This is a genomic window from Legionella brunensis (genome assembly GCF_001467025.1).
Lineage (GTDB): Bacteria > Pseudomonadota > Gammaproteobacteria > Legionellales > Legionellaceae > Tatlockia > Tatlockia brunensis.
The window spans coordinates 1-57,671 of record NZ_LNXV01000013.1; the positions used below are offsets into that span (position 1 = coordinate 1).

Sequence of the window (57,671 nt, forward strand, 5' to 3'; positions counted from 1 at the left end):
TTTTTATTCTTACTCATGGGCACCTCTTTTAAGTGTTGAAATTATAACAAGTTAAAAGAGATGACACAGTTATTTAAACACTACCGAAAGGAATTAAAGATAATTCCAAAGATTTTCATCGAAGGACTACTGCGCCTTATTATTTTGAATTAATGAGAAATATGGGTGTTTAATCCATTAAATCACGGCTGTCTAAATGCAGCCGTGATTATATGTTAAATGTACAATCTTGTTAGCTCTTTCTTTATTTCAGCAAGAAATTTTTCCATTTCCCTTATTCAGCTCTACGACAGCCATGTTTATAGGCATTCATCTTACTTTTTTCTTTTCCTTCAGGGATTGTTGCGCCAGTTGACTGATTCCATGGTTTCCATTGATGAATCAATTTTGATTGGCGTTCCCTGCGTTGTTGTGTCCATCCATTGCTCATGTTTTTTCATCTCCAATAGTTCGTTTGTAGATTTTATTTCTTTTTCTTCTTTTTTTGTGGCTAAAAAAGCGGGAATCTCATTGTTTACCTGTTGATTAACTGCATTATTCTGCTGCTTAATAAAGGTTGTACGTCGAGGATGTTTTAACTCTGCTAAAGCTATTAAGGTTTTTCTGGATTGATTCTGTGCACTTAAAGCGAGGTCTGCTATGGCTTGTATCTGATTTATCATTCTGAGATTGCGTAACTCTCTCAAGTTCTTGTAGAAGAAATATTCTAGAGTTTTAGCTTGAGTCATAAGCATTCCTTCGATTTCACCTAGATTATTAGTTTTTACTAAGCGAGCACTATCAGCCATTTCGCGCATAATTGTAACTTCATCTAAATCATCACCGTTAAGCTGGTTTATAGCTATTGCTGAACTTGTGAAAGTATTGAGGTTAATTTCAGCTCTAATAATTTTTCTTTTTTCTTCCTTGGGGTCGCTTTTTGGAGAATTAAGGTCGTCGGTTTTTTTATTCATGTCATAATCATTTATGAATTATTTGGTCAATTAGGTTGTTATGTTTTCTTTATGGATGATATTTGGTTTAACTTAATAGGAATCCCACAAAAACTTTTATTTTTTACTTAAGGTTTAATTTATTTCATATTGATTTTTTTATTGATCAAACTGCTAACAAAAACAGGTGGCTTTGTAGGATATGTCGAAAAAAATCCATTGTATCGACATAAAATCTAGATATGTCGATGGTATAAACATATACTCAAAATATGTCGAAAATTCACGGTTTTTTAAGCATGAGCTGCAATCCTAGTCAACCTTATAATGATTTGCCTTATCTGCCACCAAAAACAGAAATTGAAAATATTCAAATATTAAAAGCTTGTATCCCTGCTAGAACAGCTTTAGCAGAGCTTAAACAAGCGGGTGAATTACTGCCTAACCAGGGCTTATTAATTAATGCATTACCCTTATTAGAGGCAAAAGATAGCTCAGAAATTGAAAATATTGTTACTACAACTGACAGATTATTTCAATTTGCTCAAGAAGATACTCATGCTGATTCTGCTACAAAAGAAGCGTTACGGTATCGTACGGCTCTCTATCAAGGATTTATAAAATTAAAAGAGCGCCCACTAAGCGTTGCAACTGTTATCGCGGTATGTTCTACCATCAAAAATACAGAAATGAATATAAGACGTATACCGGGAACTACAATTACTAATTCAAGCAGTGGCGAAATAGTTTATACACCACCTGTTGGAGAAACGGTTATTCGTAATCTACTTTCAAACTGGGAGCAATTTATTCATAGCGAAGATGATACGGATCCTCTCATACGTATGGCAGTAGCTCATTACCAATTTGAAGCAATTCACCCGTTTGTAGATGGAAATGGGCGAACAGGGCGAATAATAAACATTCTCTTTTTAATAGAAAAAGGATTGCTTTCACTGCCTATTCTATACCTTAGTCATTATATCGTCAGACATAAAAAGGAGTACTATCGGTGCCTCGATGCTGTAACAAAAAGAAATGAATGGCAGGAATGGATTCTTTATATACTAGAGGCAGTTACTAAAACAGCTCAGCTAACTTACCATAAAATAAACACCATTAAGCAACTTATAGAGCATACAGCAAGTTTTGTTCGCCAACAGTTACCCCGTATCTATAGTTATGAATTAATTAGCCTTATTTTTGAACAGCCTTATTGTCGCATTCAAAATCTTATTGAGACAGGGATAGCGCATCGTCAAACCGCGTCTACCTACTTAAAGAAACTAGCTGAAATTGGTGTTCTTCGTGAAATTTCTAAAGGTAAAGAAAAATTATTTGTACATCCTAAGTTAATGCAATTACTGACTAATGATAAGAACCAGTTTGAGGAATATAGTTCTATTTAGAAAACGTTCCCGCAAACGTTCCTCTAAGATCCTGGCAATTGGTGACGAATGATGAAGTCTGATAAAGCAATATTTTTAATAAAATCCATAATGGATATGGCTTATAATTTATATAAATGAATTATGATGAATAACGATGAATTCCTATGAAGAAAGTATATGGCTCGATTCGTAATCAAATAGGTCCGCGGTTCGATTCCGCGCAACGGCATTGTGGAATCAATGGGTTAAAGAGAATTTTTGAAATAAAAGCGTGGTTGAGTGGCACTGCAGTGGCAAGAAAGAGCAACAAAACTGATCATGAAAATTTCTCAAAGTAAAAACGCTTGTAGCTAAGTCTAGGATGCCATGCTGATTTTAATCCTTCTCTTTTTTCATCAGGCAAAGCACACATAATATTAACAACTAAATTACCGGTACAATAAAGCCAAGTTGCTAAGGTAGCCTCATTACTTGCTTTGTTAATTAATACATGAGCATCACAATTCTCGGCGATTGTGTTAGTTTGTTTTTGATATTTAAAAGATAAGTAGATATTGGGATGAATTCTCTGGTTAAGAATAGCTTTAGAAAAGGGTTTTTATGTCAATTGGTATTTTGTTTTTTAGTTTAAATTCACTTTCTATTATTTGGCACCCGAATAATTTTATAAAAAACAAGTGTACATTTCGCATTTCGTAAGAAGTGTTGTAGGGAAAAATTTTATTGAGTCTAATGTATTGATTTTTTAATGAGTTAATGGGAATTAACGATTTTAATTTTTGGGAGAAATTTTCCCAGGCTTTATCATGTTTTTGAGTTTTAGAGGATTACAAATCGTGACATATTGTATGTTGATATTTTAGAATATCAGCGTCTAAACTTCCTACACTCTTATTTTTACTTAGAAACTTTTTTCCATTTTTAAGCTCCTTCATTTCGCTTATATAGATTGGCTAGCAAGTGTTTCAATCACTTTGGGATGTGTGTGTCCTCCAGTTGGGGTGCTACCTACACTAAAGGCTAGATAGCGTCCATTGGAGTAATGATTAGTATAGCTTCAGCCATGATAGACCAACAGGAATTACCAGTACAAAGAAATAATAATCTTATCGGTTTGGTATCCATCAGCCACAACATCCAGTTGTTTTTATATCACAGCAGGAGGTTACTGCGCTTTTTTCTGGTATGCAACAAGAACTTTCTGTTGCTTTTCCACCAGAAAAAAATTGGGCATCTTCCATAGTATGATAGGCTTCCCATGCAATTCCATTCGGGTCATTAACCCATGATTTCTCTGATTTGGCGTAGCAACAAGTTGTTTCACCATCGCTATGGGTTGAAATATTGGCTTCTGAAAATTGTTTTCTTAATGTCTCTAACAAATCAGCATAAGCATGATCGCTCAGCCATTTCAATCGGTTGACAAACTCATCACGGAAATAACCAAGATGTGCTATGGGACCACCAAAGCTAATACATCCTAGTTTAAGAAAAATTAAAAAAATTTCTGATATTGCTCGTTGGTCATTTCTATACTTTTGCTTAATCAATGGTTTCACCACTAGGAGCTTACCCACTATTGTGGTGATGCTCGTTTAAAATAATTAAATCTTAAAAAAAGTTTATAATAAACATATCATTAAATGATGAGCTTGCACAGAAACTCTCCTCCATACCAACTCGGGTTTCGCCATTTACGCCGTGTGCAAGCTGAGCTGGCAAGCTTTCACACTGATTTGGCTTACTGTTCATAAAATTCGATGAATGAGCTAACTGATTGGTGGATAGAATGGTTGTTTTTTAATAATTGCCATAAATATAGGGATAAATCCTATGTTACAACAAAATGAAGTGGTAGTTCGACTTGGTTTTTTCTTTGGTATATTGCTTCTCATGTTTATTTGGGAACTATTCGCGCCTAAGAGACAATTATCAGTTTCAAAAACCAAACGTTGGATAAGTAATTTATCCATTGTTGTCATTGACTCTGCTGTCACTCGACTATTGTTCCCGGCGGCCGCTGTTGGGGTAGCAATCTATGCCCAACAAAATAACATGGGTTTATTTAACCATATGTTACATTTAAATTATTGGCTGACGGTCATTTTCTCGGTCATCATTTTGGATTTTGCGATTTATTTACAACATGTGATGTTTCATGCGATTCCTCTATTTTGGCGTGTTCATAGAATGCATCATGTCGATTTGGATTTTGATGTAACGACTGGTATTCGATTCCATCCCATTGAGATTATATTATCTTTGTTTATTAAATTTTGCGTCATTATTTTACTGGGTGCACCAGCATTGGGTGTTTTGATTTTTGAAGTGTTATTAAATGCTTCCAGCATGTTTAATCATGGTAATATACGCATACCTTTTGTCTTGGATAAAATCATCCGATGGATAGTGGTAACCCCAGATATGCATCGTATTCATCACTCTGACATTCCTAACGAGACAAACAGTAATTTTGGTTTTAATTTTTCTATTTGGGATCGAGTTTTTGGAACATATACAGATCAACCTCGTTTAGGTCACGAAAAAATGACGATAGGGATCAAAGCAATTCGTGAATGTAAGTACTGCATAAACTTATTAGGGATGTTATGGATACCGTTTATTAGAGAAAATCGGGAATATCCCATAAATAGAAAAAATGCAGTCGCTAAGGATGATTAAAGCAGGAAATAAACGATGCTTTATTTATTTTTTTGCAACGTAAATAATATCCATTATGGTTAGTAAATTGGAAAATGATCAAATCCAGTAATAAAAATGGCATTACGTATTACATGAGGCGGTGATAGAAAGCGATGTGGCTTCATGCTAATGATTATTTTAAAAGGATTGTAGTTGTTTTTCACAATAATGTAGAAATGGGATTGCAAAAATTATATGGGAATTTGATAAAAAGATTCTCCAGCAACCATTTTAATTAGAGTTTTAGTGAGCTTTGTATTTCTTCCAGAGTGAATGCAAAAATTGATATTCTCGGCTATATTGGGTAGTGGACGATTTACCCCGATTGGAATTCTCTACCCCGATATTATGGGGCCTTTTGTGGGGATAACAGAAATAACTTGCGGTTTGTTAATTCTATTGGGTTTATTCACTCGACTTGTCGCTATTCCTCTAATTATTATCATGATAGTTGCCCATTATCTCCACTAAAAACCTATTCTGCTAGGACACGACTGGTGGTTGTTTCATGTCGCCAAATTCACAAGATACGGTTTTTGGAGCATGATGCATGAAATCCGTACAGATATGTGTATGCTTTTTGCTTCTATTTACTTGTTGATTAGAGGTGGAGCTACATGGTCAGTTGATGCATGGATTTCAGGTTATATTGATAAAAGCCATAAGTTTGTCTGAGAAAGAGTACTCTCATATATCAGAATATGCTTGTAGGCAAATAAATATATATACTAAGCCGCTTAAATCTACTGAATAATAATCACTGATAAAAAGATCCCTAACAAAAGCCTCGAAATCAAAAGCAGATCAAACTATCTAGCATTTGATGAGCATATCTCTCTGGCAAAATTAACCTCAGAATCATAACAACCTTGGTAACAGTCCTCTAGCAAAAGTGGGTTGGGCCTTGGCCGAACAAACTGTTTCATGATTTACGAATGCTGCAGATTGATTGCACGAGGAATGAATGTTGGGCCTATGCCTGCTGTTTTGACGTAAGATTTGGGTATAAATCACTTAAAAATGGGCATCTATGGTATTAATAAGAATTTTTAGCGAAATTAAAAGAGGAATCAATAATATGAACACCCATCAATTTAGCCAATCACTAGAATGGGCTATAAATTATTTAACCACTAATGGGATTTCTATTCTTAATCAAAAAAGAATCATTCAAACCTCTTATTCTGAAGTCCATAAAATCGAAACATCGAGCGGAAACATTTTTTACTTAAAACAAGTGCCAGAAGCATTGTTTTTAGAACCTCTGATGCTAGCCTTCCTTCACGAGCAGGGTTGCCACAATACTCCTAAGCTTGTAAATAAAAATAATAATCTAAATTGCTTTATCATGACCTCTTGTGGCGACTTTTCATTACGCTCTCTTTTCAAAGGACAAATTGATGATCTCGATTTGCTCAAGCAAGGAATTATAAATTACACAAAAATTCAACGTTGTTTAGAGAATAAAACGCAGCAATTACTTAATATTGGCATTCTTGATTGGCGTCTTAATCAATTTGCTTCACTTTATTATCAGCTTTTAGAACAAGAGCAGTTATTAATCGATGACGGTTTATCAAAAAAAGAAATAGTCCAGTTACATCAACTATATCCAGTATGTGCCAAATTGTGCTCTAATTTATCAGAATACAAAGTTCCTGAAACAATAAATCATTGTGATTTTCATGAAAACAATATGTTATTTGACCCAAAAACAGGGGCTATCAATATTATTGATTGGGGTGAGGTAGTGCTTACCCATCCTTTTTTGTCACTAAGTGGTTGTTTGTGGAATATTACTTATTTCAATAAAATCACGCCGACAGAGCTTGATGAATTAAAGTTACAATGTATCACTCCCTGGCTTGAACTTTATAATGCCGATATTTTGATTCGTTTACTCAATATAGCAATTCAGCTAAATGGAATTTATGCAGCATTGACATATGAGCAAATGTATCGCGCTACTCAAAATAAGGCCAAGTCAGTGCAGCAAGAACATAAAGGCTCAATAGCAGGCTGCTTAAGGACATTTTATAATAGTGTAAATAGTACTCAGCAAGTGTAGGTTGGGCCTTGGCCCAACAAAGCAGCTCATAATTTACAAGTTACAAGCTATCACAGATTGATTGTGGAAATAATTGCACAAATAATGGATATTGGACCAGGGCTCGACCTGCAGTGCGCCTTATTAAGTTGAAGTTATATAGTCATTAACCACTTCATTAATAATCTGCCTTGAACGTTCTACTTCGTCAGGATTAGTACCCGATAAACCTGCACAGACGATTAATGCTTTCCAGAGTGTCCAACCGCGAGCACGTGCCCATGTAGCAGGATCAAATTTTAGCGTTTGTCGAAATGTTTCCCGGCTTTTTCCTTTAAAAAATGTCCAGGCAATTGCTAAATCGCAGGCTGGATCTCCAATACCTAGTTGTCCGAAATCAATCACCGCACTTAGCTGGCCATCGTTTACTAATAAGTTTCCTGTTGCGATGTCGCCATGAATCCACACAGGAGGATTTTGCCAAGTGGAGGCACGTGCGGCATTCCATATTGCTGTTGCGGACTTAGTATTAATCTTATTACCAAGCACTCTGATTGCTTCTAGAGTCTCTTCCTCATAGACTGCAAGGTCTCCTCCACGATAAAAATTGTGCTCTCCTGCTAGTGGTCCACCCGTGGCATCGCATTGCTGTAAGGCTATTAAAAATTCAGCTAATGTAGTAGCAAACTGACTTAAATCTTTTATGCGATCTATTGATGCTGTATTCCCCTCAAGCCATTTATAAACAGACCAATGCCATGGATACTCTTTACTGGGCTTGCCCATTGCTAACGGGGTAGGGATTAATAATGGTAGAAAAGGTGCTAATTTAGGTAACCAATGTTGCTCCTTTTCTACTTGTCCTGAATACTCTGCATTGGAGGGTAAACGTACCGTCATGTGTTCACCTAGATGAAAGGTTCTATTGTCCCATCCACTAAATTCGACCGGTTTAATCGTTAGATTTGCCCACTCTGGAAATTGGTTACTGATAAGCTGATATACAAGCGGAATATCAATGTGAATAGTATCGTGGGAGTTCATAAGTACCTTCTGGAGCAAAATTTCTCCTATAAAGTACCATGCATTGAATTCAATGTATTTTAAAATTTGTTCATAATTATTTGGTAGGGAGTGAGTATGTAGCTTGTTGTCTTTGATAACGCTTCGCTGCATCAAGGCTAAACGTGCTGATTACTAAAACGTCTTTTATTAATCATAATTATGCTATATCGTGATTAATAAATAATGAGATTATTCATTAATTGGATTACAGACACTTATGATAGAGAATTGAATTGTGATAGCTGAACCTGCAACAGAAAATGACAATCTGAATAAAGAAATTATCCAATGGGGTTGCAAATACCTTTTGTCTCAAGGGTATACCCTAAAAAGCAACTCTCCAGAAAATGTGCAGGATACACCTTGGTCTTATGTGGTGCGCTTTGAAACGTCCGATGGTTATATTTATTTGAAGTACACGCCAGAGAAGCTTGCATTAGAGCCTATCATTACTCAAATTCTGCATGACCAATTTCATGCTTCTGTTCCAAAAGTCATTGCTCATAATATTGAATTACATTGTTTTTTAATGAAAGACGCGGGCAGGCCATTAAGAGGACTTTTGAAAAAACAATTTCAGGCAGCTTTGTTTTGCAAAGCAATATATCAGTTCACATCGATGCAGGTAGCCGTTGCAGACCATGTCAATATTTTTCTTGATATTGGTGTTCCTGATTGGCGATTAGATAAATTACCAAATTTATATAAACAATTGCTTTTACAAAAAGACATATTAATAGCAGACGGACTGTTAGAAATAGAAGTGAGCGAGTTAGAGGCTCTGCTTCCAAAAGTTTCCTATCTATGTAAAAAATTATCCAACTACGCTATTAAAGAAACACTTGTTCAATGTGATTTTCATGATAATAACCTACTTATCAACAATATGACGCAAGAAATTAGGAACATTGATCTAGGTGAAATAGTGATCGCTCATCCCTTTTTCTCATTGGTAGGATGTTTACGGCAAGCAAAATTCCATCATGCATTGACGGATGAAGATGGTTCATATCTGCAGCTTAAACATACTTGTTTTAAAAATTATTTGACTTTCGAGTCTGAAAGCCATTTATTAGATGCTTTTGCAATGGCAGAGCTATTATGGTTTATTTATGAATCATTGGCTCAACACAGATTAATGCTTGCCTGTGACAAAGCACGGTTTATGTCATTTCAACGACATGGAAAGCTTAGTGGTCGGCTGAAAGAATTTATGGCCGCTTGTGGCTAAACTTGTGTAGACTTTTTGCAAAAGGTTACGAAAGCTCTTAAGGAATTTATGTTTCAAGCAGTCATTTTTGATTTTGATGGGGTGATTCTAGACAGTGAGCCACTTCATTTTAAAGCCTGTTCTTATGTTTTTAAAAAACTTGGATTGGCGCTAAGTTATGATGAATATGTAGAAAAATATCTTGGTTTCTCTGATAAAGAAATGTTTCCCAAATTTTTTTCTGAAAGGGGATGTAGTTTTTCATTGGATAAAATTAAGGATTTAATTCGTGAAAAAACTGTGCGGTATCAGGAAATAATTAAACAATGTGATGATTTACCTATGATTGATTCTGTTGATCAATGCATCGTGAATATTTCTAAAAAAATTCCAAAAATTGCGATTTGCTCCGGTTCCACTCGAAATGAAATAGGGGTCGTGCTTGCAAAATTAAAGCAAGGTAGATTACAAGCCTATTTTGATACGATTGTAACTGCAGAAGATGTACAAAGGGGTAAACCATCACCTGACGGTTATTTACTAACAGCACAGCGACTAAATGTTTTGCCTAATCAATGTTTAGTCATAGAGGACACACCCCATGGGGTAGAGGCTGCGAAAGCTGCCGGCATGTATGTTGTTGCTCTACTAACCAGCTATACAAAGAATCAACTTCAAAATGCTGATAAGATAATCAATAATTTTAGCCAATTAATATTGGAAGAAAATAAGCTCGCGACTGAGAATTAAACGAAGCTCGAATAGAGTTTGCAAATATGGCGGGTAATTATTGTATAATCGCCTCTGCTTCGACTTCTACTAAACACTCTCCTAAAAGCTTAGCTTGCACTAAGGTATTTACAGGTCTGATGAACTTAAATTTATCCCCGTGAACCTTAGCAACAATTTCCCAATCGTTAATGTTATTGATGTAAATTCTTGTACGTACCACGTTGTTTAACGTACCGCCTAGAGCAATAATTGATTGCTCAATCCTATCTAAAATAAAATCCATTTGTTTTTTAGGCTCATTTTTACCAATTATACCATTTGGTCCTGTTGCTGTTGTTCCTGCAACATAAATATGATTTCCCACTCGTAATGCGCGTGAAAACCCTGCTATTTCTTCCCATAAAGTTCCGGTTGAGTAGGTCTGCTTATTAAGGTCCATATGAAAATTTTTGTTAAGGATAATCGAATATGTGAATAAAAAATTTAAGCATTGCTGTTTGCAGCAACAGGAAGCAATGCTTTGTCAAAACAATACTGAACACCATCAAGAAATTCAAGGGGTTAAAACCAATATCGCTATAAGGGACTCATCAACATAAGCTGGGGCTTAGATTAGACTAATAAACCACTTGCTATACTTATCAAGCAGTGAGTGATTTCTAAAGCTTTTAGAAAAAAGGATGTTGATCATGAAAGTTGTAATTTTTTCAGCAGGACGCCATTACGAAGATTGGTATTCAATGCCATTAGAAGGAAAGCTTAACAAACTAAAAGAAATCATCGATGGTCAATTCAAAAATAACAATGAATTTAATACGTTGGTCTCAGAAAATGAGGGAAAATTATCTGGTATTTTTGTTATGCCGGAATATGCATTGAACCAAATCAACGAAGACTTCGAAGTTGAGCCATTAACCAAGAGTCAGATTAAACAAATCGAAACTTTCATAAAAAATGAATGCTCTATGGATGGATTATTAATCGTCCCTGGAACAGGGCTTTATCAAAAATCCTTTACGGATGATAAACGAAGCCATGTAAAGTCAAAATGGGAAGCATTTCGAGATGAGCATTTACACCTTTATCATGGGGATAACCGAGAAGTTATGAGGCAGATGCTAGAAAAAGAAGTGGGGGATGTTAACACGACAGGAGAAACTTCCTATAGGCGTAATGTCATAATAGCTATGAATGAAGGCAAAAAATATTCTTTAAGAAAAATTGATAGTGTAACCGATACAAAAGAGGGAACCGTTTTTATCCCAGGAATAAAGACGCCATCTTTTCAATGCATGGACAAAGAAGTGGCGTTATACATCTGCAATGATGTGGCGCAAGGATTCATTCTCCAAAAAGATGCAGAAATCAATATTGTTGTTTCAGATGCGATTAATTTATTGGAAATAAAGGAAGATGAAGAGAAGGATAATAAAACTTATTTACCTAAAACGATGATTATTCATGCCTGCACAAAGCCCTTACAGTGTGGGGTAATGTTAAATGGAGAAATGCAACCATTAGGAAACACTGATGAAACTTCATTTGGTGAAATTTCAACTTATCATGTCGAGTTGCCCAGTTATTCTCTAGGCAACTATGTTTAGTCATGAACTGTAGGACAATTTAAAATTTAATTAGTGTAATTGGTTAAGTGAGTTATTCCTGGGAGTAATATGCAGAATTGAATCGTCATCATCTTTTTTAACAAATTCAAGTTCGTAATTCGCAACAAATTTAGCGATAGCTATTTTAAATAAAATTTCTGTGACTGCAAATGCAGGACAATTTCGTTGACCTACTGAAAAGGGAACAAATGGAAATTGACCTATGGTCTGAGTATTAATTTTTAAATTTGTGTTCTCCTCTTTAGCTAGCTCCTCTGGTTGGGGTTGTAAAAAACGTGTGGGGTCAAACTCTTCAGGGTTAGTCCAATATTGTTTACCCTTAGCTAGAGGATGCAAATCAAAGATAACCATAGTATTGGCCGGGATATTCATTGAGCCTGATGAATATCCCACTTGGGTATATCTGGGTACCGCAATTGGTGCGTCAAACCGCACTGATTCCTTATAAAATGCATCTAATATAGGTAAAGACTTAAGGGCTCTTATATCTAAGCCTTCGCTTATGACTAAGTCAGATTTATCAATTTCATCCCGAAGGATTTCAAGTTTTTTGGGATCGGATGCGATTTGTATGAGGCATAGTGTAATCGCATCGGTTAGATTGTCTGCAGCTTTTAGTATCATTGGAAGCGATTGTACAATGGGATTTTCAAAATATCTTCTAATCTCTGTTTTAGATAACGATTTTAAAGCAGCTGACAGTGCTTCATCTGTAAGGTCTGGGTTTTCGTCCTTAAATATACTAACTACAGAAGCCGCAATTAAATTAACATTTCCGGGATTTTCATTTGTTTGAAGGACTTGAACCAGTTTTTCAAATTCTTGCTCTAAAATACCTTTTGAAAAGGTTTTATATGCCTGTCTTTTTTGTCTTAGACTTGGCATAAAATTAAGTAATTCCGGGAAAGGGAAAGCACCCCAACGCTTTACATCATTTCTATAAGCATCCATCACATCATAAGTATTATTTGGTAATTGTTTGATGCCTAACATATTTTCTACCATAACAGCTCGAACAATACCGCAGATAGTACGTCGAATTTGGACATTAGTATCTGAATTTAAACTGTTCTCTATTTCTGTAATTGTGGGATTGGCAAGTCTTGACGGTGTAAGGAAACGAGACAGATTTTTTCTTGATGACAGCGCAGCATGACCTGTATCCGAAATAATGAAAAATTCGTTACCAGAAAAAAATTTAAAAGAGGCGTGTCCTTTTCGGCCAGACGTTTCTTTGTCAAATTGATTAAGTAATTCAACAAGTTGTGATTGAGATTGTGGTGTAATAACCGCATAGTTTCCACCTAGATATCCCAAGCTTACAACGCTATAACCGCTTTCTCTGCTTCGCGCTGCAGAGGTTAATGTTTGGATCATTAATTTAGGATCATGAATAAATTCTCTTGTGTAGCCAAATCCTAACCTTTCTACTTGACGCAAAAGCCCCATCGCAGCTTCATAAGCTTGATTGGAGTAATACCGAATACCTAGTGCTATTGAACTTTCGAATAAGTCACCAAACATAATTTTCTCAAAGTAATATTAATCAATTTGGCGAATTTTAAATCATGAACTATTGAGTGTAAACGTTGTTTGATAAGTAATTAACAATCAGGCTTATTTGAAAATTAATTAATACATAGATTTTTGATAAGTGATACAATCCAAAATTAAGATTAGATTATTCAATTATTGCTCAATGATAGAAGCTACTTCAAATTATGAGTTTCGTTTTTGTTTTAAGCCAATGAATAAACATCAGCGTGAACTTGTCTTAGAATGGATTCATCAGCCTCATATTAATGAATGGCTTCATGGTGATGGTTTAAGTAATACGATTAAGGATATTGATGAGTTTTTGAATCATGGAGAGCCGTGGGCTACTCATTGGATAGCCTATGATAATGAACTCCCATTTGCATATTTAATTACGTCTGAAGTAGAGGAATCAGAGGAATACCCTGAAGGTGCAATTACACTGGATTTATTTATTTGCAGATTGGATTATATAGGCAAGGGATTATCTGTACAGATGATTCATGAGTTTATTTTAAGCCAGTTCTCTACTGCAAAAATAGTGCTTATTGATCCAGAAATTTCTAACCAACGTGCCGTGCATGTATATAAAAAAGCTGGTTTTAAAATTGTTGGTGAGTTTATAGCCTCCTGGCATCCAGTCCCTCATTATAAAATGCAATTGAATATCGAAGAATTAAAAAAACACTGTCCTTAGTATGATATTTATGAGGTCTCCTGCTTAAACGATTTCAATTGTGATAGGGCGGATTGGTAACCTCGCTCAATGATTTCTTCATAAAGATCAAAATCCATAAAGGCAAAATTTTCCATTTCATGGTAAACGCAAAAATCTGCCATTTTCTCCATTAATCGTTGATGTTTGGAGCTATTTAAGAGGATAGTGGAGACAATAACTTCATCAATATAGCTAAAACGCTGATGAGTTCTTGAAATTAATTTCAAGCGTAGTAATTTCCAAAAAGATGGAAATGGCTTCTGTAATCCTTTGAAATGATCTTGTTGGGAAATTATCGATGAGGCAATGATTTTACCTGGATCATATACTTCACGTACCACATCAACAGGCAGATTATTTATAACGCCACCATCAATTAAAAAATCATTACTTTCAACTAAGGGGGGGAAAATAACTGGTAGTGAGGTACTTGCGAGAACTGCGGACCACAGAGGACCTTGCTGATGGACTACAATCTTTTTTTGTAAAAGATTTGTAGATATATAAAAACTAGGCAACCAGGAGTCCTCGATAGCGCTTTCACCGTACATTTCCTGAAAAAATTTTTTAGTGATAGCTCCCTTCTTGAAAGCGACATAGGGGAAGTTAAAGTCGAATCGTTGGTTTTTTTTAGCAAAAGTAGCTGCCATTTTTATCATTTCTGGGATATTCATCCCAGCGGCATAACTTGCAGCAATAATTGCTCCCATACTTGTTCCCCCAATTAAATCGATAGGAATGTTTAATTCCTCAAGGGCTTTAATTAAGCCAATATGAGCGAGGCCACGAGCTGCTCCACCACTTAGAATGATGGCAATATTTTGGTTAGCAATTACACGTGCAATACGATCGATATGAGAGGGATCAAATAACCTAACATGGTAGTAATCATTAAATTTTATTCGATCTAGCCAAGTTTTTGTATTCGATGGTTTGTCATTTACATCGTATAAGAAAATGATTGAAACTCGATGTAGATATTTATTGCTTTCACAGAGTAATTGTTTAATGGGTAGGGTTGTTTCGCAATAATATTTTTTCAATCCTATCAAAAATAATTGATCAGCCTGACTTAGACATAACTGGTTCCACTCAGAATTATAAGAATCGGCAATGTAAACAATAAAATCAAAATGCGTTTCTTGTTCGTTTAACCAAGCCAATATATTGAGTTCATATTGTTGTAACGACGCGTCATTGGGTAACTCCAAGCCTAATAGTTTTTCTATTGCATTCCGCTCCACGCATAATACAGAGCCAAATTTTTTTAAACTCGTCACAAATTGAATACATTGCTTCACAACATAGGGCTCATGATGCAATGGCAAAAAAGCAATTGTTTTAACAGCTTTATTTTTTATGGAATAACCTTTGGTTGCTAATAATGAAAGTCTCTTAATACACCCTTTAGCAACAGCAAATGAAAAAGTAGGGTATTGAGTAATGAATTTCTCGAATGAAGCTTTGTCAAGTCGTAATAAGAGACTATCGCGAATAGCAAGCACCGTTGCAAAACGAGGTTCTTGTGTTAATAATGCCATCTCTCCGACAGTTTCTCCGGGGGCAATTTCTCCGATGATTAATTCATTCTCTTTTTGATAATTAGTAATTACCCTTAAACGCCCCTGCATCAAAAAATATAAACAGTCGCCAACTTCACCTTGTTGCATAAGAATCTGACCACGATCAATTTTTTTTATCTGTAAATGTTTGCTTAAATCAGTTAATACCAATGGGTCAAATGCCTTTAGAATCTCGGCTTTACATAAAAAATTAATAATGCATTTATCTGAAGTAATACTTTGATTTTGCATAAATTAACTTCCCAGACAAGATTCAGATGCTTATATTTTATATAGCATGTGAATCACAAAAATTTAAATATCTGAAGGTTAACTCATCCTAAAAATGAGCTATCTCGCTGTAATTCCTGCTAAAAAGCTATTTATTAAAGAAAAGACTGCTAATAAGTTAAGTTGTACATTTTAAAACGTATTGGCTAAATTATATATTAATATATAATTTAATAACCAATTTGTTCTAAAAGGTTCTTTTATGCCAACTATACAAGAGCTCCCTTCTTTAATAGTTCTTAGTGGTGCTGAGGAGGGCCAAGTAATTAGTCATGATAAGGACAATAAGCCGTTATCTGTGACGCAAGCGGCGACGGTAGTATTCGTGCCTGTTGTACTCGTAGAGCGATGTTTAGTGACGCCGGATTATGTTCTTTATATGTTCGATAATAATGAAAATATAAAAGAAAAGTTGGCTGAAATAGAGAAATCAGAACAGAATGCAGTTATTCTAGTTGGCACTGGTAAGGAACGAAGTGTTTATTTCGTTGAAAATGGTCGAGCTTCATTTCATCCTGTAACTGTCTCTTGTGGATATAGTCTCGATAAAATTAGCAAATTAACTCGAGATGAAAATGGCAAAGTAGATCCTGTTAAAAATGATCCAACAATTTTAGCACTAGTCATTAGATATTTACGGTTAGACGGTGGACATGCCAACGAGGCGCAAATTACTGGAACGCGGACTGGAAAAAATGTATTTTCAACCAGTTTTGGGCCTTGTAATCCAATCGTAGGTAAGCGAAAAGATGATCAGCTATTTGTTCTGCATCATGCCGATGGTGCTTTTGTCGACAGAACAGATGGGATCGGTCAATTTATAACCAGCCTTGAGGAAGGAGGCGGGGCTGATTTTGTTGTGGTTATGCAAAATCCTAAGATAGCAAGAAGTATTGGAAAGGCGCCACTGTTGGCTGGAGGTTTGTCTGTAGAGTTGCAAGAAAGAAATGTAAAACGTGTTGATTTTCCAGAGGGATACTCCGCAATTGCTTGTGTAAACGGAACAACGGTGATCCTGGCTGAAAAAATGGAATTTTTTAAAAATGCAACCGAAAAAAGAGAGTTAATACAAAAGCATCAAGAACACGAAATAAAGGGAAATGGTCGTCAAGTTGACATTAGAGAAAGCGCACAAATTATCCCCATGTCGCAAACAGTAAAGGAAGTCAAAGAAATTAATCAGCAAATGAAAACACAAAGGAAAACTAAAGAAGGTCCTTATGAAAATATTTTAAAAGGATTAGAGAAAATGGGCATAGTGCCAGAAATTCCCAAAAAAGAAGGTTTGTTGAAAAAAATTTTTCGATTTTAAGGCCTGGCTAGTCTTGCTAAGATATAGATTGTTTCTTAGGTTTAATACTATTTAAAGAAAGGCAATCATTTCCAAAAGAATTTTTTGATCAAAAATAACGCCATTGAGCCATGAAAAATTTTATTTCCTATACAGTTACGCTATTTTTTGTCATGTGGTCGGGAGTAGTAATTGCTGCTCCTCTTGAAGCACAACCTCCGAGTATAGGCAATTTTGCTTTACCTGATTCTCAACAGCCAGGCCCTTTTATTTCATTTGGTCAAAATATTATTGATAAAAATCAGATACAAATTTACTCTGATCCGAACTACCAACGTAACACCGACCAAAGTTTTCTAGAAATTCCAGCTGTATTCCTTTATGGATTAACCGATGAGTCTTCTATTTTAGTAACGCTTCCTATAGCTGCAGATTATAGAAGTGGGGCTTACCATTCCTCGGGAATGGCTGATATAAGTGCTCAAGGTGAATATGCCTTTTATGAAAATTCCAATTCGCAGTATACAGAACAAATGACTCTTGTTAGTGCATTGACGATTCCTACCGGTTCGCTTTCCAAAAATCCACCAACTGGTTTTGGTTCAATGAGTTATTTTCTAGGAGGAACTTACAACCATATGTCTGTGGATTGGCTATGGTTTACTTCTCCTGGAGTAATGTGGATAACAAAACATTCAAATATTAAATTGGGATCGCAGTATTTATACCAATTTGGCGTAGGTCGGAATATTAAAAGCGAACCTAATCAATACATCTTTTCTGCTTTAATGGAGATAGATGGGACTTACTTTGAAAAAAATAAAGTCTTCGATAGATATGATCCTAACTCAGGGGGTAATTTGATATTTATTACCCCATCTTTATGGTATTCGACCAAGAAATTATTCCTGCAAGTGGGAGTTTCTATTCCAATAGAGCAAAATTGGAATGGAAACCAAAATAAAACAATCTATTATGCCAATGTTACTGGGGGTTGGACTTTTAATTGAAACTCAAAAACCTCAGTATTGTTCAGCGCTGACATTACTCATCTTTGAACAAGTCTTGTAGACGAATTAGAGTAGCTTTATCGATATTCCAAAGCATTCGTTGAACTATACTTTAAGTATCAATTCGTAAGGCTCAATGAGATATTAATGAATAGGGATACTGAAGTTATAGAAATTTACCAGCGTAACATCGATAAAGAAGAGAAAATCCGTTTACTTAAGGATCTAATTCTAGATTTGCATAATGAAATGGAAGCCCAAGATCAAAACATGCATCCTGAAGCTCATAATAAATTATCTGAAGGATTGCGATTAGCAACAGATTTTATTAGAAAGTTACAGAATCAAAATTAAAATCACAATCATAGGGCGTTAAGAGTAAGTAACTGGATTTTAGCTCGAAACGCATCAAGCGTAATTCTTGATTATTTATCCTAGTGATTCAGATTATTCCCCTTTTTTGTATTAAATATCCCATATTTCAATAAATGACAGGAGTGTACGCAAATTTGTCTTGAGCAGATGAGCAAACTAATTTTAGCTACTTTGTTAGGATATTGATTCCTTGAAGTTATTGGAATACCAGATTTTTTATTGTAAAGTTCATCAGAATTTTTATAAAGTCATCAAGGAGTTTCAAGATGAAGTTGTTCAGTAAAGGAATTATGTTGGTTTTTTGTTTGATGACAAGTTTAGGTTACTCAGGGACTACGGGGACACTTTGTCAGGCCAAAACAGCGACCGTACCCTGTGAAAGAAAAGCATGGAATGTAGGCATAGAAGCTTTGTACCTTGAGCCCTACTATAACGGTTTTTTAACTTATCTGGCTCCACAGCAAGTAGCTACTAATACCTTTAAACATAGTCAAATAGGTAAAGAATATGGATGGGGATTTCGTATTGAAGGGTCTTATCATTTCAGCACTGGTAAGGATTTGAAAGTAAATTGGTTGCATTATAAAAATAGGGTTGCTACTGAGCAAATAGGTGAAAATAATCAAGTATTTATTAATCATACCACTCCTCAAATTGATGCAGTGAATATCGAGATTGGACAACTCGTACATTATGGTGAAAGTGCGGCTATCCGTTTTCATGGCGGGGGGCAATATGCTCAAATCAAAAATCCTCTCTATATCGATAGTAATGGCATTGCTCAATTTGATATACAAACTAAGGCAAATATCATTGGCCCAAGACTAGGTGCCGATATGATGTATGATTTTCAGAAAGGATTTACTGCTTTCTGTAATGGCGCCGGAGCCTTATTAGCTGGAAAAAACAAATTTCATAATGTCTCACCAAGATTCAGTTCTGTACACTATGGTGAATCTACAGATGTAACTCCGTTACTGGAAGCTAAGCTAGGGGCACAATATACGCATAGAATTTCTGATAGTGAGGTTAAGCTCAAATTAGGATGGATGTGGCTTAAATATTTCAATATATATCAAACGTTTGCTAATCGAACTAACAACATTGAACAGAGTGATTTGTCTCTACAAGGCCCCTTTGCTGGAGTAGTGTGGATTGGATAAGAGATAGCTACTACATTGGGTGGAGATTAACTTGAAAAAAATGGCAACAGGTCAAACTCTTCATTTTGGACTCGTTTATTTAATACTTTCTTTCTTTATTTTTGGAAGTCTTTATAACCGCTCTTTATTAGTTAATCTAGGATTTGGATTGTTTTACACGTTAAGCTGGTTGTGTTGTTTTTTTATACCTAGCCTAATTTACACAGATCCTGATTTTAAACATGTTCGAAATTCTTGGCGTTCTTCTTCTCATGAAAAATTTTTAAATTTAATATCAAAAAAAAGAAAAGATGACTTTATTTTTTCAGTTTTATTTTGGTTTTTCGAGGCCGTATTTGTTTTGATGGGATTACAATTTCTCCAATATAATCTGATGCTTCTTAATTTAATGGGGATAGTGGGCTTGCTAGGTTATGCCCTAACAATGTTGGTTAGTCGGATGTCTAGGGATATTAAGGATGGTCAAGTTGATCCGCTATTTAGACTCATAAAAATCTGCTTTTCTACCTACTTAATTTGGTATTTTCTTTATCTTGGCCTTTTGATTATAGTCATTAATTTTTCCCCTAAAACAGAGACGATTTTAATGCAGATAAGCTTAATTCTGCCGGTTGTTATTGCTCTCTTGATTACAGGCTATTTACCAATCTCAAGATCAGCATGTACAGCTTTCAGTTTTATTCTTGGTTTTTTAATGACGGCATTGTGGATAGCCTATTTTAGCTACTCCATGCAAGATAAAATTATTAATATTCAATCTATTGAGAATAGATCCACTCCTGTATTCATAAAAAGATAGCGTGCAACTGGCATATTAGAAGTAAGAGGTTAGCATACAACTGTACATGATTTGTAAGTTGATTAAAATTTTACAGGCGTGGTTTTATCTGGTCTTAGAGTTAGCCCTGGTCATTTGGGGGTTAGTTTTTCTATAGAATCATTTTCGATTTTTTTAGGATCATTTGAAGATTTTTCAAAAAAGCTATTTTTTATGGATGGGTTGAATTTATCATATAGACGAAAGCTTCCCACTACAATTGCCGTGCCAGCTGTTATTCGAGTAGTGTCTATAGCTGCTGTTTTAATATGATTAAGCGCAGCTTTTCCAAAAAAAGACAACATATTTTATCCTAATTTTGATATTGACAATTTCTATCCCATTCTAATGGAATATTTAAGGATATGTAACTTATTTTCTTAATTGAAAACAATTTTTCTCGTCAATAAAGTCAGAGCCTGACAATCCTTGTCTCGGTAATTTACATTCCTTGTGAAGGACCACTAGATTCTTCTGGATAATCACGTTCTTGAGATACTGGCCAAAATCTTCTTAGTGGCTCAAGTCCTAATAAATGATCCATACCAAAAATAATGCTAAAGGTGAGGGCAGACTGAGGACTTCTTATCAGCACCTCTTTTAAGAAATTGTATCTCACTGCGGTCAGGGCTTCTTGCAAACCAACCTTTTTTACATGATTTTTTGCCTGATTAAACATGGTGAATGGGCTTGCAGTCAATACACGACCTTCTTCAATTGTTGACATTAATATCTTTCTATCTGCGTAAGAGTTGGGAAGAGTAGTGAAAAAAGTTGCTACTACACCAGCAGTAGCACCACCCAATAATTTGTTATAAAACTCATCGTTAAACTTATAGAATGAAGAGATATAATCGCCGACAAAACCTAATGCTGCGAAATTAATAAATCCAGCAACAGAGCGAGAGCCCCATGTTGAGCTAGTTAATTTCCAATAATTAAAAATAGACCATCTGAAGTTCTCTTTGGTGGCAATTTTAGCACTTTCCAGTTTTGCCTTACTATTCAATGCATTGCTTAATGCTAGATCCGCCTGGGAGAAAGAAAAAGTTCCAATCCAACGTTGGTGAATAGATATCTCGTTTTCTATGGCTTCTTCTTCGCGGGTAGTCTGTTTTGCAGTAACTGCTACAGCACCACGTTTTTGACCAGCCATAGCATAGGGCCCAAAGCCTCGATAGAGATTTACAATAGAAGACCCTAAACCTCGGTAGATGCTTCGAAAAAATCCGCCAGCAAAAGGTGAGGTCCCCGATGAATGTTGCAGTTGTGTTAAGATAGCCTGAAATGGTTGTGTAAATACTGAAACAGATAAAGAAATTGCTGCTGTTTTAAAGCTAAGATTAGCCATAGTATAAGCGATTCCACGGCTACTCATCTCTGAATCTTTAGTAGTTTCTATACGCTCTTGCATAAATTTACACCTTTGTAACATATTTTTGAGCATCTTAGCTAATTTTCCTTAAGAAACTATTAAGTAATGGTGTTTTAGTTGATTAAATTGACTAAAATTTCACATTTTGTCTGATGTGGTAATAAGGGTACCTGGATTTAAAAGAGAGATTTAATTAGGCATAGGGTTGTGAGGTTTATCCGACATCAAAAGTTTATTACTACTGAATAATTTTCATTCGGGGATTGTTATCTAAGTAATACCTCATTTAAAATTTTATCACTTCTAAATCATAATTGATGAAAATGAAAAATAAATATCGTCAAGCGGGTTATCTTATCTTTGGGATAGCATTGAGCTTTAGTTTAGTCTGCCAGGCTAATTGGGGACTAAGACATTATCACGGCCATGATCCTTCATATTATGGGCCTGGTTACTATGGTCCTTATGGACCTGGGGGATATTATGATAGGGGATGGTATCCTGGATGGGGAGGACCTAATGTCATCATCAACGTACCTGTCCCGGGTCCAGTCTATGTGCCGCAATATATTCCACAATGTGAAGTCGTTGAAATTTGTAATTCAAATGATGAGTGCTGGTTAGCACGTGAATGTAATTAATAGCATGCATAGTCTGTTTAGATGGGCTAAACAGACTATGTATGAATCACTTTAATAACAATTTTCTAGTACTCAAAACTTAATGACGACTCGACCAATAATATCACCAGCTCTTAACAGGTTAAGGTGTTCATTGATTTCCTCAATGCAATGATGTTGATCTTATGTTTAATGTTGCCTTTTGAAGCAAGTGTCATGATTTCGCCTAGATCATTGTAATTACCCCAGAACGAGCCATGATACGTATATTCGCGGGAAACAAAAGGAAATAGCGGAATATCAATCCTGTCACCTGACGAATAATGCCCCCCAGTCGACAAGAGCGCGAATCCCCAGCGGGTCATTTCTTCAGCACCTGCACAGTCGATGATAGCATTGAGTTCACTAATTGGTTAAATCTAATTATAGCAAGCATAACAGCTTGTATGGACTACTTGATATTTTTAAACTAAATCATGAGACGATCCCAAAGAGGGCTGTTAAATATTAGACAGTATTTTAATTCCCTATAGAACAATTAATTAAACCGAGTATTAACAAGGTTATCCACAGAATTTGTGGATAATTCAAAATGACTTTAATAAGACAAAAAACCTCAGAATCCTTGAGTGGGCTGATTTTTTAAAAAAAAATTAAGTTAGTGTGGGAGTTAATAGATAGAAAGGTAAAAAAATTATCCACAAGCTGAAACATGGATGAAAAAAGAACTCGGGCTGGCTATGTTATCAAATAAAAAAGAAAAAAACAGTCTTGACTTCAATCTTTTTAGATAAAAAGCTGAATCAAGATTTTTATTTGATTCCAGTTCATACTGGGCTTAAGAGCTATTAACCCTTTAAGCGTCACTAAGCGCCCTAAAACTAAATTTTGTAATCTTAACAAATCCCCATACACTGAAAAATAAGACAGGGATTGCTAAACTTAAAGGGCCAGGTTTTAGTTGGGCAACTAGCATACCAATCAAGCCGGCTAGACCAAACTGACAAGAGCCTAATAAAGCTGTTGCCGTACCTGCCTGTTGCGCGAAATCCTTCAATGCAAGCGCTGTGGCTGACCCCATGCTAATGCCTATACCTATAGTTAGACAAAGCATCGGAAGCATAAAGCTTAAAACACCATACTGATGACGATTAAACGCTATCATAAAGAGGCATGAAATTACCATCAATGTTAATCCTAGGCGTATGATCCTCTCCAGGGAGTGGGAATATGTCAAACGTGCAGCAATCATATTAGCAAAAAATATAGTCATTGCATTTAGGCCAAACAATAGACCATATTCTGTCGCATTGAGGTGAAGTTGTGAAATCAGAATTCCTGGTGACAGAGCACAAAACAAATACAATCCTAGCAAGCAGGCAGATGCAATAAGCGTGTACTGGCGGAAAAGAGAGTTACCTAACATCTGTTTAATTGCAGAGTAAGTACTAAGTTTTAGCGTTTCTGTTTTGGGGTAATTGTAATCAGGGATATAACGAAAAACTACTGTACTCATCAAGAACCCAAGTAGTGTTAAAAAGTAAAATCCACTATGCCAATCATGGGTTAAATCGAGCAACAATCCGCCTATTACTGGAGCAGAGCTTGCTACCATCGAGTTGGTTCCACATAGAACGCTAAAAAGACGTGCACATGCATTTGTTGAAAAGTTGTCTCTCACTATAATAAAGCACAGCAAGTAAGTTCCACAGGCTCCGGCTGCTTGAATTATTCGAGCGATGAGCAAGGCTGTAATCGATTCGGCTAAAGCTGAGAGTGATGAGCCTGCAAAAAACAGCAGAGCACTTAAAAGAGCTACTCGTCTGCGTCCGAAACGATCAGCTAAAGGACCTATCATTAATTGCGCCAAAGCGACAGTAAGCATAAATACATACAGACTTGCTTGCATGGTTGTGCTGTCAGTATTAAAAAAATGACTCATTACTGGAATTGCAGGCACAAAAACATCCATAGCAAAAGAAATGCTAATGATTAATGGGAATAATCGGAAAAGGCTTTGCCTTTCTGTCCAGCAAATAGGGTTCAATTAATGATGATCCTGTTTAGTAGTAATATTGATGTAGGAAATTAACTAACGCTTAATAAATTTAAAAACAGATTCAGTGAAAATACCTCACCGTTATCGGCTCTATTATATTCCATTTCGTAAATAGCTAGCAAACATAGCTTGTATTAGCGCTGTGCAAATATTAAGCATCGATTACATCGATTGCTTAGGTTTTCTCTAATTAATGTTTCCTTAAGTATAGATATTTAAACTAATGCAGCTTTGCTCAATCCCAGAGTAGCAAGGCAATATTTAATTAAGGAATTGATTTATGAAAAGAATAGTAATCAGTCTGCTGTTTTTCTTTTTTACGATAAATTTGAGTAATGCCAGTAACATACAAACTATACCCGATGAAATTTCTGTTCGAGAACATTGGATTAGTTTGACCAAGAGTTATGACATTGAAACAAAAGCACAAAAGTTAGGTACCTTATACCGACGTTTTTTTAGTTTGCTCCTCACTTATGATTTTTATGATCCTACGGATGTAAAAACGGCAACTGCAAAAGCCCGATTCTTTTCATTTGGAGCTCACCTGGATATTTACGATCAGAGCGATATTTTTATAGGCAGTGTTGAGGAAAAAATATTCACATTCTTTCCTACTTTTGAGATTCTAGCACGTGACTCATCAACTAAACTTGCTCGCGCTGAAATGAATTTTTGGGGCACTAAATTTTATATCTACGATCCTGTCTCGAATCAAGAAATGGCGATCATGTCACGTCCATTTTTCAGATTCAAAAATGATTGGACAATTCATGTCACTAATAGAGCTTTGTTAGACCAAAAAAACATTGACTCAAGAGTATTGATGACTGTTTTAGCTGTTCAGGGCGAAATTGAAGATTGGCAAAAAGATCAGCAAAATAACAATAATTTAAAGTCAGCAACTGCAAAGGCTCAGCAATTGCAATCCAACCGGAATGAGGCTCTTTCCCAACAACTCAAGGCTTTGAGCATGAAAGAAGGGCTGGATAAGCTAGAGAAGCCAAGTGAAGATTCTCTGGAAGTATTAGCTGAAGAGTTAGATGAGGCATTTAATGCTGAAAATCCTTCAACAGAAGATCAAAATCAAAGTAATCAGGAACGAATTGACGCATTTACTTCCTACTGTTTGAATCTGGTTTCCTCTCAGGATTTGCCTAATATCAAGAAAAAGGCGATTGTGACTTTATTGAATTTGCGTTTGCAAGGTCATAATTAATTACTATAACGCATAACCAAGAAGGAGGGCACTATTGAGGGGCTCTATCAATAGTGTCTACCATTTACGTAGCATTTTTTAATCTTTTTTATTTCGATTAAATGGAATATCGACATGACAGAAGGCACATTATTTGCAGGCATGGTTGTCTAGAGTGGCTGCATTTTGAGGATTATTCCAGTCCTTTAACCAGTTTACGCTCAACTGGCAGATTGGGCTTCCATCTTTGGCCTTTCCTACATTCTTTCCAGTGACCTGATATCGGTAAGAGCCATCTGTTGAGATACCCTGTTGCAATTCATACCCGGGATTCAGGCAACTGTGGTGAAGTGTCACTTTACAATTCGTATCAACGATTACATTAAGACAGGAGTTGTCATGACCGTTGGTATGGCTATCAGGCTGGCAGGCACCATAATTAGGATACATGGCATAAACGTCAGGACAAGGAATACCTGTATTTTCCTGAAATCCAAGCAAATTAACTGGAAAATTACCCTGACTTATGGCTTTGAGTGTTGATGAGGTAGTTTTGTAAGGGACAACAATACCACTTACAGGTCCCCCTGGATAGAAAACGCTTAATGTTTTGTCAGGAAGAGCATAAAGGCATGCTTTGTCTTTGGGTAGATTATTGGTGACTATAAAATACATTGTTTTTACAGGAGCACTGCATAGAGTATTTGAGCCAAGTGAAAAAAAGAAAAGCATCACTAAAAATTTACAGGTATTCGCTTTACTCATTAGGAATTTCTTTATAAAGATTATTCATTGGTATAGATAAATGGTCTTTAATTTTACATGACGTAGATTATTAATGCTATACTGGCCATCTGTGACTGTTAAGATAAAATAATGGCTTATTCTTTTATGGCTGATAAAAGTACCGTTTGCTTCGTTTGTTTAGTCCTTTGTTTCTTCTCACTTGTTGGGCATGCAGCAGAAAGAGGCAACACCATCACGATTGTAAACAACACCTCTAAAAATCAGCTAATCTATTTACAGCTAGAACAAAATAATCGACACCCGCTATCTCAAAAAACTAAAACTTACTATAACAGCACTATTGGCTGCCTATTTCCTGATAATCCCTATAGCGGCCAGGGAAATGAACATACATGCCATTTTTCCCTGAGCAAAAATAGTAGTGTTGCTGTAGCCATAGGGGCAAATGAAACTCATCTTAATCCGGGAAAGCTAATGCTCTCTATCTCAGCGGGAGAAAATCATTATCCCCAAGGACCTTGCAATACCACATTGGCAGAATTTACTCTGGATGACAACGGCCGAGATACTTACGATGTGAGTTTGGTTAATGGTCAAAATTTTAATATGAGCATCCAATCAGACATGGGTAATCCTGTAGTAGTGCTCAACTCTTCAAAACTTGCCACTATCAAAAGTACTCTTGGGGTCTATCCTCCCGGTTGCTCACGGTGCATTGATGGGCTGGGCGTAGCCCCTGCATGGGGAGGTGATCCTCAAAAAAACACGCAAAATTGTCCTGGTTACGGCAGGGCGCCGGGCCCTATGCCCGCCAATTCCTGTAAATCGGGCAAGGAAATGGATCCCAAACCCAATGCTTGTCAAATAACTTACCAACACACCGGCGCAAATTATACTGTTATATTTAGTGATAAAACCCCCTAATTAAACCAGGGCATGGCTCCTAATATAAATTACCCTTCGCAAATCAAAAGACTCTTGCCAAAATTGATGATGCCACTCATCATATGAACTTTCTGTATTTTATGTTGTTAAACGGGCTGTATTTCCTGCAATTATGCAGTGATTTGAACAAATATCTAAAATCTCTGAATAAAGCTTAGCTGTTGACGGGGCTCTACCGCCTAAATTGAAACAATACCCTGTAGTAGATATTGTTTTACCTGATAATTCATTAATTATACCCCGGAGCAATTCCTGTGCTTCTTCTTGTAAATGTTCTACCTCTACCAGGTTTTTATAATTTATGCGTTTATCAAGAAAGATTTCAATTTTTTCAACAATATTTCCTGCGCTTGTAGTATATTTTTTGCCTGCAACAGTTTTACCAAGCCCATTTATAATATAACGATGTGATTGCAATTTGGAGAGAGTTTTTCTTAGAACGGCGTGTTCGAGTATAGAAGGAGTGACATGGTTAGTAATATCTAAAATCTCGTTATAGAGAGTAATAGTCGTTTGGTCTCTATGCCCCCACCAACCAAAAGACTTGCTGGTCTGAGCCGTTTTCTTATGTTTTAACTCATCTCCAATATCTTGAAGTAATTCTTGTGCTTTCTGTCTAAAGCCAGCGATGGTACTATTTTCTTGAAAATCGATTTTGGTAGCCAATAAATCTTCAATTTTTTTAACAATGCCTCCCGCACTGGTCGCGTATTTCTTGTTTTTAATGAGTTTACCGCCGCCATGGACAATGTAATCATGTGATTTTAGTTTCCAAAGAATCTCAAGCAAGAAAATTTGCTCAGGCATCGAATAAGAGTTGGCATCTGCCTTAAGCGTTTTAAATAACTGAGAAACGTGCTGTTTGGGGCAATGAATTTGGTATCGAATAGGTAAAGAAGATATTCCAGTAAATCTTTGGTCAGGTTCGTGATAGTTATAATAAAATTGGGGGAATTGATAAAATTTCATCCAATCAGCAATATTCATATTATTTGTGTGAGAAAGTTGGTCAAGATACTCCACAAGTCTATTGACTCTTTTGTAATTTTCTCCTAAATCGCCGTCACCCAATAATATTTGAGGGATTTGTTTTAATCTTCCATTAGCGCAAGCAACTTGCTCATCGGTGAGGGCGTCAATAAATAAATCCCCTTCTGAGTAGGTTATTATGGCTTTTGTTATTTGAGATAAAATGTCTTTTCGGCTCTCTATAGGGAGAAGAGCTTCACTTTTCCTTATAAAATGAGCTCTCAATTTCTCTTCATCAACAAAGTTGTGCAATAGAATTCTGACTTGTTTATCATCAACGACAAATTTCAAACCATTAACAAATTGCCTAAGCCTTGTATTAAGTTTCTTTAATCGCTCATCAGCAAGTTTTTCATCATATTTTTCTAGCTCTTCATCCGTTAGCAAGAGGATCTCCAAAGAGTTGCCTGGATTCAGATTTTTCAGTGAGTCAATAATTAAAGAATCAATTAGCGCAAGATCTTTGCTGGATAATACTACGGGTTTAAATGGGTTAAATTGGCCATTGAAAAAAGGAAGCATAATTTACACCTGTACCTTGGCATTATAATTTAACAACGAAGGGATCCATTAAAAAAGCACAAATTTTGATAAGTTATTATACACAAAGAGATATTTGTCGGCAATTGTGGCAGCAGTTTGGTAAACAATAATTTGAGGTTAAGTATTAGTCGAGGCGAGTGTATCTACTCTATTCACTCTATAAAATTTTTATTACTATAGCAGCGAAGCAATTTAAGTTATCAGGAAAGAGTTCATGATGAACCTTAGTAGCAAAAAAGCAGCATTAGTCACCGGGGCTAGTAATGGGATTGGCCTTGAACTTGCTAAGAGTCTTTTAAGCGACAACTGGGTTGTTTTTGGTACTGGACGGGATGTAGTCAGTTTAGAGAATACGAAAAAGCTTTTCCCTCGTTTTATTCCTATTCAATCTGATTTTACACGAAATGAAGATCTTTTATGGGTTGCGGAAGTCATTAAAGAATCGGGCCTTTTGCTTCATCTTTCAGTTCACAATGCAGGAGTGATGAGTCCTCCTCGCCCGCTAATCCAATACGACTGTGAGAGTATTGATGAGGTTTTTCAGGTTAATTTGCTAGCGCCAATGAAATTGATTGCGCTACTTACATCACAAATGCCAGAACAGGCGCGGATTTTATTTATTACCTCAAGGGCTTCAAATGTAAGATTAGAGGAATGCTCAACTTATTGTGCTAGTAAAGCAGGCCTGGATGAAGTAACTGCAATTGTGAGAAAAGAGTTAGAAGAAAAAAATATTGGTGTATCTTGTGTTATACCCGGTGAGGTTGATACAAAAATGCAAAAAGTTTTAAGAGAAACAATTTCATTTCATTTACATCAAATGTTTGATGAAGCTTATCAGACTAGGCATTTGATAAGCCCAAAAATTTGTGCAGAATTCCTTAAATGGTTTCTTTGCGACCTGTCTTTTAATGAGTTTAAAAAAACAAATATGCCAGTTTCAATTTATGATGAATGGCATCATCAATTTTGGCTTAAAGATAGAAATCAATTACCCCCATTCCCTTACTAATCCGGCCATGAATCTTAAGGCTTGTTTAAAAGGGTAAGCAATCGTGTGTTGCCTTTAAAAACGAAAACTCTCATTTTTCAGAGAGAATAAAACTTCTAAGAAGGGAGTTGTCAATAAAGAACTAAAACAAGAGAAAATACAAGCATTATGAGGGGGGATTGCTTATGAAGTTGCCATAGGCGGGCTATAAGCGACTTAAAAGGTTTGAAATTTTTTTAACTCTTTCCTCACGACTGCCCCAAAGCTCAATAATATGTGGGGCATTTTTTAAAGGCATGATTTGATATCTATTATCAAAATAAATTTGTTTAAAGAAGGCATCTACTTCTGCTCGATAGGCCTCATCAATGGGGCGAATCCCATCATTTTCAATGTCAACTAAGTGCTTTTTATTGATAGAGATAAAAATCAGGAGGTCAATAAATTCGAGAGACTCCCTGACAGGTTCAATTAAACTTTCTACAAAGGCCATATTCAAATCTGTTTGATGGTAATACTCCGTATATAAAGAGTAAGCGATGTAATCAATGGGAGAGCGGTCGAATACGACATTGCAAGAAGAGTCATGATATTGTTTTACGCGGCTGATGTTGTAATAAAGTTGGATTCCATTACAGAACCGTGTCGATTCCTTTCCAAATTTAATGTCATAATTAGCGCGTAAAGCCCTATATGGCTCTTCTTCTCGACGGTAATGTGGGTGAGTTTTTATAAAATCCCATACAAACGTACTTTTCCCCAAAGAGTGTGTTCCAGACACCGCAATACGCATGTATGCCCCTAACTGTACGATTTAGAATTAATTATAGTGTACGTCACTGGATTAGAAGGTGATAGAATACGCAGAGATGTCTAATCAATTTTTTCACTAATATTTTCTTAAGATTAATGGGTTATTATTAACCAATACACGTGTATAAAATTCTATAGAATAAAGGGGTAATCTAGGTTATGTTAGCTGTTGACAACAGTGGCCGAGGCAATTGCATGTACTATGCGTATGGAATTTCGCTAATGTATTTTTTGCGTGCCAAAAACAATAGTGAAATTACGGCAGAGATTTTTAGCAAACTAAAGCTTGAGCCACAACAGATCATTGAATTACAGACTTTATTATCTAAAGATCCCTCCCAAGAGTTTACAAGTACTGAGATTAAAACAATTATTGAACCTATTCTTGGAAGAGCAACAAGAAATTTAGCGGCAGATCATACAAAAGTTGAGTTTAAAACCAATCCCCAATCGACTTCATTATTTACTGCGGCAAAATATGGTTTGGAATTTTGTATAAAGCAATCTTCAAAGGCTAATAAGTCAATATTGACAGAAGTTGTAACGCATGATTTTTCTAACAGAGATTATACTGACGCTGAAATATACCGGCTTTCTGGCATAAAAACTGCGATGCTGGAATATGCTAATGCTATTTTGCCTGAGATCATAAAAAAGTTTGAAGAGCAATGGGGTAAAAAGGAAGAAGAGCTTAAAACGCAACGAAAAGAACTCACAAAATCGGAGATACAACTTTACCAAGATATTATTTTAGATAATCTCTTAAGAGAGAAGACAATCGACTTTTTCTTGGCTAATGATGAAAAATATCTTAACCAATACGTAAATCATTTAAAGAAAGAATATGTTTGGGGGACAGAAGAGACACTTTTAGTCTTACATCGTGGTATCCAGGGCGAGCAATATGAGCGAAATAAACAGGGGACTATTGATACCTTTTACGATACACAAATTGCTTTACACCTTCATCGAAACAATGTAAGTCCTTTTTACCAAATTGGTAATCCCGAAATGATTATTAATAATGAAGGAAATTTTCATTGGACTTCTAAAATCCCTGAAACGATATTTAATCCAGCACCAAAGCCTCAGGTACAATACAAAGAACAACAAAAATGTGAAATAAGTTTGAGTCCTTATCTGGGGGCTCTTGTTCCTAACTTTTCAGCAAACCCAAATCTTGAAAATTATTTTCGTGAAAAAGGATTTGAAGTTTTAATTAGGAATGAGCAAGCAATTCTCCATATGAAAGAGCAATTTTTTTCTGAACAAGAGAAGGGGAAGAGTGGTTCTACAGGGTATGATTTAAAGGGCTTTTTTGATTTTGTGATGAAAGCCAATAAAGAAAAGAATAGCCCGTATTATTTTAGTCTTTCTGATGAAACGAAAAAAGAATTGTCTTTTTTAGTCTATTTTCTGCCTGAGGAAACACATTTAGCATTAAATGAAGCGTTTAGCTTAGATGAGCAAATCCACTCGAAAGCTGAACAACAGGATTCGGAAACGAAGACGAAAGATGACGAGCCAAGTCTGTCGGAATCCAGCAAGAAAAAAGATGAAGAACAATCTAAAGAGAAACAGCATCAACAATTTGTTGCAGTAGCAATATCCAAAATTGATGATGCACTACAAACCCTTCAAGGTAAAATTGGTAAAGTTGATCAACATCGCTTCCCAGATGCTGCTATAGAAGCCAAAAAACTTTTAAACTCTTTACAAAAAGCTAGAGATAAGTATCACGAGGCTTTAAAAAATTCCTCTATTGATAGTGATATAGGAAAGATTGGCAAACAATTCCGAATGGAATGTGAGGCAGCGATCAAGGGTGCAAAACCAATATTAGAAAGAGATTTATCTTGGGGAGTTTATCTACAAAATTTATTGAAATCATTGGCCAATGCCGCAACTTACATAATAAGTTTTGGGCAGGCTAACTCTTTTTTTACTCCTGTAAAATCAGCCTCCTTAGAAGCTCTTGAACAAGTTGAAAAAAATTTTGTAGATATAAAGGCCAATTAAGTTAGTAAGGTTACATTTAGCACGAACTACTTATCTGGGTTGTTAATTTCAGGTTATTAATCTAGTTTGGAAAATCCCGAGTTGCGACAGCTGTCCAACTCGGGCTGCATTGGTTATATCATGATTGAATCAGTTATTGGCTATGCTTCCTAACCATTCTTTTGCGTCCTGACTTATTTTTTCATCGTTCAAGGCTATCTCAAAAATTGCTTTTTTACGCTCTGTATCGTTACCATACATATCGTTAAGCACTTCATTCCAGAGATTTAAGACAGCAGAGGATGGGGTTTTACCAACTTGTTCAAGAATGCCGTAAATACGTCCTCTCCAATAAGCATCCATTGCTTTTTCCAGCCATGAGACAATCTCAGGCGTTAAACCCGTTTCTTCAAGGCCTTTCCCTTCTCCAAATCCTTTCTCAAACTTTTTAGTTCGCAAATGGGCATATTTTCTTCCATACAGTCCATTAATTAGAAGTATGCATTTTTCGCCAAGTTTTATACCAATCGTTGATTTGGGATCTGAATCTAAATTATTCCTGATTTCTTCAACTAAATTAGCCCAGCCTTTTTCAAAGGAGGCTTTTTGTTCAGGTGTTGCATTGGCCTTCATTTCTGCTTCAAAAGCTGCGTATTGTTTTAATTCTTCAGGCGTAAATATTTCTTTAACCCAAGAGTGTTCAAGTTGCTGTGTCATACGATATACCTCAATTAATTTAATAATAGTTTCCCAAGGAATGGATTTATCGTCTTTAACATCAGAGATAATGCTTTTGAGTGATTTACTTGCATCAAGTAAGGTATTTGCTTTTTGTTCTAATAATTGCGCTTGAGTAATGAAATTCTCAAGTGCTCCAGCCTTATCTGTCAACAATGCCTTAATCTGTGAAAGTTCAAAGCCAAAAAATTTCAAAGCAATAATCTGTTGTAACCGCAACAAATCCTTTTCAGAGTAAACACGATATCCATTAGAAAGTCGTAAAGAGGGCTTTAATAAATTAATGCGATCATAATGATGCAGTGTTTGCACCGATACGCCAGTTAGTTTACTTAAGTCTTTAACATACCATTGGCTCATCATGTTACCTCCTTAAAGTGCAAGGTAAGGTATATAGCAACTATAGGGTCAAGTGGTTTTTTTAAAATTGAACAATTTATTTTGTGGATCATTTTTACACATCAATTTAGTTAGCTTAAGCATAGAGCTAACTTGGTTTTTTATAAACAATCTGTCAGAAATTTAGAAGTTAATCAATCCTTAATCTTTGTTGCTATACACTGTAAGAAAACCAATAGGAGACTACTATGTCCAACAAGAAATTATCAGAGCGTTTGAACAATGAATTGGATGCAATGGGAGTTCCTGGGTTAATGATGGAGCGCGTTCAAGTGTGTTCAAAGCTTTTTAAATTGCCCAAATTTAAAATGGAAGCTGTATTAAATGGAATGGTTCTCGATCCCAATTCAATTCAAAGAATTGCTGATGAGCTTGAAGTCAATGCGAACTGGCTATTGGGTGAAAAAACACCAAAGGCAAGTAAGCACTAGACGATGTGTTGACTTCCCTTGGTGTGTTAAAAATCACGAATTGTTGCTTAAGACTACTCAGTGTTATTCTTCCCAAGATTCCTCTGTGTTGGAGTGAGGATTAATGACTACACAGGAAATTATCGATGCTTATTTAAATTGGTATCGAACGAAGAGTGAGAAGTATTGGTGGGCTTGGGAAGAGGTTGATAATCGTCGTTCCGCTGAGTACCTATCTTTCATATATGAGCTTATTCAAGCTTGCCGTGATGATGCCGAAATTGCTTATGTGGCAGCAGGTCCCCTAGAAAATCTGTTTATTAAGCGTCATTTCATTATTAAAGAACCTTTGAGTATTATGATTCGTCAGAATATCTCCATTCAAAAGCTATCCAGTCAATTATTCTGTCGGCTGGCTCTCCCGAAAGAAAAACCTTAGATGAAATATTAAGTCAGCGTGGACTTGCTTATGCTTCCTTATGACCAAGAGTAGAAAATATTTCATTTGGGATAGGAGAAAATATATTGCTACCTAATAAAATTGATGGGTTAATTGGTAGAGAAAGGATACATGGCTTTTATCATTATTGAAGAAGGAATTGTTAAAAATGCCTCAGGATGAACAGCTTCATGATGTATTTATTGATTCGGATAAATCTAAATTGCACGAATCTACAAAAGAGGCTGAGGATAAGACGGTTGGGCCATGGCTGCGCCTGGGAGCAAGAACAGTAGATAACATAATATTTGTATGGATTTTAGTCACATTGCTAGTACTATTTACTCCTGCTTTTGCGGATGAAATCAATGAGGTAATTTTTGGCTTTGTAGTCTTATTTATGTGGGTATTCGTAGAAACACTACTCTTGATTACGCTAGGAACTACTTTCGGTAAGTGGTTATTAAAGATTCAAATTACAACTAGTGATAATAAAAAGCCAATGTTTCTCCACTCATTTAAAAGAAGTTTGAAAGTGTGGTTTTTTGGCTTGGCAATGGGAATTCCCTTCGTTGATATATTTACCTTAATTTCAGCCTATAGTGATTTAACCAAAAGAGGAATGACCAGTTGGGATAAATCTGAAAAATTTATTATTACCCATGGTGAGGTTAGCCTATTAAGGATAATAATCGTTTGGGTAATAATAGGAGTGAGTATATTACCTTTTTTTTTATGACAGCGTGTTAGGAGGGCTTAGTACTATGCGTACCGCATTTGTAGGGTTGGGTCTTAAGCCTGGTGGGAAAGGAGTTTTCTAATCATTTTTTGCCAATTGCGAACGTTTAATTTTGTAAGACTCGCGAGCAGTCTCTTAGTGAAGCTAACAACTTCATGGAGCATGCATCTAAGCCTTTGCGCTCCCTATTTTTGGGGAAAGACACCCAGATCTTTTGTATGAAAGAAGTGTGACAGACGCAAGCCGAAGCCTACTCTCATCATATCAGCGTTTGATGATTACCAGTCGATAGTTACCGTTGACGGAAAACTGTTTCTGTTGGAGATTCAGATACTTTCTTTCTTTGCAATCGATATCTAAAATATTTAGCTATGCTTTGGCATTAACAGATAATGGAGAAAAAATAGTTTTTGATCAAGTTAGGATTAGATGCAACCGGCGAGCAATTTAACTCCCTTAAATCAAAGGCCAAGCTGTTTTAAAAGAATTATCACGACGTTGGAATTTACCCTCTTAGCACTAAAAAAATCACGGGTTAGTGTATTACAAGGAAACGATGGTCGTGTAAAGAATAGTATTAATGTAATTGTCAACCAGTTATGCTGCGGAAATGTCGTCGCTTGGCAAACGAAACGGTATATAGTTTAGGTGCAGATGCCACCAATGAACTGGCCGTGCAAAAATCTTTAAAATTAAATAACCGACCGTTAAATCATCTTTAATAATGGGCTAATAGACATTTCCCCCATGGTGATTGATAAGTCATGCAACGAGTTGCTGATTGGCTCTAGGACGTGATTAAATAAGCTCTTTTTTAGCTTTGAGCTACAGTGTTTAGTGCCGATACTAGAGGCTGATAAATTGATGATGAGAATTAATTCATTAATGCAATAACCATATTGAGATAAGAGGCAAAGACCAGCCACAGTAGGTAAGGAGTTAATAACCAAGCAATGGCTTTGTGTCTTTTTTTAGCCTCGACGATTAAGATCACATTTAAACAGGTTAAGATAACAAGCCAAAGTGCACTTGGCACCAACCAATGTAGCCCAAAAAAGAGTAGCGTCCAGGCCCAATTCATGAGCATTTGTAATGCGAAAAGCACAGTAACTTTTTTAGAGGACACTTTATTATGGTTTGATAAAATCCAGGCAATGACTGCAAGAAGTGCATATAATAAGGTCCAAACAAACGAAAAAATAAATCCAGGAGGAGTTAAGGATGATTTATTAAGATGTTCATACCAGGGATGAATATTCGCCTGAGTTAGTAAACCTAGTAAAAAGCCTATGCTTTCAAAAAAAAGAATCCAGAATATCAATTTAATTAGCTTGTTCAGGCGCAAAATCATTTCTCCAAATTTGGGTCAGTCCTTCTTTATAAGTTGGGTATTGCAAATCAACATGTAACTCCTCTTTGATTTTTAAATTAGAAACTCGACGGTTATTCGCATAAAACTCTTGCTCCATGGCAGACAAATGGGCTTCTGAAAAAGGAATCAAAGGAAGTGGCTCTCGATGAAGAAGGTTGGCTGCATACTGGTCAACCAAGTGAGCTGGCGCTGGTTCATCATCAGAGACATTATAAATCGATAAGGGATTGGGTGCTTGAATTGAGGCAAGAAGAGTAGAAATAATGTCTTCTACATGAATGCGACAAAATACCTGCTTTTCTTTAAAAACACTGTGATTTTTACCTTGTAAGAGGCGTTCGAGCGCATTTCTTCCTGGCCCATAAATACCCGATAGCCTAAAGACATGCAGTGGCACTTGATGTTCTTTTGCAAACAAAAACCAGTCTTGCTCTGCTTTTAAGCGTGCGATTCCAGTTGGTGTATGGGGAATGCATTCACTTTCTTCACTCACCCAATTTCCTTGATGATCGCCATAAACCCCAGTGGAAGAAAGATAACCAAGCCATTTAAGATAGGGGGCTTGTTTTTTGATTAAGTCACCGTATTTAATTAATACAATATCACTCAAGGTCGCGGTAGGAGGAATACAAATCAACAGATGTGTTGCTAAGCTTAAGTAGTTCTTCAGGCTGGGGGAATCGAAATTAATTAGTTTAATGCCTAAATTATTTTTTGGGTGTTCATCCGGGGTGCGGGAGGTTCCAATAAGATTAAAGTCTTGCGCAAATAATTTAGGTGCGAGGGCTTTTGCAGTGTAACCAAATCCAAAAATGAAAAAATAAGGATTCATGGGCTATTCCTTTTCTTTAATTGTCTGTAATAGTCTAGGGCTTTTGAACGTGATTCGTTGTGATAATGATGGGTTTTGATTGTACTATAAATTGATGCTGCATTCCTGGATTCCCAAGGTGCATGAATTACATCACTGTTTAACGAATCAAGCTCCGGTACCTAGGCCTACATAGACACCATTGGGGGCAAATTTTCCTGCATCGACGATTGGATAACCAGTCATTCCTCCTGAGTGACTAGAGAGTTGTTTAATGCCTGAAGGCTGTGATGAAGCCACCAGTGTTTGCGTCTCGAAGGATACTGTTTTTTATCTAAATATAAATTGGAATCAATGTGTTGTGGTTCGTGCAAGCTTCAAAAAGCGCGCAGGAATATCAGCCAATCGCAAATCCTGTCTAAACCAAACTACTGTGATACTCATATCATCCTTATTTACTTTGTTTTACAGCGTGGTTTGCTCTGTGTTGAAGCAAAAAAGCGAGCCCTAGCCTTTAATTCTTCTAATTGGACTTGAGCATGTAAGGTGTTAAGTTGTACCTGTGTTGTCATTTGCTCGCGTTGATTGACTAAAAATAAAGTACTATCTCCTTGATAAAATTTTTTTGTTTCTCCTTGTTGCACCTTTTGCGCCAAGCTTAGTTCCTTTTCTAACAGATTTACTTGCCGCCTACTTCTGTTTATTCCAATGAGTATGTTTGAAAATTCATTGTTTAGTTGTTCGTACAAGAATCTCTTTTCAACTCGAACTTGGCGTAGCTCACTTTCTGCCTGGATTAAGTTCCCTTTAGCCTGTCTTTGCAACAAAGGAAATTTGAACGAGACACCAACCATTGCAGCTTGTGGAATTAATAAAGGATATCCACCTGTTCCATTTTGCTTAAAAGTGTAGGCAGTGGCATCTAATTGAGGTAGGAGCTCGTTACGTGCCTGATTGCGTTTTAGCCTCATCATATTGGCGAAATGATTAAGCTTTTTAATCCCAGGGTGTTCTATAAGTGATACCTTGGCTCCTTCGATGGCGGTTGAGGGTTTGGGCAAGTCCGGTAAGGACTGCTTCCTGGGAACTAGTGGGTTTCCCTTTGAATCTCGAAAATAAAGAGATAAGTTAATCGCTGCCTGTTCAAATATCATTTGTCCTTGATTGAGTAATTGTTCTCGCTGAATGATTTGTTGTAAGTTTTCACTAATGGCAAGTCTTGGCAAATCCCCTTGATTCGCCTGCTGTTCAATAGCGTGTTGACGTTTTTGTGCTAAGTTCAGAAGTTGTTTAAATGTCTTTAATTGAAGTCCTGCTTCTACCCATTGCCAATAAGCTTTAATCGCTTCTTGGTAAATTTTTATTTTAACGGCTTCAGCATTTTGTTCATTCATCAAGATCAATTGAGCAGAAGACAATAACCCGGTTCGTTCTTTATCAATTAATCGATCCCGAAGCAATGGAAGCGATAATCCAGCTCGATATTCTCCGCCGGAGTTCGTCAAATAGTTTTGATAGTAAATCGGCCAATTGCCTTCTCCATTGCGATAGCCAGCAAAAAGCTTCACGCCATTATAAAGCGTTGGAATTGTCAGTTGAGTATCGCCGTAATTATTAATATAACCACCAGCCGGTTGTGAGCGAGTACTAGCCTCCAGTGCAGGGTCAAATTGTCCTTTTGCATTGATAAATGCACCACTGGCTTTTATTACTTCAAGTCGGGCTATTTTTACTTGGGGATAATGCATGTCGATGCTTTGCAGGACGTGCATTAAGCCTAATTTTTGTGTTTTATCGGAGGCATATAGGGAGACTGAACAGGCTAATAAGGCGCCCAGTCCAATAAAAACAAGTAATAACTTACTGAGTTGTGATTTCCTCATGAGCTTGCCTTTTCTACCGCACTTTCGGGAGGAAAACCGTTGAACTGGCGCCATAATTCATACCACAAAGGCACTTCGCCTAACTGAACCCAACCATGTACGCGCACTCCTTGTCTTAAAAAGGCTGACTCAGGCCAAGGCTCATCAGGCACAATCACAGTGCGAAACAAGCCCATACCATTATCTGTAGGATCGATAAAAGCTACTTTCCCACCAAAGGTACCTACGGCGATTTGCGGCCAACCTCTAAATTGAATAGCAGGCCATCCTTCAAATTGGAGACGTGCTTTTTGGTTAAGATGAACGAATGGGATGTCATTGCCATGAATCCAAAGTGCTACTGCTCTTGATTCGGTTACAGGTATAATCTGAGCTAATACTTCGCCCTCCTTAACGACAACGCTTTCTTGTCCTGTCAAACGCTTAAAGATGATGCCAGGAACATGAGCCTTAATGAGTTGGGTTTGCTGCCTTGCAATCCGAACATCAATAGTAACCTTATCGATATTAGCTTGGGCTAATTCATTTTGATATTTTGCATACTCAATTTGGGCTAATTCATATTGGCGTTTTGAGTTAATGCCTTGCTCATATAAGTTCTTTTGGCGATCAACATTGGCTTTCCCTGCGATTAATGATTGCTGTGCAGCCTCTATGCGAAGCAAGATAGCCTTTTTTTCTAACTCCAATCTGCTAAGTAATTTTGGGTCATTATCGGTAATCTCTACAATAGGGTCGCCCGCTTTAACACCAACACCCTCGTCCACGTACCATTTTTTAATTCTGCCATAAATGGGTGAATTGACAGTATGCAACCGCTCGGTTGGTGAAAAAGCAATGACTTTACCGCTTCCAAGGGCAAATTGTTGCCAAGGCGTAAAGCTTAAAAATAAAATTAAAATCAGGAGTACTAAAAAAATAATCTTAGCTATTTTGCGTGGATTAGGTAATTTGCCAATCATTTGATAGGCGTGTAGCTTCATGAGAGCACCAAGCGGTTAGAGAGTGGGATGAGATTAGGATATTGAGTAATTATAATCAAAAGAGTCTCCTTGAGTGTTGCTAAATAGTAGATAAGTAACTCAATGTCTTTTGTAGTCAATCTATCAAAGAGGGCATCAATAATAATAAGCTGGGGTTTTGCAACTAGGGCACGAATCACCATGAGCTGAATGAGTTCAAGTTCAGTAAACACTTGCTCCCAATCATAAATCATGCTTTTTAAACCATTAGGCTGACTCATGATTTTATCCATCAAACCAAAAGATTTTAAAAGCTCTTTTAATTGCTGTATAGAGAAGGATGGTTGATTGAGGCGTAGATTGCCATAAATGCTGCCAGCAAACCATTCTTTATCTCTAAGTAACAGGGTGTGCTCACGAATCGAGCGTCTGTATTCTTGATGACAGAGGGTCTTGTTGACATAAACTGATAGGCTAGTATTGTTTTTAAAACCCAAAATAAAATCCGTAAATGACTCTTTTTTTTGTGTTTGATTCAAGCAAATAACTAAAGGATTTCCTGGGCTGCTGGATGCTTTTTCTTGATTTTGAGTCACTAAAGTGATGTTTTTTATCGGTATGATAAGTTCAGTTAATTCTGTGTTAATAGGTTCAGTTGGGAGATTTAATACCATGTCAATTTTATGCTCGGAAGCAATTAAGTCGTAATAATTTTCTAAAAGAACACCAAAGCGTTTAAAAGCGTAGATTAATGCGCCAAGCACAATCTCTGCTGCAACAAGCTGACCTAAACTTAATTGGTTATTGATCACAAGATAGCCTCCTAAACCGAGCAAGAGACTACTAGCGAGTGCCGAAAGGATATAAAAACCAATTTGATGTTTGATGAGTTGCTTAAAATGCATATTGCGCGCTTTTAAAAAGGAAACCAAGCGCTTATCAGTTTGCTGGGTTGCATAGTGATGATAACGATTAAAGCGAAATAAAAAACGATTGGTAAGCAACTCCTCTAACCAAGCACCGATTTGATGTTTTTCAGTGCATTCTTTTTCGGCACTCGCTAATCCTTTACGATAAGGTAGAAAAACAATCAAAATAATACTCAATACAATGAATAAATCAAATACGAGAAAGAGTGGATGATAAAAAAGAAGCAAGATTAAACCAAAGAAAAGCTGCAAACTTAAGTTCACCCCATAGAGTAAAAGACTTGATAACGCTTTTTTTATGGTCACCACTTCGAAAAAACGATTAACGAGCTCTGGACCATGATGTGAAGAGAAATTATCTAGCGATAAATGGGTAAATTGACGGGTTAGGTTAAGGCTTATTTTAACCATTAATTTCTGTTGAATGACTTCGATGATAATAGTTTGCCATATATTTAAAGCCCCTAGGGCAATCATTAGTATTAGCACCATAACGCTTAGTGTTACCACCGGTTGAAACAATTTACCAAAGGCAATCAGATTAACTAAGGTTTGGGCTGCAATAGGAATACTTAAGCTAAGTAGACTCACTATTACGCTTATCATAATAATCGATGAAATGGCTGCTTTATCCAAAACCTCAACAATTGAGTTCATTTCTTGTTTCATTAAACGCCTCATATCCTTTGCTTAATGTTTTAATTTATCCATTATAAAAAACTCCAGAGAGTCAATTGCTTTGTTTGCCACCTCTTTTTTAATTAAGGACACATGGATGTCTTCTAAAGAGGGCAGAAAATAATCATCCAATCTATCCAGGTAGTTAGGAATCATACTGCGCTGTATGGCTGTAATCCCCAGACCTGCTCGAACGGCGGCCATTTTTCCCGCATAACTTGGGCTACTAAATGCCAGGCGCCATTTTAAGTGATGTTGATTGAGCGACTCAATTACGTTACCCCGATAGACACAGGGAGAGGGGGAAAGAATCAATGGAATGGTTGCTTTTTCATTAAGGACTGGTAACAATTCTCTTTTACCTACCCATTCTACGGGCTCATTCCATACATTAACGCCTTCATGAATTTGATTTTTGTCATTCGTTTTTATCAAGATTAAATCAAATTCGTCTTGATGAAATCGCTCAATTAAGTTCAGCGTTAAATCGCACTCCACATTGAGTATGACTCTGGGATGAAGTCTTGAAAATTCAACCAAGATATCCGAGAGCATCATGGATGCGAAGTCCTCAGGTAGACCAAAACGAAGTTCGCCCTTTAGCTCAGGGGATTTAAATCGGTCAAGCGATTCACGATGCAGTTCATAAATTCGTTTGGCATAGCCTAAAAAAAGCTCCCCATCAGGGGTTAAGGATAATTCTCGCCCACGAGTAATTAATTGTTTTTCAACTAAATTCTCAAGCTTAGCAATTTGCTGACTTATGGCGGATTGAGTTCTGCCTACACGTGATGCTGCTTTTGTAAAGCTTTGAGTTTCCGCCACCGCTAAAAAGCATTGTAAGGTTATCGTATCTAGTGACATTAGAACTCCTAATAAAGAGTATAAATATTTTTAATTTCACTTATATAAGTATATTTAATATATTCTGATTGTAGCAAAACAATTTCTAATGGGGAATGATGTGAATACAACAGTTCAAATTTTTTTATGCCTAATGTTAGCCTGTCCGATCATAGCACTTGCCCTTAACTCCATTTTAATTTCGCGACCAATTATTGCCGCGCGCCTTGCGGGCTACTGTATAGGGATCGGATTTTTAATTGGTGCAGGGTTACTCTGTTACTTATCCTTATCACAAAATTCTGCAGTATATTCATTAATAAGTCTTAATGGACTGAGCTTGTTGTTATGCAGTTTAGTACTATTGGTCAGTTTTGTCGTGCATCGATTTTCATTGAGGTATATGCATGGTGACAGACTCTACAGACGCTTTTTTCTACTTTTATCAGTACTCACATTAACGGCATTACTCATGGTTCTTGCCGATAATTTATTTCTATTCTGGGGTGCTTGGTCTTTTTCTAATCTGTTTCTAGTGCTGTTGATGGTGCATAAAAAGGAATGGATGGCTTCAAAGAACTCTGGACTTTTGGCTTTTTATACATTCGTTTCAGGGAGCGCCTGTTTATTAGTAGCTTTTATTTTTCTAAGTTTAGGTTACTCGACTAGCTCTATTGTAGCTGTGAACCAACTGTCTAATTCTGGCCGCTTACCCGTACTTTTGCTTTCCATGGGCCTTATCTTAGTTGCAGCATTAACCCAGTCAGGATTATTTCCTTTTCATCGCTGGCTTATCAGCTCGTTAAATTCGCCAACTCCCGTTTCCGCTTTAATGCACGCCGGCCTTGTCAATGGTGGAGGAATTCTACTCGTTAAATTTGCACCACTGATGATGCTTTATCCAGAATTGTTAACTTTATTATTCATAGTGGGTGGCTTGTCTGCACTCTTAGGAACGATCTGGAAGTTGATGCAACCTGATATTAAAAAAATGTTGGCTTGTTCCACCATGGCCCAAATGGGTTTCATGATGATGCAATGTGGGATCGGTTTATTTGCTGCGGCTATTGCTCATTTATGTTGGCATGGATTATTCAAAGCTTATCAGTTTTTAAGTTCGGGCTCTGCGGTAAAACAAAAAAAATCAGAGACTTATTCTTTGAAAGCGTCTCCCATGATGCTCATCACCTCTCTTGTCGGCGGCGTGGTTGCGATGAATTCCTTTGCTTTCGTTACTAATAAATCGATCTCATTTTATGAGGCGAGTGCGTTTGTCTTGTTCTTTGCCTTCATTGCTGGTGCGCAGCTCACCCTTACTTGGATTCGCAGTTATCAGACTACTTTACGTCTGGTATCAGGGCTAGTGCTCGCTTCCTTTTCTGGACTGATGTACGGGGCAAGCATTCAGCTTATTCAGTTGTTGATTCCAAATATATCGACACTCCACGCATCTCAATTATCGCTAATCCATTGGAGCATAATGATTTTATTTGGTGTTCTCTGGTTGGCATTTAATCTTGGAGTACACAAAACAATAGGTCAATCAAAATTAGGCTGTTGGCTTTACATGAGTTTGTTCAATTCAAGCCAACCTTCAAGAAAAACCGTAACTGCTTTACGAACTGATTACAATTACTAAAGGTATTAAGGAGTATTTATGACTAGTGCAAAAATGTTAGCTGAACAAGATACGACTAGGACAGAAATTAAAAAGACAGACATGACCTGTCATCGAGCAAAAAGCAAAGATATTGAAATACACGCTTTGGTACATAATGCTGCAAAATGCATCGCGCCTGTTTGGCCTCTTGAAACCTTTATTGCTTGCAATCCCTTACAAGGCTTTGAAGCACAAACGTTTGAAGAGGCATTGGCTCAGGGTGGTTTTAGGCGTCAAAGAGTGGAGCGCAACCTGCAACTCGAAGAGGTTAATCTTCAAATGATTAAATGGTGCGGTGGCTTTTTAGATGCAGGGCAAGGGAGTATTGATATGCCACATCGTGAGAAGGGATTTTATTTTGGATTCTTAAAATTAGCGTATTTTGATAAACAATTACACCACAATAAAAAAGAAGCAAAAGAATTTCTGCAACAATTACCTGAATCGGCAGAAGAGGCAATTAAAATCTGCTTGCAAAGACTTCATGTTCCTCAAGGACAAGAAGAGATTTTTATTTCACAAACACTTCGCTATTTACCAGGCTGGGCAGGATTTGTGAAATGGAAAACCGATTGGCAGAATTCCAAGAAACCAGAGGAAACGCGAGTCACCCTTACTGATTTTCTGGCGGTGCGTTTGGTACTGACTTGTTTGCTCTGGCCTGATGCCACCAAGGAAAAAAAAAGCCTCGACGATGGTTCTTTGGTTAAAACAGTACTGGCACAATTAAAAAGTAATGAGGATTCCTATCGGCAAAAGCTATTAAATCTGCTTTTGCCAGAGGTAAAAAAATCACAAGTGGCTGGTGTACGAAGAGTGGCCCAATTGGTTTTTTGCATTGATGTTCGTTCCGAGCCATTTCGTCGCGCCATTGAGTCTTTGGGGCATTATGAAACCTTCGGTTTTGCCGGATTTTTTGGACTTCCTGTGCGTATCGAGGAATTTGAGACCAATAAAAATAAAGAATGTTGCCCAGTCTTATTAAAGCCTAAATATTCCATTAAAGAATTACCGGCTGCAAATAAAGACGATTTTGAGCGCTATCAGCGAGGAAAGGTATTCATTAATAGTTGTAAAAGCCTTTATAAACAACTCAAATATAATGTGTCCACACCCTTTGCTTTAGTCGAATCCTTAGGGCTTTGGTGTGGTTTGAATATGACTTTAAAGTCCTTATCCCCTGAATTAAGCAACAGTTCACTATTAAGTATCAAGAGTTGGTTAAAACCCCCTATCCCAACTAAAGTGACTTATGAGTTGAGTGAAACCGATGCCGAGCAAGGTTTGTCTTTGCAAGAGCAGATTAGTTATGCTGAAACGGTATTGCGTCTTATGGGGCTCACTTCAGGTTTTGCGAAACTCATTATTCTTTGTGGGCATGGAAGTAGTACAGAGAATAATCCTTACTCCTCTGCTTTAGATTGCGGTGCCTGCGGTGGGAATCATGGGGGTATAAATGCTCGATTATTGGCTTCCATTCTCAATAAAGGTGAGGTTCGACGAGGTTTGGAAGACTGTGGCATACACATCCCCTTGGATACGGTATTTTACGGAGCACTACATAATACAACTACGGATTGCGTAGAGCTTTATACAGAAGATGTAGCTAAACACATTTATCCTGAACTTTTAAGTCAACTTCAAACCGATTTAAAAGAAGCAAGGCATATAACCAATCAAGAGCGAGGAGTGAAATTGCATAGTAACACCCCTCATAAAGACATCACAAGAAGAAGCTTAGACTGGTCTGAAACACGACCTGAATGGGGTTTAGCACAAAATGCTGCCTTTATTGTTGCACCCCGCCATCTGACAAAAAATATCTCTCTTGATGGTCGTTGTTTCTTACATTCCTATCGCTTTGAACAAGATAGTGAAGGAGTATTGCTTGAGACTATTCTGACCGCCCCCATGGTCGTGGCTGAATGGATTAATACTCAATATTTATTTTCTACTTTGGATAATGTCGCGTTTGGAAGTGGAAGCAAGATTACCCACAATGTAGTTGGAACCATCGGGGTGATGCAGGGAAATGGAAGCGATCTGATGCACGGGCTTCCGCTGCAGTCAGTCATGAGTTCTGACAAAGAATCCTATCATCAGCCACAGCGTTTATTGACGGTTATTTATGCCCCCAAAGAGATGGTTTATCAGGTGATTCAAAAACACGCCATCTTACAAACCTTATTTTTTAACCAATGGGTGCATCTGGTAGTTATCCATCCGATGAATCAAGTTTCTTATCAATTAAACCAACTCGGTGATTGGATTGAAGTGGAATAATAGGAGGAAAAATGAGTGTTATTAAAGTTCAAGAACGAAAAGATATTGGGATTAACCTACATCCGATGAAAAAAATTGAAATTATTGTTGCAGGAGAGCACGAGCACTTTATCACCTCAATGATGGAAGAAGCATCTGTTACCGGATTTACGCTGATAAGAAACGTTTCTGGAAAAGGTCATCATGGCTTTCATGAAGGAAAAATGATGTTTAATGATAAATCCTCGTTAGTCTTGTTTATCGCAGTTGCACCTGAAGAGGTGATTGTGACCCTTGCTTTAGGTATGAAAACCCTGTTTCAGAACGAGTCTGGGGTCATGTTTGTTTCCGATGTTTCAGTTGCAAGGCTTGACTATTTCCATACTAGGGGCGCTTAATCATGTACTATAAAAATCAGAGCGTTTTACTAGCATCCAAACATGAAAAGGAACAAGCAATTGCTGCACCATTTATGAATAGGCTATCGTGCACCTTGAAGGTGCATGATTTTGATACCGATCAGTTTGGCACTTTTACGGGAGAGATTGCTCGGACTCTGAGTCCCTATGAAACCTGCCTCTTGAAAGCCAAAACGGCAGCTGAGCAATATGATTATGCTTATTCTGTGGCCTCTGAGGGAAGTTTTGGGCCTCACCCTACATTTCCTTTTATACCAAGTGCCCATGAATTGATGGTATTTATTGATAGAGAGCATGATTGGGTGATTGCAGAGCAGCTAGTAAGTCAAAAAACAAACTATGCGATGATAACCATTAATAAACATGCTGAGATTGATGTCTTTCTCAAGCAAGTTCAATTTCCTTCTCATGCACTTATTGTGCAAGGAACTTCTGATAACCGTGTTATTGCTAAAGGCATAAATGATTTAAAGGTCTTGATTCATCATTTAACTATTGGTTTCAAAACTGAAAAAGAGCTTCTTTTGACAACGGACATGCGGGCTATGATGAATCCTACTCGAATGGAATTAATAGGTAAGTTAGCAGATAAGTTAGCACTAAGGATTGCAACCCTTTGTGTTCAATGTGCTTGTCCAGGCTTTGGATTCAAATCAACTCGTGGCACACTTGCTTGCTCTCTTTGTGGTTCTTCAACCTCGTATTACAAAGAAGAAGTGTGGGGTTGTATCACTTGTGAACATGAAGAGTATAAAATGCGAAGGGATGGATTGTTAAAAGCAGATCCTAGGTATTGCGATTATTGTAACCCTTAATGAACGTGTTTCTTTGAGGCAGCGCTGTTAAGCGCACTTATGATAGGTTATGATGGCATTTTTTTAAAGAATTCCCGATGAAAAAAGGATTAATATTGATCAATCTGGGTACTCCATGCTCTACTAATGGCTCAGACATTAAGCGTTATTTGCGACAGTTTTTGACCGATAAGCGTGTCATTGATATACCGACGATGCTGCGTTACCTTTTGGTCTATGGATTAATAGTACCTTTTAGGTCAAAGAACACAGCTCATGCGTATAAATCTATATGGACTTCTCATGGCTCTCCTTTAATGGTTTATAGTCAGGAATTGGCAAGCTATACCCAACGGCTTTTGGGAGAAGAGTATAAGGTGGTATTAGGCATGCGTTATGGCAGTCCGTCCATAGAACAAGCACTTCATGAATTAAAGTCATGTCAAGAGATTACCATTTTTCCTTTATATCCCCAGTATTCGTCTGCTGCTACAGGTTCCTCTATTGAAGAGGTAATGCGTATTTTATCCAAAAAAGAAGTGATTCCTTCTCTTCACATAGTTCGTGATTTTTATCATCATCCGGCATATATTACCTCACAGAGCGAAGTGATTAGAGATCATTTAAGCAAGCAATCTCATCTATTATTAAGCTATCATGGAATTCCTGAACGTCACATTATTAAAGGAGGTTGCAAGGCGGTATGCTCGAAAGACTGCTCTTCGATAACCATAAAAAATCAAGCATGTTATCGAGCGCAATGTTTTGAAACAAGTCGTTTGCTTGCAAAAGAATTAAAGTTAAGTCCACAACAATACACCACGGCGTTTCAATCAAGACTGGGCAAAACACCTTGGATAAAACCCTACACGAATGAAGTATTATCTGAGCTTATTGAGCAAGGAATTCGAAATCTTACTGTTGCTTGTCCCTCTTTTGCAGTTGATTGTCTTGAAAGCTTGGAAGAAATAGGTATGCGCCTTAAAGAGCAGTGGATTCATTTAGGAGGAAAAGAGTTTACTCTAGTCCCTTGTTTAAATACCAGTAAATCTTGGGTGGAGGCTCTTGTTGAACGAGTTAAATTCTGAATTGAAAACCAAAAGATAGGCGTTTGATTGTTTCTTAATAAAAGGCCTCATAAAGAGGTCTTGGTTCATCATTCTTCGACGAGTAGTGGGGCTGCGTTTTTAGCATCATCCGCATTTTAAAGCGACGATAAAACTGCTCTTGGGCGTGCGCTTTCCTTGTATAAATTGGTGGTGTCCAACGAGTACAATTTGGAGAATCAAAGAAATTTTATGAGGGTGATAGTACGCTCTTTCTCGTAAATCAAAGAGAACAAGCAACAGCTCAGGTAAAATTTAACTTAATTAATGCCAAGATAAAACTTTATGAACTTAATGACTTAGCTTATTTTTGTTATTCAACAAAAGTGTTTAGTACTAAACGAACGATTGAAACCCATCACCTTCCTATTAAATGATATTGAGCTAGTACAAGACAATTTGAAAATTACAAATCTATCTATCCTCATGCTAAAATTAAAAACAATCTCTATGTCCCTGGTTGATTTAACATGTATGTAGAAATTTTATCTCGAATTCAATTTGGATTTAGCATTGGCTTTCATATTTTATTTCCTACGCTAAATATTGGGCTCGCCTTATTTTTAGTCATCATGGAGATTATGTGGCTGAGGTCCAAAAATCCCTTATATTTAGAAATATGTAAATTTTGGACAAAAATTTTTGCATTAACATTTGGTATGGGTGTTGTATCAGGTATCGTTTTAGCTTATCAAATAGGTACTAACTTTGGCCCCTTCATCAGTAAATTTGGGAATGTATTAGGTGCTTTGTTTGCTTATGAGACCTTAACCGCATTTTTTCTAGAAGCAGGTTTTTTAGGGGTAATGTTGTTTGGGTGGAAAAAAGTACCCAACTGGTTGCATTTTTTGGCCACTCTTTTTGTGGCAATAGGTACTACCATCTCTGCATTTTGGATTATGTCTGCTAATTCCTGGATGCAGACTCCAAGCGGGTACCAATTGGTTGAAGGTAAATATGTGGTTGATAGTTGGTGGGCTGTAGTATTTAACCCTTCATTTTTACCCCGGTTTATTCATATGCTGTTTGCATCTTATGTAACTAGTTGTTTTGTTATCATGGCGGTTGCGGGATATCATTTACTGCGGGAAAAATCTGTCGAAATTTCGAAGAAAACGATTACTTTTACGTTATTCTCGGCTTTGATTCTAGTGCCTTTACAAATTGGAATCGGCGACATGGTTGGCCTAACAATTAACAAACACCAACCTTTAAAAACGGCCGCTATGGAGGGGGTATGGCAAACTCAAAAGGGTGCCCCTTTATTACTATTTGCTATTCCTTCTCAATCGCAACAACAAAATTATTATGAGATTGCTATACCCAAACTAGCCAGTCTAATTAATACCCACGACTTAAATGGAGAAATGTTAGGCCTAAACACAGTTTTGCCAGAAGAACAACCCAAAGTCGCTGCCGTGTTTTTCTCTTTTCGTATTATGGTAGGAATTGGAATATTGATGTTGTTAACTGCTTTAACAGGTCTAATTCTCTATTTGCGCGACAGGTTATTCTCTTCTCAAAGATTTTTTCGGTGGTGTTTATTTATTTCACCTCTAGGATTTATAGCAAGTATAGCGGGCTGGCTTACCGCCGAGCTAGGCCGGCAACCGTGGGTTGTTTATAATCTTTTAAAAACAAGGGATGCAGTTTCAGCAATAGGGCTTGAGGAAGTTATTATTTCCTTTACATTGCTGATTCTTGCTTATGGAGTTATTTTTAGTTTTTATCTTTTTTATCTCTTTAAATTTATAAAAAGAGGAGCGACATTATTAGAAAAAGAAACAGTTGAGCAACACGCATTTCAATATATGACCGATTTACCAAAGGAGAATTAAGCGTGCTTCCATTCATATTTGCTACGATTTTAGCATTTATTGTATTGATGTATGTAATTCTTGATGGCTTTGATCTGGGGATTGGCATTTTATTTCCGTTTACAAATAGTGAGAGTGAACGAGATAGAATGATGAATTCAGTAGCGCCGGTTTGGGATGGTAATGAAACTTGGTTGGTTTTCGGCGGAGCTATTCTTTATGGTGGTTTCCCTCAAGTTTATGGTTTGCTATTACCAATTTTATACATGCCTCTCATGTTGATGTTGATTGCACTCATTTTTCGAGGCGTTAGCTTTGAATTCCGATTTAAAGCTAATAAATCGAAAGTGATATGGAACTGGATTTTTTCAATTAGCTCTGTTGCAGCGGCATTTTTTCAAGGTGTCATTTTGGGAGCTTTTGTTCAAGGTTTCCCAATAAATGAAGCGCAAATGACTATAAAAGGTGCAGATTGGTTGACTCCCTTTAGTTTACTAACCGGGGTCGCATTGGTTTGTGGTTATGGTCTATTAGGTGCTACTTGGATGATAATAAAAAGTAGTGGGACACTGCAGATGAAAATGATCCATTACGCTAAAGGACTATTGATTATGGTCAGTTTTTTTCTTCTTTTTGTAAGTATATGGACACCTTTACACAGTAGAGAAATTTTTGATCGTTGGTATAGTTTTCCGAATGTTCTATTTTTAAGTCCGCTACCTATAATAGCTATAATCGCAATTTATTTGCTGTGGAAAAATTTAACATTGAAAAGTGAACGTAAACCATTTTATTTAAGTGTCGTTATTTTTTTATGCGCATATATAGGAATTGCAATCAGTGTTTACCCTTATCTAATTCCACATGAGGTCACTTTATGGGAGGCGGCAGCGCCAAACTCAACCCTATTGTTTATTTTAATAGGTGTAGTAATTATGTTGCCTGTTCTACTTGCTTATACTTTTTATGCGTACTATTTGTTTCGAGGGAAGACCGACGAAAATTACCATTAACCGTGGTTACTATTTGTATCGATATCCTTTTCACTTTCTTTATATCAAAACTTCATCCACAAGAGGACTCTCTATCAACCTAGCGAATTCATTTGTAATCGACACCACTAGAGAGTTGATGTTTTAATCCCCTTACTTATTTTTTCTAAAACGAGGAATAAACAATTTAATGGGAAAAAACATAGGCGTTGATTCTTGATAATTGACATATAATTGCCCTTTAGATTTTACCAAGCCTTGCTCAGTGATAGGTCCTGTTATCCTGGTCATTAGGTAATATAATGTTAGTGGCGAAAAGAGTGATAGCCATCCCCAAGCGTGGTGAATCGCAAAAAGTGTAAACGAACACCAGACTAACCATTCAAAAAAATAGTTTGGATGTCTGGAATAGTACCAAAAACCCTTATTACATGCTTTTCCAGGATTGTTCGCTTTAAAAGACTGCAATTGAAAATCAGCATATGCTTCCAAAAAAATAAATAAAGCGGCTAACATAAACCCTATAACATCGAGCAGGCTTATTTTATTATTCGAATGCGAGGCAAAAAACCACGGAAGTGAAATTATAAATATAAAAAAGCCTTGTAGCTGAAAATTGATAAAAAAACCGAGAAACTTAGCTATTTTCCAATTATTGCTCAACGCAACATATCGTTTATCAATTAAATTTTTTCGAATGCGGGTATACCATAAATAAAAGCCTAGTCGAAATCCCCATATTATAAGTATAAGACTTAGTAGTTTTGACCTATTACTAATTGTTTCAATATTTAAATAAATAAGCCCAGCTAAGGTGAGTCCCGAAGCCCAGCCAACATCGACTACTGAGGGATTGTTTTTTAAGCGATACCAAATCCATATCAAGGACATGTGGATAACTATAAAGACAATAACGATTAAAAGCTTCATGTACACCCTCGTTTTAAGTGATTAAAAATTTTAAGAGATAAGGGGAGAATTAAAGACCAAATGCCACCGAGATAAATGTAAAACCAAAAACTATTTGCTACAGCAGCACCAAGTCTAACACCAAGCCAGTAAGCCGAGATGATTGAAGGAAAAGCTATAATTCCAATTAAAACACTAGGGATCATAAATACTTTAATAAAAGTAATGAGATTAAATCCAAAAGATAACCAGAGTAGTGTTATCCAAGGTGGACAAAAATAGGGGTTGAAAGGATTTGAATTGTAGGAGATTAAACCTGAACGTAGCCAAATCTTATCTATAATCGATCCCATGACCATTAAGGCTACACCATAGAATAAAGCATTACTCAACGAACGCTGCTTAATTGTTTCAAATATAATTTGGAAACTAAAAATTACCATCATTGATAACAGAGCTTCGTAAAACTTATTCAGTGCTACAAAAAAGATACAACTTATCCAAGTTAAGTAATAACAAAAAAAAAATGGACAACCCAGTTTTTGATCGTCATGATAAACTGTTAAGGCGAGCTGCGAGAGCAACACAACCTTGGCCAGCATGTAAACCAATTGCGAGAGACACCGGTTTAACATAGAGTGGAGACTTATTAAATCTCTGTGATGTAATCTTTGCAAATTCCAAGGCTTCACTTTCGGCATTTGCATGAACAATACAATACTCTTCTAATTTTAAATCGTTTTTTTTGATGGACTGTTCCAAGTAGTTAATTGATTTCGTCAATGCTTTGGAACGGGAAAATGACTTACCTGCAATGAATCCCTTGCCCTGACAATCAACGGAAACTATCGGTTTCAATTTAGACCAAGTTGCGATGCGCCCTTTAAAATTACTCATTCGTCCGGAGCGTACCATCGAATCGAATTGATTAACGGCCACATAAATATAAGTAGTTCTTATGGCATTTGAAATTTGTTTAATAATTTGTTTAATTGATTGTCCTGCTTCAATTAACTCACCTGCATAATTTAACAGTAAACCATGGGCACCCGAATTTGTTTTTGAGTCAATGACTGTGATATTTGAATAATTTTTTGCAGCTTGAATAAATGCCTCATACATTCCACTCATTGCTTTTGAGACAGAAATGACCAAAACATTTTCATAGGTTTTGCTAAGTTGTCCGAATTTTTCTTCAAGTACTGATAATGAGGGATAGGATGTCTTTGGATACTCATGCAAAAAACTATTCAAGTTGGCATAAAAATCATTTTCCTCAAAACAATATTTATCTAACAGCTGATGTTGTCCCATTTGTATATTAATGGGTATCAAATGAATTTGATGTTTATCAATAAGTTGTTGTGATAAATCAGCACTCGAGTCTGAAACCAGTGCAATATTTCCTTTCGGGGCGTGGTTCATTTCGAATTGTCTTCGCATGTCATCCACTTTAGGGTAAAGGATAGTATGTTGCTGGCATAAATGAGCAAAAATAATTTGTGGATTTTCTGTATGAACATGGAATCGGCAAAGATCGTTATTGCTAGTGACTAGAGCATGCTCACCATGCTTCATCAAAAAATTTAAAATATTGTTTTTATCCAGTGAAGGGGATTTCAATACTGCCTCGGTACAGTAACGATGGTTTTCCTTACTATGGTTATCAAACAAGTGTTCAGGTTTTAAAGATGTTAAATTTGTATCGAACTTTAGATTTTCTATTTGAGGATTTTGCAAAAATTGAGTAAAACCCTCGAGGAAGAAATAGAATCCCAGCGCGCCAGCATCAACAACGTTTGATTTTTTGATTTCCGGTAGCATGTGGGTTGTTTTTTGCAATTCCAGCAAAAGAGGTGGTAATATTTTTGTCATCCCTAATTCAAAAGAGCACTCATTTTTAATTTGTTGGCTAATAAAAGCTAATTGCTTAATAAGAGTAAGGATAGTGCCTTCTACTGGATTGGGAATTGACTCTTCAACCTCTCTTGAAACGGTTTGTAGTATATGAGCAAAAACGTCAAATTCGATGATAGTCTCTAATGGCATATTTTCCGCTAGCGAATTAAAAAATTGAGCGAGGATCATTCCTGAATTACCTCTTGCTCCTATAATGCTGGCATCTGCGATTGATTTTGATGTTTCTCGCAAGGTTAATTGGGGTGAGGAAAAATGAATAATTGCATTGGCTAGGGACGCCATATTATCGCCAGTATCGCCATCCGCAACAGGAAATACATTAATACTATTTATCTCTATTTTATTATTGATTATCCAGTGACACCCAACCACAATACCACGATGAAATTGCTCGCAATCTAATTTATCTAATGCCATAAATTGTTTCCTCGAGGAATAACGTTTAAATTAAGTATTAAACATGAGATAGCTAACAATACTTATAGGGAGAGGTAAGTGGGGCATTATCTAATCATTGCAGGAAGCAGTGCCATGGGTCAAGCAATAACCAGTGCTTTAGAAAGAAGAGGCGATACTTTTTTCACTACTGCCCGGGATGAAACTAAAATTAAACCGGACATGATTTTAGATGCAACCGATTTCGAACAAGTGAAGGAAGCTTTTCGTAGGGCAGGAGCTCTGGATGGAGTGGTAAATTGCAGCGGCTCATTACTGCTTAAAAATGCTCATCTGACGAACAAAAGTGAATATCAAAAAGTTATCGACGCCTCTCTGACAACTGCATTTGCGACAGTTCATGCTGCTGGAGCTATTATGAAAAGTGGTGGTTCAGTGGTTCTTATGTCTTCTGCTGCAGCACTTATAGGGCTTCCCAATCACGAAGCAATTTCGGCAGCTAAAGCTGCAATTATCGGTCTCGCTCGCTCCGCTGCAGCAAGTTACGCCCATTCTAATTTGAGAATCAATGTCATTGCTCCCGGTATGGTGGATACGCATCTTACTAAAAATTTAGTGGCCAATGAACTTTTTTACAATGCTTCGAAAGCGATGCATCCTCTCGGACGATTAGGTAGTGTCAATGATATAGCTCAAGGAGTCCTGTTCTTTCTTAATCCTGAAAATAGCTGGATTACAGGTCAGGTTCTTTGCATAGACGGTGGGCTTAGTCACGTTAAATCTAAGATTAAACTGTAATTGTGGATTAAAGAATGCCAAAACTTTGCTTCTTACTGGGCGACCAGATCAGTAAATCATTAACTGCTTTAAAGAAAATTAACAAAGATAACGACCTTGTATTCTTATGTGAAGTCATGGAAGAAGCAACTTATGTGAATCATCATCCTAAAAAAATAGCCTTTCTATTCTCAGCGATGCGACATTTCGCTAAAGACCTCACTAAGGATGGTTACCATGTCCGTTATGTAACGCTAGATGAGCCCCATAATCTAGGATCGCTTGAAAAAGAACTTTATCGTGTCATTGAAGAAGAGAACATAACATCTGTAGTCTTGACAGAGCCGGGAGAATGGCGAGTTTTACAAAAATTTTTACTACTTAAACAAGCATTGACCATTCCAGTTACTCTTCATGCGGATAATCGTTTTCTTAGCTCCATCAGTGAGTTTAAAAATTGGTTAAAGAATAAGAAACATTTGCGCATGGAATTTTTTTATCGAATGATGAGGAAAAAATATTCGATACTCATGAAGAATGAAGAAATTCCGATTGGTCGAAAATGGAATTTTGATGACCTCAATCGAAAAAGAGCCAGCACTGATTTACATTTCCCACCCCGATTAACCCATAACCATGATGAAATTACTCTGAAGGTCTTAGCGCTTGTTAAAGAAAAATTTAGCCATCATTTTGGACGTTTAGATAATTTTAACATGGCGGTTACGCGAGAAGAGGCTTTGGAAGAGGCTCATTTTTTTATAAATCAGTGCCTCCCACAATTTGGTGATTATCAGGACGCCATGCTTAAACAAGAAGTACATTTATTTCATTCACGATTATCTTGCTATTTAAATGCAGGGTTATTATTGCCACTAGAGCTATGTAAAATGGCGGAGCAAGCCTATTTAAAAAATGCGGTGGCTATCAATTCAGCGGAGGGATTTATTAGACAAATCCTTGGCTGGAGAGAATATGTGAGAGGAATCTATTGGAGTTTCATGCCAGACTATGCCAATTTAAATTATTTTAACGCTACTCGCTCCTTACCGGATTTCTTTTGGGGCAAACCGACAGATATGTTTTGTCTTAAAGAAGTAGTCAAACAAACAGGTGATGAGGCATACTCTCATCACATTCAACGTCTAATGATTACTGGTAATTTTGCCTTATTAGCAGGATTGGATCCAAAAGAAGTTTGCAAATGGTATTTAGAAGTCTATGCTGATGCATACGAATGGGTTGAGCTTCCCAATACTTTGGGTATGGCCCTTTATGCTGATGGTGGGGTAATTGCAAGTAAACCCTATGCAGCAAGTGGAAAATACATAAATCGGATGAGTAATTTTTGCCAATCGTGCATCTATGATCCCAAAGAAGTTACCGGCGAGAAAGCGTGTCCTTTCAATTCGCTTTATTGGAATTTTTTAGATAAAAACAGAAATAAACTCGATAATAATCCTCGTCTTCGGTATGTGTATATGCATTTAGATAAGATGCCCGGTAATAAAAAAGAGGAAATTTTTCAAAAGGCTCAGACGTTTTTAAAACAACTAGACTAAATGTTCATCCACGATCCGATCCAGATGGTGAGGACAGAGCTTAAGCTGCATAACATTATACCCCAAGC

The 57,671-nt window shown here is 36.8% G+C and carries 56 protein-coding genes and 2 pseudogenes (1 of these 58 running past the window's edge); 32 read left to right on the top strand and 26 right to left on the bottom strand.

Annotated elements, in window-relative coordinates; all coding sequences use genetic code 11:
- Positions 1 to 332: 332 nt before the first annotated feature.
- A complete protein-coding gene (locus Lbru_RS07995; RefSeq protein ID WP_058441674.1) occupies positions 333 to 953 on the bottom strand; it encodes a hypothetical protein in 621 nt (206 codons plus the stop codon).
- A 278-nt stretch (positions 954 to 1,231) separates the two neighbouring features.
- Here Lbru_RS07995 and fic point away from each other — a divergent pair, with 278 nt between their 5' ends.
- Entirely contained in the window at positions 1,232 to 2,341 is a 1,110-nt protein-coding gene (gene fic, locus Lbru_RS08000; RefSeq protein ID WP_058441729.1) for a protein adenylyltransferase Fic, read from the top strand.
- 1,106 nt (positions 2,342 to 3,447) lie between these two features.
- Here the strand turns inward: fic and Lbru_RS18125 are convergent.
- A complete protein-coding gene (locus tag Lbru_RS18125) occupies positions 3,448 to 3,873 on the bottom strand; it encodes a chromate transporter (RefSeq protein ID WP_131793588.1) in 426 nt (141 codons plus the stop codon).
- A gap of 283 nt (positions 3,874 to 4,156) precedes the next feature.
- On the opposite strand from Lbru_RS18125, the gene Lbru_RS08010 reads away from it, so the two are divergent.
- Together Lbru_RS08010 and Lbru_RS18070 are read left to right on the top strand one after the other, a co-directional pair.
- Positions 4,157 to 5,005 carry a sterol desaturase family protein gene (locus Lbru_RS08010; RefSeq protein WP_058441675.1) on the top strand — a complete coding sequence of 283 codons (849 nt, stop codon included), beginning with the start codon at positions 4,157 to 4,159 and terminating at the stop codon, positions 5,003 to 5,005.
- Positions 5,006 to 5,299: 294 nt separating this feature from the next.
- Positions 5,300 to 5,497 carry a DoxX family protein gene (locus Lbru_RS18070; protein WP_202967545.1) on the top strand — a complete coding sequence of 66 codons (198 nt, stop codon included), beginning with the start codon at positions 5,300 to 5,302 and terminating at the stop codon, positions 5,495 to 5,497.
- A gap of 216 nt (positions 5,498 to 5,713) precedes the next feature.
- Here Lbru_RS18070 and Lbru_RS17775 read toward each other — a convergent pair.
- Positions 5,714 to 5,916 (bottom strand): annotated as a pseudogene (locus Lbru_RS17775) (hypothetical protein); the annotation flags it as partial.
- Positions 5,917 to 6,104: 188 nt separating this feature from the next.
- On the opposite strand from Lbru_RS17775, the gene Lbru_RS08015 reads away from it, so the two are divergent.
- Positions 6,105 to 7,094, top strand: coding sequence for a phosphotransferase family protein (locus Lbru_RS08015; protein WP_058441676.1), 990 nt, complete (start codon positions 6,105 to 6,107; stop codon positions 7,092 to 7,094).
- 123 nt (positions 7,095 to 7,217) lie between these two features.
- Here the strand turns inward: Lbru_RS08015 and Lbru_RS08020 are convergent, their stop codons facing one another.
- Complete coding sequence (locus Lbru_RS08020; RefSeq protein ID WP_058441677.1) at positions 7,218 to 8,117, bottom strand: aminoglycoside phosphotransferase family protein; 900 nt, start codon at positions 8,115 to 8,117, stop codon at positions 7,218 to 7,220.
- A 256-nt stretch (positions 8,118 to 8,373) separates the two neighbouring features.
- Between Lbru_RS08020 and Lbru_RS08025 the strand changes: the two genes are divergently transcribed.
- Positions 8,374 to 9,369: an aminoglycoside phosphotransferase family protein gene (locus Lbru_RS08025; RefSeq protein ID WP_238583851.1), complete on the top strand. Its 996-nt coding sequence runs from the start codon at positions 8,374 to 8,376 to the stop codon at positions 9,367 to 9,369.
- Between the two features lie 48 nt (positions 9,370 to 9,417).
- Complete coding sequence (locus tag Lbru_RS08030) at positions 9,418 to 10,098, top strand: HAD family hydrolase (RefSeq protein ID WP_058441678.1); 681 nt, start codon at positions 9,418 to 9,420, stop codon at positions 10,096 to 10,098.
- 37 nt (positions 10,099 to 10,135) lie between these two features.
- Here the strand turns inward: Lbru_RS08030 and Lbru_RS08035 are convergent, their stop codons facing one another.
- Positions 10,136 to 10,519 (bottom strand): RidA family protein, encoded by a 384-nt coding sequence (locus tag Lbru_RS08035; protein ID WP_058441679.1) that lies wholly within the window; start codon positions 10,517 to 10,519, stop codon positions 10,136 to 10,138.
- Positions 10,520 to 10,550: 31 nt separating this feature from the next.
- Between Lbru_RS08035 and Lbru_RS17920 the strand changes: the two genes are divergently transcribed.
- Positions 10,551 to 10,679, top strand: a complete 129-nt coding sequence (locus Lbru_RS17920; protein WP_274519601.1) for a hypothetical protein — start codon at positions 10,551 to 10,553, stop codon at positions 10,677 to 10,679.
- A gap of 90 nt (positions 10,680 to 10,769) precedes the next feature.
- Entirely contained in the window at positions 10,770 to 11,684 is a 915-nt protein-coding gene (locus tag Lbru_RS08040; RefSeq protein WP_058441680.1) for a hypothetical protein, read from the top strand.
- A 30-nt stretch (positions 11,685 to 11,714) separates the two neighbouring features.
- Here the strand turns inward: Lbru_RS08040 and Lbru_RS08045 are convergent, their stop codons facing one another.
- Positions 11,715 to 13,229 (bottom strand): cytochrome P450, encoded by a 1,515-nt coding sequence (locus tag Lbru_RS08045; RefSeq protein ID WP_058441681.1) that lies wholly within the window; start codon positions 13,227 to 13,229, stop codon positions 11,715 to 11,717.
- A gap of 175 nt (positions 13,230 to 13,404) precedes the next feature.
- Between Lbru_RS08045 and Lbru_RS08050 the strand changes: the two genes are divergently transcribed.
- Entirely contained in the window at positions 13,405 to 13,938 is a 534-nt protein-coding gene (locus Lbru_RS08050) for a GNAT family N-acetyltransferase (RefSeq protein ID WP_058441682.1), read from the top strand.
- An 8-nt stretch (positions 13,939 to 13,946) separates the two neighbouring features.
- Here Lbru_RS08050 and Lbru_RS08055 read toward each other — a convergent pair whose 3' ends face one another.
- Positions 13,947 to 15,773, bottom strand: a complete 1,827-nt coding sequence (locus Lbru_RS08055; RefSeq protein ID WP_058441683.1) for a patatin-like phospholipase family protein — start codon at positions 15,771 to 15,773, stop codon at positions 13,947 to 13,949.
- 241 nt (positions 15,774 to 16,014) lie between these two features.
- Here Lbru_RS08055 and Lbru_RS08060 point away from each other — a divergent pair, with 241 nt between their 5' ends.
- The 5 genes from Lbru_RS08060 to Lbru_RS08080 all read left to right on the top strand — a co-directional run bounded on the left by Lbru_RS08060 (position 16,015) and on the right by Lbru_RS08080 (position 20,450).
- On the top strand, positions 16,015 to 17,124 hold the full coding sequence (locus Lbru_RS08060) for a hypothetical protein (RefSeq protein WP_058441684.1): 1,110 nt from the start codon (positions 16,015 to 16,017) through the stop codon (positions 17,122 to 17,124).
- A gap of 110 nt (positions 17,125 to 17,234) precedes the next feature.
- Positions 17,235 to 18,113 carry a hypothetical protein gene (locus Lbru_RS08065; RefSeq protein WP_238583852.1) on the top strand — a complete coding sequence of 293 codons (879 nt, stop codon included), beginning with the start codon at positions 17,235 to 17,237 and terminating at the stop codon, positions 18,111 to 18,113.
- A gap of 147 nt (positions 18,114 to 18,260) precedes the next feature.
- Positions 18,261 to 18,467 (top strand): hypothetical protein, encoded by a 207-nt coding sequence (locus tag Lbru_RS08070; protein WP_058441685.1) that lies wholly within the window; start codon positions 18,261 to 18,263, stop codon positions 18,465 to 18,467.
- Between the two features lie 287 nt (positions 18,468 to 18,754).
- Complete coding sequence (locus Lbru_RS08075; RefSeq protein ID WP_058441686.1) at positions 18,755 to 19,651, top strand: Lpg1974 family pore-forming outer membrane protein; 897 nt, start codon at positions 18,755 to 18,757, stop codon at positions 19,649 to 19,651.
- Between the two features lie 31 nt (positions 19,652 to 19,682).
- A complete protein-coding gene (locus tag Lbru_RS08080) occupies positions 19,683 to 20,450 on the top strand; it encodes a hypothetical protein (RefSeq protein ID WP_058441687.1) in 768 nt (255 codons plus the stop codon).
- A 110-nt stretch (positions 20,451 to 20,560) separates the two neighbouring features.
- Here Lbru_RS08080 and Lbru_RS08085 read toward each other — a convergent pair whose 3' ends face one another.
- Positions 20,561 to 20,773 (bottom strand): hypothetical protein, encoded by a 213-nt coding sequence (locus Lbru_RS08085; protein ID WP_058441688.1) that lies wholly within the window; start codon positions 20,771 to 20,773, stop codon positions 20,561 to 20,563.
- A 137-nt stretch (positions 20,774 to 20,910) separates the two neighbouring features.
- Complete coding sequence (locus Lbru_RS08090) at positions 20,911 to 21,882, bottom strand: hypothetical protein (protein ID WP_058441732.1); 972 nt, start codon at positions 21,880 to 21,882, stop codon at positions 20,911 to 20,913.
- 284 nt (positions 21,883 to 22,166) lie between these two features.
- On the opposite strand from Lbru_RS08090, the gene Lbru_RS08095 reads away from it, so the two are divergent.
- Positions 22,167 to 22,484 carry a hypothetical protein gene (locus tag Lbru_RS08095; protein WP_058441689.1) on the top strand — a complete coding sequence of 106 codons (318 nt, stop codon included), beginning with the start codon at positions 22,167 to 22,169 and terminating at the stop codon, positions 22,482 to 22,484.
- A gap of 113 nt (positions 22,485 to 22,597) precedes the next feature.
- On the opposite strand, the gene Lbru_RS17170 is transcribed toward Lbru_RS08095, so the two are convergent.
- Positions 22,598 to 22,828 carry a hypothetical protein gene (locus tag Lbru_RS17170; protein ID WP_131793589.1) on the bottom strand — a complete coding sequence of 77 codons (231 nt, stop codon included), beginning with the start codon at positions 22,826 to 22,828 and terminating at the stop codon, positions 22,598 to 22,600.
- Between the two features lie 491 nt (positions 22,829 to 23,319).
- Entirely contained in the window at positions 23,320 to 24,510 is a 1,191-nt protein-coding gene (locus Lbru_RS08100; protein ID WP_058441690.1) for a multidrug effflux MFS transporter, read from the bottom strand.
- Positions 24,511 to 24,802: 292 nt separating this feature from the next.
- On the opposite strand from Lbru_RS08100, the gene Lbru_RS08105 reads away from it, so the two are divergent.
- Positions 24,803 to 25,741 carry an LURP-one-related/scramblase family protein gene (locus tag Lbru_RS08105; protein WP_058441691.1) on the top strand — a complete coding sequence of 313 codons (939 nt, stop codon included), beginning with the start codon at positions 24,803 to 24,805 and terminating at the stop codon, positions 25,739 to 25,741.
- Between the two features lie 129 nt (positions 25,742 to 25,870).
- On the opposite strand, the gene Lbru_RS08110 is transcribed toward Lbru_RS08105, so the two are convergent.
- Positions 25,871 to 26,485, bottom strand: a complete 615-nt coding sequence (locus Lbru_RS08110; RefSeq protein WP_058441692.1) for a hypothetical protein — start codon at positions 26,483 to 26,485, stop codon at positions 25,871 to 25,873.
- Between the two features lie 111 nt (positions 26,486 to 26,596).
- On the opposite strand from Lbru_RS08110, the gene Lbru_RS08115 reads away from it, so the two are divergent.
- Positions 26,597 to 27,391: a thaumatin family protein gene (locus Lbru_RS08115; RefSeq protein WP_058441693.1), complete on the top strand. Its 795-nt coding sequence runs from the start codon at positions 26,597 to 26,599 to the stop codon at positions 27,389 to 27,391.
- 99 nt (positions 27,392 to 27,490) lie between these two features.
- Here the strand turns inward: Lbru_RS08115 and Lbru_RS08120 are convergent, their stop codons facing one another.
- Positions 27,491 to 28,732: a hypothetical protein gene (locus tag Lbru_RS08120; RefSeq protein WP_131793590.1), complete on the bottom strand. Its 1,242-nt coding sequence runs from the start codon at positions 28,730 to 28,732 to the stop codon at positions 27,491 to 27,493.
- Between the two features lie 466 nt (positions 28,733 to 29,198).
- Here Lbru_RS08120 and Lbru_RS08125 point away from each other — a divergent pair, with 466 nt between their 5' ends.
- Entirely contained in the window at positions 29,199 to 29,996 is a 798-nt protein-coding gene (locus tag Lbru_RS08125; protein WP_083500870.1) for an SDR family oxidoreductase, read from the top strand.
- Between the two features lie 184 nt (positions 29,997 to 30,180).
- Here Lbru_RS08125 and Lbru_RS08130 read toward each other — a convergent pair whose 3' ends face one another.
- The gene (locus Lbru_RS08130; protein ID WP_058441695.1) at positions 30,181 to 30,768 is read right to left on the bottom strand and encodes an AAA family ATPase; all 588 of its coding nucleotides are present in this window, start codon (positions 30,766 to 30,768) and stop codon (positions 30,181 to 30,183) included.
- Positions 30,769 to 30,947: 179 nt separating this feature from the next.
- Here Lbru_RS08130 and Lbru_RS08135 point away from each other — a divergent pair, with 179 nt between their 5' ends.
- A complete protein-coding gene (locus Lbru_RS08135) occupies positions 30,948 to 32,807 on the top strand; it encodes a hypothetical protein (RefSeq protein WP_131793591.1) in 1,860 nt (619 codons plus the stop codon).
- A gap of 129 nt (positions 32,808 to 32,936) precedes the next feature.
- On the opposite strand, the gene Lbru_RS08140 is transcribed toward Lbru_RS08135, so the two are convergent.
- Positions 32,937 to 33,884, bottom strand: a complete 948-nt coding sequence (locus Lbru_RS08140; RefSeq protein ID WP_058441734.1) for a MerR family transcriptional regulator — start codon at positions 33,882 to 33,884, stop codon at positions 32,937 to 32,939.
- 227 nt (positions 33,885 to 34,111) lie between these two features.
- Here Lbru_RS08140 and Lbru_RS08145 point away from each other — a divergent pair, with 227 nt between their 5' ends.
- The 3 genes from Lbru_RS08145 to Lbru_RS08155 all read left to right on the top strand — a co-directional run bounded on the left by Lbru_RS08145 (position 34,112) and on the right by Lbru_RS08155 (position 35,511).
- Positions 34,112 to 34,354 carry a hypothetical protein gene (locus Lbru_RS08145; protein WP_058441697.1) on the top strand — a complete coding sequence of 81 codons (243 nt, stop codon included), beginning with the start codon at positions 34,112 to 34,114 and terminating at the stop codon, positions 34,352 to 34,354.
- Positions 34,355 to 34,457: 103 nt separating this feature from the next.
- Positions 34,458 to 34,772, top strand: a complete 315-nt coding sequence (locus Lbru_RS08150) for a hypothetical protein (protein WP_058441698.1) — start codon at positions 34,458 to 34,460, stop codon at positions 34,770 to 34,772.
- Between the two features lie 169 nt (positions 34,773 to 34,941).
- Positions 34,942 to 35,511, top strand: a complete 570-nt coding sequence (locus Lbru_RS08155) for an RDD family protein (RefSeq protein ID WP_058441699.1) — start codon at positions 34,942 to 34,944, stop codon at positions 35,509 to 35,511.
- Between the two features lie 874 nt (positions 35,512 to 36,385).
- Here Lbru_RS08155 and Lbru_RS08160 read toward each other — a convergent pair.
- The 7 genes from Lbru_RS08160 to Lbru_RS08185 all read right to left on the bottom strand — a co-directional run bounded on the left by Lbru_RS08160 (position 36,386) and on the right by Lbru_RS08185 (position 43,010).
- The gene (locus tag Lbru_RS08160) at positions 36,386 to 36,862 is read right to left on the bottom strand and encodes a TspO/MBR family protein (RefSeq protein WP_058441700.1); all 477 of its coding nucleotides are present in this window, start codon (positions 36,860 to 36,862) and stop codon (positions 36,386 to 36,388) included.
- A complete protein-coding gene (locus Lbru_RS08165; RefSeq protein WP_058441701.1) occupies positions 36,834 to 37,715 on the bottom strand; it encodes an SDR family oxidoreductase in 882 nt (293 codons plus the stop codon). The genes Lbru_RS08160 and Lbru_RS08165 overlap by 29 nt, the downstream gene beginning before the upstream one ends.
- 147 nt (positions 37,716 to 37,862) lie before the next feature.
- Positions 37,863 to 37,994, bottom strand: coding sequence for an FAD-binding domain-containing protein (locus Lbru_RS17780; protein ID WP_238583854.1), 132 nt, complete (start codon positions 37,992 to 37,994; stop codon positions 37,863 to 37,865).
- A 155-nt stretch (positions 37,995 to 38,149) separates the two neighbouring features.
- Positions 38,150 to 39,577 (bottom strand): TolC family protein, encoded by a 1,428-nt coding sequence (locus Lbru_RS08170; protein WP_058441702.1) that lies wholly within the window; start codon positions 39,575 to 39,577, stop codon positions 38,150 to 38,152.
- A complete protein-coding gene (locus Lbru_RS08175; protein ID WP_058441703.1) occupies positions 39,574 to 40,560 on the bottom strand; it encodes an HlyD family secretion protein in 987 nt (328 codons plus the stop codon). The genes Lbru_RS08170 and Lbru_RS08175 overlap by 4 nt, the downstream gene beginning before the upstream one ends.
- The gene (locus Lbru_RS08180) at positions 40,557 to 42,137 is read right to left on the bottom strand and encodes an ABC transporter transmembrane domain-containing protein (RefSeq protein ID WP_131793593.1); all 1,581 of its coding nucleotides are present in this window, start codon (positions 42,135 to 42,137) and stop codon (positions 40,557 to 40,559) included. Before Lbru_RS08180 ends, Lbru_RS08175 begins: the two co-directional genes overlap by 4 nt.
- Before the next feature lie 21 nt (positions 42,138 to 42,158).
- The gene (locus tag Lbru_RS08185; RefSeq protein WP_058441704.1) at positions 42,159 to 43,010 is read right to left on the bottom strand and encodes a LysR substrate-binding domain-containing protein; all 852 of its coding nucleotides are present in this window, start codon (positions 43,008 to 43,010) and stop codon (positions 42,159 to 42,161) included.
- Between the two features lie 100 nt (positions 43,011 to 43,110).
- On the opposite strand from Lbru_RS08185, the gene Lbru_RS08190 reads away from it, so the two are divergent.
- The 8 genes and pseudogenes from Lbru_RS08190 (at position 43,111) to cydB (ending at position 52,060) form a co-directional block, all read left to right on the top strand.
- On the top strand, positions 43,111 to 44,628 hold the full coding sequence (locus tag Lbru_RS08190; protein WP_083500871.1) for a proton-conducting transporter transmembrane domain-containing protein: 1,518 nt from the start codon (positions 43,111 to 43,113) through the stop codon (positions 44,626 to 44,628).
- A gap of 18 nt (positions 44,629 to 44,646) precedes the next feature.
- A complete protein-coding gene (locus Lbru_RS08195; RefSeq protein WP_058441706.1) occupies positions 44,647 to 46,932 on the top strand; it encodes a DUF2309 domain-containing protein in 2,286 nt (761 codons plus the stop codon).
- Positions 46,933 to 46,943: 11 nt separating this feature from the next.
- Positions 46,944 to 47,309 carry a P-II family nitrogen regulator gene (locus tag Lbru_RS08200; protein ID WP_058441707.1) on the top strand — a complete coding sequence of 122 codons (366 nt, stop codon included), beginning with the start codon at positions 46,944 to 46,946 and terminating at the stop codon, positions 47,307 to 47,309.
- Between the two features lie 2 nt (positions 47,310 to 47,311).
- Positions 47,312 to 48,145, top strand: coding sequence for a DUF6671 family protein (locus Lbru_RS08205; protein WP_058441708.1), 834 nt, complete (start codon positions 47,312 to 47,314; stop codon positions 48,143 to 48,145).
- A gap of 77 nt (positions 48,146 to 48,222) precedes the next feature.
- Positions 48,223 to 49,212 (top strand): ferrochelatase, encoded by a 990-nt coding sequence (gene hemH / locus Lbru_RS08210; protein WP_058441709.1) that lies wholly within the window; start codon positions 48,223 to 48,225, stop codon positions 49,210 to 49,212.
- Between the two features lie 176 nt (positions 49,213 to 49,388).
- Positions 49,389 to 49,607 (top strand): annotated as a pseudogene (locus Lbru_RS17940) (hypothetical protein); the annotation flags it as partial.
- A gap of 93 nt (positions 49,608 to 49,700) precedes the next feature.
- Positions 49,701 to 51,068: a cytochrome ubiquinol oxidase subunit I gene (locus Lbru_RS08215; protein WP_058441710.1), complete on the top strand. Its 1,368-nt coding sequence runs from the start codon at positions 49,701 to 49,703 to the stop codon at positions 51,066 to 51,068.
- 2 nt (positions 51,069 to 51,070) lie between these two features.
- Entirely contained in the window at positions 51,071 to 52,060 is a 990-nt protein-coding gene (gene cydB / locus Lbru_RS08220; RefSeq protein ID WP_058441711.1) for a cytochrome d ubiquinol oxidase subunit II, read from the top strand.
- 132 nt (positions 52,061 to 52,192) lie between these two features.
- Here the strand turns inward: cydB and Lbru_RS08225 are convergent, their stop codons facing one another.
- The 3 genes from Lbru_RS08225 to Lbru_RS08235 are packed head-to-tail and all read right to left on the bottom strand — an operon-like array spanning position 52,193 to position 55,285.
- Complete coding sequence (locus Lbru_RS08225) at positions 52,193 to 52,969, bottom strand: DUF1295 domain-containing protein (RefSeq protein ID WP_058441712.1); 777 nt, start codon at positions 52,967 to 52,969, stop codon at positions 52,193 to 52,195.
- A complete protein-coding gene (locus Lbru_RS08230) occupies positions 52,966 to 53,583 on the bottom strand; it encodes a DUF2878 family protein (protein WP_083500872.1) in 618 nt (205 codons plus the stop codon). The genes Lbru_RS08225 and Lbru_RS08230 overlap by 4 nt, the downstream gene beginning before the upstream one ends.
- Positions 53,498 to 55,285: a DegV family protein gene (locus Lbru_RS08235; protein WP_058441714.1), complete on the bottom strand. Its 1,788-nt coding sequence runs from the start codon at positions 55,283 to 55,285 to the stop codon at positions 53,498 to 53,500. Before Lbru_RS08235 ends, Lbru_RS08230 begins: the two co-directional genes overlap by 86 nt.
- 78 nt (positions 55,286 to 55,363) lie before the next feature.
- On the opposite strand from Lbru_RS08235, the gene Lbru_RS08240 reads away from it, so the two are divergent.
- Together Lbru_RS08240 and Lbru_RS08245 are read left to right on the top strand one after the other, a co-directional pair.
- Positions 55,364 to 56,062: an SDR family oxidoreductase gene (locus Lbru_RS08240; protein WP_083500873.1), complete on the top strand. Its 699-nt coding sequence runs from the start codon at positions 55,364 to 55,366 to the stop codon at positions 56,060 to 56,062.
- Positions 56,063 to 56,076: 14 nt separating this feature from the next.
- Positions 56,077 to 57,603, top strand: coding sequence for a cryptochrome/photolyase family protein (locus Lbru_RS08245; protein WP_058441715.1), 1,527 nt, complete (start codon positions 56,077 to 56,079; stop codon positions 57,601 to 57,603).
- Here Lbru_RS08245 and Lbru_RS08250 read toward each other — a convergent pair.
- Positions 57,600 to 57,671: the final stretch of a DUF2177 family protein gene (locus Lbru_RS08250; protein ID WP_238583856.1), read on the bottom strand. It continues 336 nt past the right edge of the window; only the last 72 of its 408 coding nucleotides appear in the window; its start codon lies beyond the right edge, outside the window; it ends in the stop codon at positions 57,600 to 57,602. The genes Lbru_RS08245 and Lbru_RS08250 overlap by 4 nt on opposite strands.

Excerpts from the sequence above, each read along its gene's own strand:
- Lbru_RS08055 (WP_058441683.1), bottom strand. The coding sequence starts at position 15,773 with ATGCAAAATCAAAGTATTACTTCAGATAAATGCATTATTAATTTTTTA.
- Lbru_RS08045 (WP_058441681.1), bottom strand. The coding sequence starts at position 13,229 with ATGTTTGGTGACTTATTCGAAAGTTCAATAGCACTAGGTATTCGGTAT.
- Lbru_RS08205 (WP_058441708.1), top strand. The coding sequence starts at position 47,312 with ATGTACTATAAAAATCAGAGCGTTTTACTAGCATCCAAACATGAAAAG.
- Lbru_RS08200 (WP_058441707.1), top strand. The coding sequence starts at position 46,944 with ATGAGTGTTATTAAAGTTCAAGAACGAAAAGATATTGGGATTAACCTA.
- Lbru_RS08035 (WP_058441679.1), bottom strand. The coding sequence starts at position 10,519 with ATGGACCTTAATAAGCAGACCTACTCAACCGGAACTTTATGGGAAGAA.
- Lbru_RS07995 (WP_058441674.1), bottom strand. The coding sequence starts at position 953 with ATGAATAAAAAAACCGACGACCTTAATTCTCCAAAAAGCGACCCCAAG.
- Lbru_RS08090 (WP_058441732.1), bottom strand. The coding sequence starts at position 21,882 with ATGCAAGAGCGTATAGAAACTACTAAAGATTCAGAGATGAGTAGCCGT.
- Lbru_RS08075 (WP_058441686.1), top strand. The coding sequence starts at position 18,755 with ATGAAGTTGTTCAGTAAAGGAATTATGTTGGTTTTTTGTTTGATGACA.
- hemH (WP_058441709.1), top strand. The coding sequence starts at position 48,223 with ATGAAAAAAGGATTAATATTGATCAATCTGGGTACTCCATGCTCTACT.
- Lbru_RS08225 (WP_058441712.1), bottom strand. The coding sequence starts at position 52,969 with ATGAAGCTTTTAATCGTTATTGTCTTTATAGTTATCCACATGTCCTTG.
- Lbru_RS08215 (WP_058441710.1), top strand. The coding sequence starts at position 49,701 with ATGTATGTAGAAATTTTATCTCGAATTCAATTTGGATTTAGCATTGGC.
- Lbru_RS08150 (WP_058441698.1), top strand. The coding sequence starts at position 34,458 with ATGACTACACAGGAAATTATCGATGCTTATTTAAATTGGTATCGAACG.
- Lbru_RS08195 (WP_058441706.1), top strand. The coding sequence starts at position 44,647 with ATGACTAGTGCAAAAATGTTAGCTGAACAAGATACGACTAGGACAGAA.
- Lbru_RS08020 (WP_058441677.1), bottom strand. The coding sequence starts at position 8,117 with ATGAACTCCCACGATACTATTCACATTGATATTCCGCTTGTATATCAG.
- Lbru_RS08110 (WP_058441692.1), bottom strand. The coding sequence starts at position 26,485 with ATGAGTAAAGCGAATACCTGTAAATTTTTAGTGATGCTTTTCTTTTTT.
- Lbru_RS08230 (WP_083500872.1), bottom strand. The coding sequence starts at position 53,583 with ATGTTAAACCGGTGTCTCTCGCAATTGGTTTACATGCTGGCCAAGGTT.
- Lbru_RS08050 (WP_058441682.1), top strand. The coding sequence starts at position 13,405 with ATGATAGAAGCTACTTCAAATTATGAGTTTCGTTTTTGTTTTAAGCCA.
- Lbru_RS08155 (WP_058441699.1), top strand. The coding sequence starts at position 34,942 with ATGCCTCAGGATGAACAGCTTCATGATGTATTTATTGATTCGGATAAA.
- Lbru_RS08140 (WP_058441734.1), bottom strand. The coding sequence starts at position 33,884 with ATGAGCCAATGGTATGTTAAAGACTTAAGTAAACTAACTGGCGTATCG.
- Lbru_RS08180 (WP_131793593.1), bottom strand. The coding sequence starts at position 42,137 with ATGAAACAAGAAATGAACTCAATTGTTGAGGTTTTGGATAAAGCAGCC.
- Lbru_RS08070 (WP_058441685.1), top strand. The coding sequence starts at position 18,261 with ATGAATAGGGATACTGAAGTTATAGAAATTTACCAGCGTAACATCGAT.
- Lbru_RS08145 (WP_058441697.1), top strand. The coding sequence starts at position 34,112 with ATGTCCAACAAGAAATTATCAGAGCGTTTGAACAATGAATTGGATGCA.
- Lbru_RS18070 (WP_202967545.1), top strand. The coding sequence starts at position 5,300 with ATGCAAAAATTGATATTCTCGGCTATATTGGGTAGTGGACGATTTACC.
- Lbru_RS08125 (WP_083500870.1), top strand. The coding sequence starts at position 29,199 with ATGATGAACCTTAGTAGCAAAAAAGCAGCATTAGTCACCGGGGCTAGT.
- Lbru_RS08065 (WP_238583852.1), top strand. The coding sequence starts at position 17,235 with ATGAAAAATTTTATTTCCTATACAGTTACGCTATTTTTTGTCATGTGG.
- Lbru_RS08130 (WP_058441695.1), bottom strand. The coding sequence starts at position 30,768 with ATGCGTATTGCGGTGTCTGGAACACACTCTTTGGGGAAAAGTACGTTT.
- Lbru_RS08115 (WP_058441693.1), top strand. The coding sequence starts at position 26,597 with ATGGCTTATTCTTTTATGGCTGATAAAAGTACCGTTTGCTTCGTTTGT.
- Lbru_RS08170 (WP_058441702.1), bottom strand. The coding sequence starts at position 39,577 with ATGAGGAAATCACAACTCAGTAAGTTATTACTTGTTTTTATTGGACTG.
- Lbru_RS08010 (WP_058441675.1), top strand. The coding sequence starts at position 4,157 with ATGTTACAACAAAATGAAGTGGTAGTTCGACTTGGTTTTTTCTTTGGT.
- Lbru_RS08085 (WP_058441688.1), bottom strand. The coding sequence starts at position 20,773 with ATGTTGTCTTTTTTTGGAAAAGCTGCGCTTAATCATATTAAAACAGCA.
- Lbru_RS08040 (WP_058441680.1), top strand. The coding sequence starts at position 10,770 with ATGAAAGTTGTAATTTTTTCAGCAGGACGCCATTACGAAGATTGGTAT.
- Lbru_RS08095 (WP_058441689.1), top strand. The coding sequence starts at position 22,167 with ATGAAAAATAAATATCGTCAAGCGGGTTATCTTATCTTTGGGATAGCA.
- Lbru_RS08245 (WP_058441715.1), top strand. The coding sequence starts at position 56,077 with ATGCCAAAACTTTGCTTCTTACTGGGCGACCAGATCAGTAAATCATTA.
- Lbru_RS08160 (WP_058441700.1), bottom strand. The coding sequence starts at position 36,862 with ATGATTTTGCGCCTGAACAAGCTAATTAAATTGATATTCTGGATTCTT.
- Lbru_RS08135 (WP_131793591.1), top strand. The coding sequence starts at position 30,948 with ATGTTAGCTGTTGACAACAGTGGCCGAGGCAATTGCATGTACTATGCG.
- Lbru_RS08185 (WP_058441704.1), bottom strand. The coding sequence starts at position 43,010 with ATGTCACTAGATACGATAACCTTACAATGCTTTTTAGCGGTGGCGGAA.
- Lbru_RS08105 (WP_058441691.1), top strand. The coding sequence starts at position 24,803 with ATGAAAAGAATAGTAATCAGTCTGCTGTTTTTCTTTTTTACGATAAAT.
- Lbru_RS08175 (WP_058441703.1), bottom strand. The coding sequence starts at position 40,560 with ATGAAGCTACACGCCTATCAAATGATTGGCAAATTACCTAATCCACGC.
- Lbru_RS17170 (WP_131793589.1), bottom strand. The coding sequence starts at position 22,828 with ATGACCCGCTGGGGATTCGCGCTCTTGTCGACTGGGGGGCATTATTCG.
- Lbru_RS08060 (WP_058441684.1), top strand. The coding sequence starts at position 16,015 with ATGCCAACTATACAAGAGCTCCCTTCTTTAATAGTTCTTAGTGGTGCT.
- Lbru_RS08030 (WP_058441678.1), top strand. The coding sequence starts at position 9,418 with ATGTTTCAAGCAGTCATTTTTGATTTTGATGGGGTGATTCTAGACAGT.
- Lbru_RS08235 (WP_058441714.1), bottom strand. The coding sequence starts at position 55,285 with ATGGCATTAGATAAATTAGATTGCGAGCAATTTCATCGTGGTATTGTG.
- Lbru_RS08165 (WP_058441701.1), bottom strand. The coding sequence starts at position 37,715 with ATGAATCCTTATTTTTTCATTTTTGGATTTGGTTACACTGCAAAAGCC.
- Lbru_RS08015 (WP_058441676.1), top strand. The coding sequence starts at position 6,105 with ATGAACACCCATCAATTTAGCCAATCACTAGAATGGGCTATAAATTAT.
- fic (WP_058441729.1), top strand. The coding sequence starts at position 1,232 with ATGAGCTGCAATCCTAGTCAACCTTATAATGATTTGCCTTATCTGCCA.